At 57.3% G+C, this 57,325-nt stretch carries 50 protein-coding genes and 1 pseudogene (2 of these 51 running past the window's edge); 23 read left to right on the top strand and 28 right to left on the bottom strand.

What is annotated here, in order from left to right:
- Positions 1–152: the beginning of a DUF3301 domain-containing protein gene (locus RHM56_RS22885; RefSeq protein WP_322236325.1), read on the bottom strand. It extends 256 nt beyond the left edge of the window; 152 of the gene's 408 nt are visible here — the first part of the coding sequence; its start codon is at positions 150–152; the stop codon falls past the left edge of the window.
- Between the two features lie 113 nt (positions 153–265).
- On the opposite strand from RHM56_RS22885, the gene pdxY reads away from it, so the two are divergent.
- A complete protein-coding gene (gene pdxY / locus RHM56_RS22880) occupies positions 266–1,138 on the top strand; it encodes a pyridoxal kinase PdxY (protein WP_322236323.1) in 873 nt (290 codons plus the stop codon).
- Between the two features lie 104 nt (positions 1,139–1,242).
- Here the strand turns inward: pdxY and RHM56_RS22875 are convergent, their stop codons facing one another.
- Entirely contained in the window at positions 1,243–1,728 is a 486-nt protein-coding gene (locus RHM56_RS22875) for an acyl-CoA thioesterase (RefSeq protein ID WP_322236321.1), read from the bottom strand.
- Between the two features lie 287 nt (positions 1,729–2,015).
- Here RHM56_RS22875 and RHM56_RS22870 point away from each other — a divergent pair, with 287 nt between their 5' ends.
- Positions 2,016–3,776, top strand: coding sequence for a cation:proton antiporter (locus tag RHM56_RS22870; RefSeq protein WP_322236319.1), 1,761 nt, complete (start codon positions 2,016–2,018; stop codon positions 3,774–3,776).
- Between the two features lie 72 nt (positions 3,777–3,848).
- On the opposite strand, the gene RHM56_RS22865 is transcribed toward RHM56_RS22870, so the two are convergent.
- From RHM56_RS22865 to uvrD, 4 genes are all read right to left on the bottom strand, one after another.
- Positions 3,849–4,256 carry an SMI1/KNR4 family protein gene (locus RHM56_RS22865; protein WP_017739032.1) on the bottom strand — a complete coding sequence of 136 codons (408 nt, stop codon included), beginning with the start codon at positions 4,254–4,256 and terminating at the stop codon, positions 3,849–3,851.
- Between the two features lie 134 nt (positions 4,257–4,390).
- Positions 4,391–5,260: a Tim44 domain-containing protein gene (locus RHM56_RS22860; RefSeq protein WP_019409089.1), complete on the bottom strand. Its 870-nt coding sequence runs from the start codon at positions 5,258–5,260 to the stop codon at positions 4,391–4,393.
- Between the two features lie 192 nt (positions 5,261–5,452).
- The gene (locus tag RHM56_RS22855; RefSeq protein ID WP_322236315.1) at positions 5,453–5,893 is read right to left on the bottom strand and encodes an EamA family transporter; all 441 of its coding nucleotides are present in this window, start codon (positions 5,891–5,893) and stop codon (positions 5,453–5,455) included.
- Positions 5,894–5,931: 38 nt separating this feature from the next.
- Positions 5,932–8,115, bottom strand: a complete 2,184-nt coding sequence (gene uvrD, locus RHM56_RS22850) for a DNA helicase II (protein ID WP_322236313.1) — start codon at positions 8,113–8,115, stop codon at positions 5,932–5,934.
- Between the two features lie 457 nt (positions 8,116–8,572).
- Here uvrD and RHM56_RS22845 point away from each other — a divergent pair.
- The 3 genes and pseudogenes from RHM56_RS22845 to RHM56_RS22835 form a co-directional block, all read left to right on the top strand.
- Positions 8,573–10,252 (top strand): annotated as a pseudogene (locus RHM56_RS22845) (putative bifunctional diguanylate cyclase/phosphodiesterase); the annotation flags it as partial.
- A 157-nt stretch (positions 10,253–10,409) separates the two neighbouring features.
- Positions 10,410–11,276, top strand: coding sequence for a transcriptional regulator HexR (gene hexR, locus RHM56_RS22840; RefSeq protein ID WP_019409086.1), 867 nt, complete (start codon positions 10,410–10,412; stop codon positions 11,274–11,276).
- 178 nt (positions 11,277–11,454) lie between these two features.
- On the top strand, positions 11,455–11,667 hold the full coding sequence (locus tag RHM56_RS22835) for a PA3496 family putative envelope integrity protein (RefSeq protein ID WP_322236311.1): 213 nt from the start codon (positions 11,455–11,457) through the stop codon (positions 11,665–11,667).
- Here the strand turns inward: RHM56_RS22835 and RHM56_RS22830 are convergent.
- Positions 11,609–12,571 (bottom strand): LysR family transcriptional regulator, encoded by a 963-nt coding sequence (locus RHM56_RS22830; protein ID WP_322236309.1) that lies wholly within the window; start codon positions 12,569–12,571, stop codon positions 11,609–11,611. The two genes, RHM56_RS22835 and RHM56_RS22830, sit on opposite strands and share 59 nt — an antisense overlap.
- A gap of 191 nt (positions 12,572–12,762) precedes the next feature.
- On the opposite strand from RHM56_RS22830, the gene RHM56_RS22825 reads away from it, so the two are divergent.
- The 4 genes from RHM56_RS22825 (at position 12,763) to RHM56_RS22810 (ending at position 17,858) form a co-directional block, all read left to right on the top strand.
- Positions 12,763–14,178, top strand: coding sequence for an acetyl-CoA carboxylase biotin carboxylase subunit (locus RHM56_RS22825; protein ID WP_322236307.1), 1,416 nt, complete (start codon positions 12,763–12,765; stop codon positions 14,176–14,178).
- A gap of 11 nt (positions 14,179–14,189) precedes the next feature.
- The gene (oadA, locus tag RHM56_RS22820) at positions 14,190–15,998 is read left to right on the top strand and encodes a sodium-extruding oxaloacetate decarboxylase subunit alpha (RefSeq protein ID WP_322236305.1); all 1,809 of its coding nucleotides are present in this window, start codon (positions 14,190–14,192) and stop codon (positions 15,996–15,998) included.
- 262 nt (positions 15,999–16,260) lie between these two features.
- Positions 16,261–17,586 carry a HipA domain-containing protein gene (locus RHM56_RS22815; RefSeq protein WP_322236303.1) on the top strand — a complete coding sequence of 442 codons (1,326 nt, stop codon included), beginning with the start codon at positions 16,261–16,263 and terminating at the stop codon, positions 17,584–17,586.
- Positions 17,583–17,858, top strand: a complete 276-nt coding sequence (locus tag RHM56_RS22810) for a transcriptional regulator (RefSeq protein ID WP_322236301.1) — start codon at positions 17,583–17,585, stop codon at positions 17,856–17,858. Before RHM56_RS22815 ends, RHM56_RS22810 begins: the two co-directional genes overlap by 4 nt.
- A gap of 56 nt (positions 17,859–17,914) precedes the next feature.
- Here RHM56_RS22810 and RHM56_RS22805 read toward each other — a convergent pair whose 3' ends face one another.
- The 3 genes from RHM56_RS22805 to RHM56_RS22795 are packed head-to-tail and all read right to left on the bottom strand — an operon-like array spanning position 17,915 to position 19,696.
- On the bottom strand, positions 17,915–18,595 hold the full coding sequence (locus tag RHM56_RS22805; RefSeq protein ID WP_322236299.1) for a GNAT family protein: 681 nt from the start codon (positions 18,593–18,595) through the stop codon (positions 17,915–17,917).
- Between the two features lie 14 nt (positions 18,596–18,609).
- Entirely contained in the window at positions 18,610–19,062 is a 453-nt protein-coding gene (locus RHM56_RS22800; RefSeq protein ID WP_322236298.1) for a GNAT family N-acetyltransferase, read from the bottom strand.
- Between the two features lie 4 nt (positions 19,063–19,066).
- A complete protein-coding gene (locus tag RHM56_RS22795) occupies positions 19,067–19,696 on the bottom strand; it encodes an FMN-binding negative transcriptional regulator (RefSeq protein ID WP_322236296.1) in 630 nt (209 codons plus the stop codon).
- An 89-nt stretch (positions 19,697–19,785) separates the two neighbouring features.
- Between RHM56_RS22795 and RHM56_RS22790 the strand changes: the two genes are divergently transcribed.
- Positions 19,786–21,333 carry a PLP-dependent aminotransferase family protein gene (locus tag RHM56_RS22790; RefSeq protein ID WP_322236294.1) on the top strand — a complete coding sequence of 516 codons (1,548 nt, stop codon included), beginning with the start codon at positions 19,786–19,788 and terminating at the stop codon, positions 21,331–21,333.
- Between the two features lie 223 nt (positions 21,334–21,556).
- On the opposite strand, the gene RHM56_RS22785 is transcribed toward RHM56_RS22790, so the two are convergent.
- The 5 genes from RHM56_RS22785 to aspA all read right to left on the bottom strand — a co-directional run bounded on the left by RHM56_RS22785 (position 21,557) and on the right by aspA (position 28,303).
- Positions 21,557–22,594 (bottom strand): histone deacetylase family protein, encoded by a 1,038-nt coding sequence (locus RHM56_RS22785; RefSeq protein WP_322236292.1) that lies wholly within the window; start codon positions 22,592–22,594, stop codon positions 21,557–21,559.
- A 135-nt stretch (positions 22,595–22,729) separates the two neighbouring features.
- Positions 22,730–23,722: an AraC family transcriptional regulator gene (locus RHM56_RS22780; protein WP_322236290.1), complete on the bottom strand. Its 993-nt coding sequence runs from the start codon at positions 23,720–23,722 to the stop codon at positions 22,730–22,732.
- Positions 23,723–23,800: 78 nt separating this feature from the next.
- A complete protein-coding gene (locus RHM56_RS22775) occupies positions 23,801–24,802 on the bottom strand; it encodes an asparaginase (RefSeq protein WP_322236289.1) in 1,002 nt (333 codons plus the stop codon).
- 55 nt (positions 24,803–24,857) lie between these two features.
- Complete coding sequence (locus RHM56_RS22770) at positions 24,858–26,279, bottom strand: alanine/glycine:cation symporter family protein (protein ID WP_322236287.1); 1,422 nt, start codon at positions 26,277–26,279, stop codon at positions 24,858–24,860.
- 599 nt (positions 26,280–26,878) lie between these two features.
- Positions 26,879–28,303, bottom strand: coding sequence for an aspartate ammonia-lyase (aspA, locus tag RHM56_RS22765; RefSeq protein WP_322236284.1), 1,425 nt, complete (start codon positions 28,301–28,303; stop codon positions 26,879–26,881).
- Between the two features lie 180 nt (positions 28,304–28,483).
- On the opposite strand from aspA, the gene RHM56_RS22760 reads away from it, so the two are divergent.
- From RHM56_RS22760 to RHM56_RS22740, 5 genes are all read left to right on the top strand, one after another.
- Positions 28,484–29,389: a LysR substrate-binding domain-containing protein gene (locus RHM56_RS22760; RefSeq protein ID WP_322236282.1), complete on the top strand. Its 906-nt coding sequence runs from the start codon at positions 28,484–28,486 to the stop codon at positions 29,387–29,389.
- Between the two features lie 283 nt (positions 29,390–29,672).
- Positions 29,673–30,164, top strand: a complete 492-nt coding sequence (gene purE / locus RHM56_RS22755) for a 5-(carboxyamino)imidazole ribonucleotide mutase (protein ID WP_003438120.1) — start codon at positions 29,673–29,675, stop codon at positions 30,162–30,164.
- Positions 30,165–30,175: 11 nt separating this feature from the next.
- Positions 30,176–31,261 (top strand): 5-(carboxyamino)imidazole ribonucleotide synthase, encoded by a 1,086-nt coding sequence (locus RHM56_RS22750; RefSeq protein ID WP_322236280.1) that lies wholly within the window; start codon positions 30,176–30,178, stop codon positions 31,259–31,261.
- A 104-nt stretch (positions 31,262–31,365) separates the two neighbouring features.
- Positions 31,366–31,614, top strand: a complete 249-nt coding sequence (locus tag RHM56_RS22745; RefSeq protein WP_322236278.1) for a GlsB/YeaQ/YmgE family stress response membrane protein — start codon at positions 31,366–31,368, stop codon at positions 31,612–31,614.
- A gap of 83 nt (positions 31,615–31,697) precedes the next feature.
- The gene (locus tag RHM56_RS22740) at positions 31,698–32,234 is read left to right on the top strand and encodes a DUF3299 domain-containing protein (protein WP_322236276.1); all 537 of its coding nucleotides are present in this window, start codon (positions 31,698–31,700) and stop codon (positions 32,232–32,234) included.
- A 127-nt stretch (positions 32,235–32,361) separates the two neighbouring features.
- On the opposite strand, the gene RHM56_RS22735 is transcribed toward RHM56_RS22740, so the two are convergent.
- Both RHM56_RS22735 and RHM56_RS22730 read right to left on the bottom strand, forming a co-directional pair.
- Positions 32,362–33,261, bottom strand: a complete 900-nt coding sequence (locus RHM56_RS22735; RefSeq protein WP_322236274.1) for a D-hexose-6-phosphate mutarotase — start codon at positions 33,259–33,261, stop codon at positions 32,362–32,364.
- Positions 33,262–33,286: 25 nt separating this feature from the next.
- Complete coding sequence (locus RHM56_RS22730) at positions 33,287–33,688, bottom strand: acyl-CoA thioesterase (RefSeq protein WP_003438129.1); 402 nt, start codon at positions 33,686–33,688, stop codon at positions 33,287–33,289.
- 374 nt (positions 33,689–34,062) lie between these two features.
- Here RHM56_RS22730 and RHM56_RS22725 point away from each other — a divergent pair, with 374 nt between their 5' ends.
- Positions 34,063–35,352 carry an MFS transporter gene (locus RHM56_RS22725; RefSeq protein WP_322236272.1) on the top strand — a complete coding sequence of 430 codons (1,290 nt, stop codon included), beginning with the start codon at positions 34,063–34,065 and terminating at the stop codon, positions 35,350–35,352.
- Positions 35,353–35,405: 53 nt separating this feature from the next.
- On the opposite strand, the gene RHM56_RS22720 is transcribed toward RHM56_RS22725, so the two are convergent.
- Positions 35,406–38,141 carry an RHS repeat-associated core domain-containing protein gene (locus tag RHM56_RS22720; RefSeq protein ID WP_322236270.1) on the bottom strand — a complete coding sequence of 912 codons (2,736 nt, stop codon included), beginning with the start codon at positions 38,139–38,141 and terminating at the stop codon, positions 35,406–35,408.
- Positions 38,142–38,382: 241 nt separating this feature from the next.
- Here RHM56_RS22720 and RHM56_RS22715 point away from each other — a divergent pair, with 241 nt between their 5' ends.
- The 6 genes from RHM56_RS22715 to RHM56_RS22690 all read left to right on the top strand — a co-directional run bounded on the left by RHM56_RS22715 (position 38,383) and on the right by RHM56_RS22690 (position 46,390).
- A complete protein-coding gene (locus RHM56_RS22715; RefSeq protein WP_322236268.1) occupies positions 38,383–39,369 on the top strand; it encodes a phosphate ABC transporter substrate-binding protein PstS in 987 nt (328 codons plus the stop codon).
- A 166-nt stretch (positions 39,370–39,535) separates the two neighbouring features.
- Positions 39,536–41,821, top strand: coding sequence for an ABC transporter permease subunit (locus RHM56_RS22710; protein ID WP_322236266.1), 2,286 nt, complete (start codon positions 39,536–39,538; stop codon positions 41,819–41,821).
- Positions 41,822–41,836: 15 nt separating this feature from the next.
- Positions 41,837–43,507, top strand: a complete 1,671-nt coding sequence (gene pstA / locus RHM56_RS22705; RefSeq protein WP_322236264.1) for a phosphate ABC transporter permease PstA — start codon at positions 41,837–41,839, stop codon at positions 43,505–43,507.
- A gap of 134 nt (positions 43,508–43,641) precedes the next feature.
- Positions 43,642–44,475 carry a phosphate ABC transporter ATP-binding protein PstB gene (gene pstB, locus RHM56_RS22700; protein WP_322236262.1) on the top strand — a complete coding sequence of 278 codons (834 nt, stop codon included), beginning with the start codon at positions 43,642–43,644 and terminating at the stop codon, positions 44,473–44,475.
- Between the two features lie 112 nt (positions 44,476–44,587).
- Complete coding sequence (gene phoU / locus RHM56_RS22695) at positions 44,588–45,340, top strand: phosphate signaling complex protein PhoU (protein WP_322236260.1); 753 nt, start codon at positions 44,588–44,590, stop codon at positions 45,338–45,340.
- A 162-nt stretch (positions 45,341–45,502) separates the two neighbouring features.
- Entirely contained in the window at positions 45,503–46,390 is an 888-nt protein-coding gene (locus RHM56_RS22690) for a response regulator (RefSeq protein WP_322236258.1), read from the top strand.
- Between the two features lie 101 nt (positions 46,391–46,491).
- On the opposite strand, the gene RHM56_RS22685 is transcribed toward RHM56_RS22690, so the two are convergent.
- From RHM56_RS22685 to RHM56_RS22640, 10 genes are all read right to left on the bottom strand, one after another.
- Positions 46,492–48,453 (bottom strand): DUF4105 domain-containing protein, encoded by a 1,962-nt coding sequence (locus RHM56_RS22685; RefSeq protein WP_322236256.1) that lies wholly within the window; start codon positions 48,451–48,453, stop codon positions 46,492–46,494.
- Positions 48,450–48,770 (bottom strand): DUF2388 domain-containing protein, encoded by a 321-nt coding sequence (locus RHM56_RS22680; protein WP_322236254.1) that lies wholly within the window; start codon positions 48,768–48,770, stop codon positions 48,450–48,452. Before RHM56_RS22680 ends, RHM56_RS22685 begins: the two co-directional genes overlap by 4 nt.
- 26 nt (positions 48,771–48,796) lie before the next feature.
- Complete coding sequence (locus RHM56_RS22675) at positions 48,797–49,090, bottom strand: DUF2388 domain-containing protein (protein WP_322236252.1); 294 nt, start codon at positions 49,088–49,090, stop codon at positions 48,797–48,799.
- A gap of 199 nt (positions 49,091–49,289) precedes the next feature.
- A complete protein-coding gene (locus RHM56_RS22670) occupies positions 49,290–49,607 on the bottom strand; it encodes a DUF2388 domain-containing protein (RefSeq protein WP_019411855.1) in 318 nt (105 codons plus the stop codon).
- 299 nt (positions 49,608–49,906) lie between these two features.
- A complete protein-coding gene (locus RHM56_RS22665) occupies positions 49,907–50,122 on the bottom strand; it encodes a DUF1127 domain-containing protein (protein WP_060696280.1) in 216 nt (71 codons plus the stop codon).
- Positions 50,123–50,438: 316 nt separating this feature from the next.
- Positions 50,439–51,929 (bottom strand): acetyl-CoA hydrolase/transferase family protein, encoded by a 1,491-nt coding sequence (locus tag RHM56_RS22660; RefSeq protein WP_322236249.1) that lies wholly within the window; start codon positions 51,927–51,929, stop codon positions 50,439–50,441.
- A 180-nt stretch (positions 51,930–52,109) separates the two neighbouring features.
- Positions 52,110–53,546, bottom strand: a complete 1,437-nt coding sequence (locus RHM56_RS22655; RefSeq protein WP_322236247.1) for an NAD(P)(+) transhydrogenase (Re/Si-specific) subunit beta — start codon at positions 53,544–53,546, stop codon at positions 52,110–52,112.
- A complete protein-coding gene (locus tag RHM56_RS22650) occupies positions 53,543–53,866 on the bottom strand; it encodes an NAD(P) transhydrogenase subunit alpha (protein ID WP_003438157.1) in 324 nt (107 codons plus the stop codon). Before RHM56_RS22650 ends, RHM56_RS22655 begins: the two co-directional genes overlap by 4 nt.
- A gap of 11 nt (positions 53,867–53,877) precedes the next feature.
- On the bottom strand, positions 53,878–54,999 hold the full coding sequence (locus tag RHM56_RS22645) for a Re/Si-specific NAD(P)(+) transhydrogenase subunit alpha (RefSeq protein ID WP_322236245.1): 1,122 nt from the start codon (positions 54,997–54,999) through the stop codon (positions 53,878–53,880).
- A gap of 436 nt (positions 55,000–55,435) precedes the next feature.
- On the bottom strand, positions 55,436–56,332 hold the full coding sequence (locus tag RHM56_RS22640; protein ID WP_322236243.1) for a LysR family transcriptional regulator: 897 nt from the start codon (positions 56,330–56,332) through the stop codon (positions 55,436–55,438).
- Positions 56,333–56,490: 158 nt separating this feature from the next.
- Between RHM56_RS22640 and RHM56_RS22635 the strand changes: the two genes are divergently transcribed.
- Positions 56,491–57,325: the 5' portion of an acyl-CoA dehydrogenase gene (locus tag RHM56_RS22635; RefSeq protein WP_322236242.1), read on the top strand. The gene runs 347 nt beyond the window's last position; only the first 835 of its 1,182 coding nucleotides appear in the window; it begins with the start codon at positions 56,491–56,493; its stop codon lies beyond the right edge, outside the window.

Genomic DNA, 57,325 nt, shown 5'->3' with positions numbered 1-57,325 from the left:
GCGACGTTTTCATCCAGCAGCTCGATGTCGAGTTTTTTGCAGTGCTGTTTGACCCGTTCCAGCGCCCGTTCTCGCAGGCCGTGGTTGTGCCACAGCCAAGCAGCGCCCGTTGCCAGCAGCATCAGCACAAACATATTTCCAAGGGTCAGCATTAAGTGCGCTCCAACAGATTCGGTTCAGCTTAACTGCGTCTTCAGTCTGTCGTACAGGTTGTGTTTAGTCGCATACTGCGTGGCTCGAATCCATCCGCAGTCTGGAATCCGGCATGAAACGTACACCTCATCTCCTCGCCATCCAATCCCACGTGGTTTTCGGCCATGCCGGCAACAGCGCAGCAGTGTTTCCCATGCAGCGTGTGGGTGTGAATGTCTGGCCTTTGAATACCGTGCAGTTCTCTAACCACACTCAGTATGGTCAGTGGGCAGGCGAAGTGTTGGCCCCAGAGCAAATTCCTGCGCTGGTTGAAGGCATTGCCGCCATTGGCGAGCTGGGTAACTGTGATGCTGTGCTGTCCGGCTATTTGGGCAGTGCCGCGCAAGGCCGGGCGATTCTCAGCGGCGTGGCGCGTATCAAGGCGGCAAACCCTAAGGCCTTGTACCTGTGCGACCCGGTGATGGGACACCCGGAGAAAGGCTGCATCGTGCCCCAGGAAGTCAGTGATTTTCTGCTCGACGAAGCGGCCGCCGTTGCAGATTTCTTGTGCCCCAACCAGTTAGAGCTGGACAGCTTCTGTGGTCGCCAGCCGCAATCGCTCTTTGATTGCCTGGCAATGGCGCGCAGTCTGCTGGCTCGCGGCCCGAAAGCGGTGCTGGTCAAGCACTTGTCTTATCCCGGCAAGCCCGCAGAAAGCTTTGAGATGTTGCTGGTGACTGCCGAGGGCAATTGGCACCTGCGCCGCCCCCTGTTGGCCTTCCCGCGCCAGCCGGTGGGCGTAGGCGATTTGACCTCGGGGTTGTTCCTGGCGCGCGTGTTGCTGGGTGACAGCCTGGTGGCGGCCTTTGAGTTCACAGCGGCGGCCGTGCATGAAGTGCTGCTCGAAACCCAGGCCTGTACCAGCTACGAGTTGCAACTGGTGCGTGCCCAAGACCGCATTGCTCATCCGCGTGTGCGGTTTGAAGCGACGCCAATCAGTTTGTAACCCGCCAATATCGCCAACGCCCTGTAGGAGCGAGCTTGCCTCGCGATCTTTTAGACGATCAAAAGATCGCGAGACAAGCTCGCTCCTACAGGCGGGCGGTGTTTTTACAGCGTTTCGTCTTTCAATTCACGGTAGCGTTTTTCCAGTTCCTGGCGGATCTGGCGACGTTGTTTGCCCTGGATAAAGCGGCGCTTGTCTTCACTGTTCAGCGGCTGCAAAGGCGGCACTGAAGCCGGTTTACGGTCGTCGTCCACCGCCACCATGGTGAAGAAGCAGCTGTTGGTGTGGCGCACTGAGCGTTCACGGATATTTTCGGTAACGACTTTGATCCCGACTTCCATCGAGGTATTGCCGGTGTAGTTGACCGACGCGAGGAAGGTGACCAGTTCGCCGACATGAATCGGCTCACGGAAAATAACCTGATCCACCGACAAGGTGACCACATAACGTCCTGCGTAACGGCTGGCGCAGGCGTAGGCCACTTCGTCGAGGTACTTGAGCAGGGTTCCGCCGTGAACATTGCCAGAAAAATTGGCCATGTCCGGGGTCATCAAGACCGTCATCGACAGTTGGGAGTTTCCGGGTTCCATAGCAGCAGGCTCGCGGTTGTGTTGCAGCAGTGAAATGGGTATCTCTGCGGATACTTTGCGATTTTTTGAAACAGTTAATAACGGGACGTTGCCGTTTTGGCTGCCGTCACGCACTTACGTATCTGTTTCCATATATTGCACCGCCTTTCTGTAGGAAGTCGCGGTGTTAACCTGCAAAAGTCCTTCGATCGGACAATTCCTACATTTAAAACAAGCGATATGCACGGCTGGCTAGGCTGTGTCTGTCGTTTTGTTGCTGGATAAAAATCAAAAAGGAGCGTCACGCCATGCATGCCATCAGCTTTATTCAGGATTTGGCAGTCATCATGCTGGTCGCAGGCGTGGTGACTATTCTGTTCCACCGGTTCAAGCAGCCGGTGGTGCTGGGTTACATCGTGGCGGGTTTTATTATCGGCCCGCACACCCCGCCTTTTGGCCTGATCCACGATGAAGAAACGATTAAAACCCTGGCCGAGCTGGGGGTGATTTTTTTGATGTTCTGCCTGGGGCTGGAGTTCAGCCTGCGTAAGTTATTCAAGGTCGGGGCCACGGCGTTTATTGCAGCGTTTATGGAAATTACGCTGATGATCTGGATTGGCTATGAAATTGGCCGCTGGTTTGACTGGAACACCATGGACTCGCTGTTCCTGGGCGCCATTCTGGCGATTTCCTCGACCACGATCATCGTTAAAGCACTTAACGACCTGAAGATGAAAAATGAGCGTTTTGCGCAGCTTATTTTTGGCGTGCTGATCGTTGAAGACATCCTGGGCATCGGGATTATTGCCTTGCTGTCGAGCATTGCCGTCAGTGGCAGTGTGAGCCCCGAAGAAGTCTTTTCGACGGTCGGCAAACTGTCTCTGTTCATGATTGTGGCGCTGGTCATCGGCATCTTGCTGGTGCCGCGGGTGCTGGCGTATGTGGCCAGGTTTGAAAGTAATGAAATGTTGCTGATCACCGTGCTGGGGCTGTGCTTCGGTTTCTGCCTGCTGGTGGTCAAGCTGGAATACAGCATGGTGTTGGGCGCATTTTTGATCGGTGCAATCATGGCCGAATCGCGTCAGTTACTGAAAATCGAACGCCTGATCGAGCCGGTACGTGATCTGTTCAGTGCGATCTTTTTTGTCGCCATCGGTCTGATGCTCGACCCCGCCATTTTGATGGAATATGCGTTGCCAATTGTGGTGATTACCGTCGCTGTGGTCCTGGGAAAGATGCTTTCCTGCGGGCTTGGAGCCTTTATCGCGGGCAATGACGGACGCACCTCATTGCGGGTAGGGATGGGTCTCTCTCAGATCGGAGAGTTTTCATTCATCATTGCCGCGCTGGGAATGACCTTGCAGGTCACCAGCAGCTTCCTGTACCCCGTCGCGGTCGCGGTATCGGTTCTGACCACCTTGATGACGCCCTACCTGATTCGGGCCGCAGACCCGCTCTCGCTGAAGCTGGCGCAGGTTGTCCCTAACCGGGTTTCGCGGGTTTTTGGGCTGTATGGCGAGTGGTTGCGCAGCATTCAGCCGCAGGGAGAGGGCGCCTTACTCGCGGCCATGATCCGAAAAATATTGCTGCAGGTGGGCGTTAACCTGGCGCTGGTCATCGCTATTTTCTTTGCGGGCGGTTATTTCGCTCCCCGAATCGGCCGGTATTTGCAGGGTTGGATTCTGGAACCGAGCTGGCAGAAAGCAATGATCTGGGGCTTGGCCTTGCTGCTGTCGCTGCCGTTTTTAATCGCGGCGTATCGCAAGCTTAAGGCGCTATCGATGCTGCTGGCGGAGATGGGTGTCAAACCTGAAGTGGCCGGGCGGCACACGCAGCGTGTGCGTCGGGTGATCTCTGAAGTGATCCCGATTTTGTCGTTGCTGGTGATTTTTCTGCTGCTGTCGGCGTTGTCGGCGAGCATTCTGCCCACCAACGAGCTGCTCATCGTGATTGCGGTGGTGGCGGCGGGGGTTGCGGCGCTGTTGTGGCGCTGGTTTATCCGCATCCATACGCGCATGCAGGTTGCGCTGCTGGAGACGCTGGACAACCACAAGGAAGGCGGCCACTGAGTAACAGGTAGGAGCGAGCTTGCCTCGCGATCTTTTGATGGTTTAAAAGATCGCGAGGCAAGCTGTTGTGCCTCAGCTTTCCAGCCAGACGTCCCGTGCCCAGTGCCAGACTGATTCCCAGGTCTCTTCGGTCACGAGTTCTTCTTCGCCTGACCACAGCACCACGGTGCCGTCTTCTTCGACGCAGTAGTAGTCGTCGCCGTCCTGACAGATCGGGATCATGCTGCGGTCAACGCCAGCGTCCCAAGCGTTTGCGGCCACATCGGGCAGGTAAGTGTGCGACTGCGGGTCGGTCACGGTCACCGGCTCCAGGCTGCCGTATACGACGTCGCTGACGGTCAGCAAAAACTCTCTGAAGACAAAAGGAATGTCGATGAACAATTGTTCTTCGATTTCTACCAGTTGATCTTCGTCAGGCAGTTCCAGGGGAACGGGCACAGGCTCATTGGCTTCACGCAATTGTTCGATGATTTCTTCCACGACCTCAATCCTCATGCTCTATGGCGCGGTTTATATGACGGGCTTTATACAGTAGCTCGTTATAAGTGCAATCGTGAAATGCAAAGCCCCGGACAAGTCCGGGGCTTTGGTTACAACGTGTAGCGCCTGAGGAATCAGCCGTTTTGGCGGATACCGGCAACCAGCCAAGGCTGATTTTCGCCTTGTGGACGTTCCATGTTCCAGCTTTCGCTGAACACTTCGCCCTGGTCGAAACGCGAGGTTTTAGACACGCCGCTGAAGGTCAGGGTCGCGATAGTCTTGTCGGCGCGATCATCCACACCTTCAAGCTGTACACGCAGGTCGTCGATGTAAGTCGACTGGAAGGCGTCGCCCAATTCGGCACGCTCGCGCTTCAGGAACTCCAGCAGTTGCGGGGTCACGAACTCGGCGATCTTGTCCATTTCGTTGGCGTCCCAGTGTTGCTGCAGGGACTGGAAGTGGTTGCGCGCCGCTTCAACGAAACGCTCTTCGTTGAACCAGGCCGGAGCGTTGATCACCGGACGGGCAGCAGCAGGTGCAGCCGAACCGCCGAAGATCGCGCCCATGGCAGGCTTTTGCTCGAACACTTCACGCTGCATAGGAGCGCCAGCCGGAGCCATGCCTTCTTGCTGCTTGCGACGGCGAGCGGCAATGAAGCGGAAGATCACAAAGGCGATGACCGCCATGATCAGGATGTCGAAGAACTGCATGCCCTGGAAGCCGCCGCCCATGAACATGGACGCCAGCAGACCGCCAGCAGCGATACCGGCCAGAGGGCCTAACCAGCGCGAAGCACCGCCGGCTTTGGCAGCCGCGCCTGCGGCACCGGCAGCACCTGCGGTGGCAGCAGCACCGCCAGCACCCGCTGAAGGGGCCATTTGGCTAGTCTGATGGCTCGGCGCGGCGCCGGAGCTTTTGCCGCCGCCGAAGCGTTTGGCGTTCGCGTCGAGGCTCATCGTCAAACCGATGCACAACGCCATAGCGATGCTAAGAAAACGTTTCATAAAGGGAATTCCCATTTGTGGATGACACGCGCGCCATGTTGCACAGGTGAGGTGTGACTGGCTAGCAGTGATATGTTTCGGGCTTTTGCCTAATTGGCAGTAGGACGGTTCCTAGAGTCGCGTGGTCTCTGTAGGAGCGAGCTTGCCTCGCGATCTTTTGATCGTTTAAAAGATCGCGAGGCAAGCTCGCTCCTACCGTTTTAACACCAACATCACCACGCCAGCGGTAATCAAACCAATCCCGCCCCATTGGCGCAGGTCGAGTTTTTCACCCAGCAGCAGTACACCAATGATCGCCACCAGCACCACGCTGAGTTTGTCCACCGGGGCGACCAGCGACGCAGGCCCCAGTTTCAAGGCGCGGAAGTAGCAGATCCACGAAGCACCGGTGGCTAACCCCGACAGCAGCAAAAACAAGTAACTGCGGGGCGAGATCGAACTCAGGGACTGGTATTGCCCGGTGGCATAGAGAATCAGCGCCAGACTCACCAGCACCACGATGGTGCGCAGCAAGGTCGCAAAGTCAGAGTTGACGTTCTCGATGCCCACTTTGGCAAAAATGGCGGTCAGCGCCGCAAAGGTGGCTGACAACAGGGCCCAGAATGTCCAGGAAGAAAAAAAACCTGAGCCCATGTTGCCTACCTTATCGTTGGATCGCTGTCGGGTTGCTGTCAGACGGCTTCAAGCTTGGCGTAGCCCATCATCAGCCACTTACTGCCCTCGGAGAAGTTCACCTGCACGCGGGCCTGTGCGCCAGCGCCCTCGAAATTGAGGATGACACCTTCACCAAAGACCGCGTGCTTGACCAGTTGGCCCAGTTTGAATTCGGTTTCCGGGATCTCCGAACCGCCAAACAGCGTGCTCGCGCTTTGCTGTTGACCGCCGCCGAAAGGACGACTGACGCTGTTGGACAGCCGAACTTCTTGAATCAGACCTTTTGGCACTTCACGTACGAAGCGTGAAACCTTGTTGTAGGTTTCTGCGCCGTACAGACGTCGGGTCTCAGCATAGGTCATGACCAGGTTGTGCATCGCCCGGGTGATGCCCACGTAGGCCAGACGGCGTTCTTCTTCAAGACGGCCCGGTTCTTCGAGGCTCATTTTGTGCGGGAACAAGCCTTCTTCCATTCCGACCAGGAACACATACGGGAACTCCAGACCTTTGGCGCTGTGCAGCGTCATCAGTTGGATACCGTCTTCGTGCTCCTCGGCCTGCGTGTCACCCGCTTCCAGTGAAGCGTGGCCAAGGAAGGCCGCCAGTGGCGACAGTTCTTCGTCTTCTTCATTACTTTCGAAGTTGCGCGCAGCGCTCACCAGTTCCTCAAGGTTTTCTACCCTGGCCTGGCCTTTCTCGCCTTTTTCCGCTTCATGGTAGGCAATCAACCCGCTTTGCTCGATGACGGTTTGGGTCATCAGGTGCAGCGGCATGTCCATGACTTTGGCGGCGAGGTTCTCGATCAGTTCGACAAAGCCTGCGATGGCGCCAGAGGCACGTCCCGGCAAGGCTTTATTGGCGATCAGCTGGCGCATGGCCTCCCACATCGACACATCGCTGTGGCGTGCGTGCTCGCGAATGGCTTCGACGGTCTTTTCGCCGATGCCGCGCGCTGGAACGTTGATCACCCGCTCCAGTGCCGCATCGTTGCCGCGGCCTTCCAGCAAGCGCATGTAGGCCATGGCGTTTTTGATTTCAGCGCGTTCGAAGAAGCGCTGGCCACCATAGATGCGGTACGGGATACGCTCGCGCAGCAACGCCTCTTCAAGCACCCGCGATTGGGCGTTGGAGCGGTACAAGATGGCGATGTCGCTGTGGGCAAGACCGGTTTTCAAGGCGCTTTCGATGGTTTCGACCACGTAGCGCGCTTCGTCGTGCTCGTTGAAGGCCGCGTACAGATTAATCGCTTCGCCGTCACCGCCGTCAGTCCACAACTCTTTACCCATGCGCCCGCTGTTGTTGGCAATCAGGGCGTTGGCCGCTTTGAGGATGCCCGCCGTGGAGCGATAGTTTTGCTCCAGACGAATGGTTTCGGCGTCCGGGAAGTCGGTCGAGTACTGGTAGATGTTTTCAATCTTGGCGCCGCGCCAGCCGTAAATCGACTGATCGTCATCGCCCACCACCATCAAGCTGTCGCCGCCTTTGGCCAGCAAGCGCAGCCAGGCGTATTGAACGGCGTTGGTGTCTTGAAATTCGTCGACCAGAATATGCCGGAAGCGTTTCTGGTAATGCGCAAGCAAGCCGGGGTTGTCGCGCCACAGGTCGAGGGCGCGCAATAGCAGCTCAGAGAAGTCGATTACGCCGGCGCGCTGGCATGCGGCCTCGTAGGCCTCGTAAATGTTGCGCATGGTGGCCAGGAACAGATCGCCGCTGGCTTGAATGTGTTGTGGGCGCAGGCCTTCGTCTTTCTGGCCGTTGATAAACCATTGCGCCTGGCGCACCGGCCAGCGCTGTTCATCCAGCCCCAGCTCACGCATCACACGTTTGACCAAGCGTTGCTGGTCATCGCTGTCGAGGATCTGGAAGGTCTGGCTCAAGCCAGCCTCTTGCCAGTGTGCCCGCAGCAGGCGGTGAGCCAGCCCGTGGAACGTGCCCACCCACATGCCGGCCGGGTTGATACCCATTAGCTGCTCGATGCGGTGGCGCATCTCGGCAGCGGCCTTGTTGGTGAACGTCACCGACAGCACGGAGTGCGGGGACGCGTTCTCGACCTGGATCAACCAAGCGATACGGTGCACCAGCACACGGGTTTTGCCGGAACCTGCGCCGGCCAGAACCAACTGACGCCCGACACTGGCCGTGACGGCCTGACGTTGGGCATCGTTGAGGGAATTTAATAAGAGAGAGAGGTCTTCGCGCATCGGCGCATTCTAGGGTGCTGGGTCCAACCGGGCAAACCCCAATCCTGTTCTATGTGCAGGTCTGCCTGGCCGTCCGTCGCAGCTCTGGGCCGAGTGTCAAAAATGAGTGCATATAGAGTGTTAAATCGGCGAGTTAATTCGCTGACTCTATTTCGTCTATTTTTTGACGTTTCACCGTTTGGTCGCGGGCACGGCTTGTGTATGCTCGGGCGACGTTTTGGCTCATCCACTTTATTTAAGAACACTGCCGATGAATCAGAGTTTTACCTCGCTGGGAATTTATTCCGGTTTAGGGTTCGGGCTTTTTCTGGCGCTGCTGGGTACTGTTGCCTGGCAAATCAATCTGATTAATCAGCGTCGCCAAGTACGTCGCCAGCACCACCAGGGGTTGTTCGCAGACCTGCAGCAAGCCAATGTCCGCAGTGAACAACTGAATTCGGAGCTTGCCCATGAGGTGGAGCAGCGGCGGTTGGCGTCGACCGTGTTTGAGGCGGCCAGCGAAGGCATTGTGATTCTCGACCCCACGTACAAAATGCTGGCGGTCAATCAGGCGTTTAGCCGGATCAGTGGCTATGCGGTGGACGATCTGGTGGGGCGTCGCGTCGATGAGCTGGCCTGTAGCCGCGATGCGCGTCGGCATTTTCCGATTATTCGCGCCTCACTCGATCAGCAGGACTGTTGGCAGGGCGAACTGGTTGAGGCCCGCAAGAACGGCGAGCTTTACCCGCAATGGCTGCAACTCAAAGTGGTGCGCGATGCAGCCGCGCAGGTCAGCCACATCGTGGCGTTTATCAGCGACCTTTCGGCGCGCCGACGTTCTGAGGCGCGGGTGCGCCATCTCACGCATTTTGATGAACTGACCGGCCTGGCTAATCGGCTGTTGTTCAAAGAGCGTCTGGAAGAGGCCAATCAGCGTATTCGCCAGGGCACCTCGCGCAACCTCGCCCTGCTGCACATCGACCTCGACCGCTTCAAGCTGCTCAATGACAGCCTGGGGCATGAGCTGGCCGATCAAGTGCTGCAACAAATTGCCGAGCGCTTGACCAAGGCCTTGCCGGAGGCCGATACGATTGCGCGACTGTCTGGCGATGAGTTTGCTGTGTTGTTCGATGCCTATGGCAGCCTGACCAGTCTGGCGCGGGTGGCGACGCGGCTGCTTGGCAAGCTGGGTCGGCCGCTGGTGGTGGATGGCCACGAACTGGTGATCAGCGCGTCAATCGGTATCAGTTTGTTGCCGGACAGCGCACGCGACATTGCGCTGTTGGTCAGCCAGGCCAGCAAAGCCATGCATCAGGCCAAACACGTGGGCGGCGGCACATTCCAGTTTTTCAGTCACAGCTTGCAACACAGCACCCTTGAGCGTTTGCAGTTGGAAAATCAACTGCGCAAAGCCATCACCGATCGCCAGCTCAGTGTTTTCTACCAGCCCAAGTTGTGCCTGAAAACAGGGCGGTTGCAGGCTGTCGAAGCGCTGGTGCGCTGGGATCACCCGCAGTTGGGCAGCGTCTCGCCGAGCGACTTTATTGCGCTGGCCGAGGAAACAGGGCTGATCGATGCAATTGGCGAGTTTGTATTGCGCGAAGCCTGCCGTCAGGCCAGTGAATGGAGGCGTGCGGGGCTGGTACCGATACGGGTGTCGGTGAACCTGTCGGGCCATCAATTGCGCCAGGGCAACCTGGTCAGCCTGGTGCGTCAGGTCCTCGAAGACACCGGGCTGGCGCCGCACTGCCTGGAACTTGAGCTGACGGAAAGTCAGCTGCTTGAGAATGTCGAATACGTGATTGCGACCTTCCAGCAACTCAACGAACTGGGTGTGAAACTGGCGATCGATGACTTTGGCACCGGCTACTCATCGCTCAGCTACCTCAAGCGGTTTGCAGTGGATTACGTGAAGATTGATCAAACCTTTATTCGGGGTGTCGGGACCTGTGCCGAGGACGATGCCATCACCAAGGCAATCATCGCCATGGCTCACAGTCTGGAGTTGAAAGTGGTGGCCGAAGGTGTTGAAAACGAGGTGCAACTGGCGTTTCTCAAGGCGCACCAGTGTGACGAAGTGCAGGGGTATTTGATCAGCAGCCCGATCAACGCAGCGGCGCTAGGTGACTTGTTACGCGTCGGCGTCGCACTTTTGTAGTGTCCTCACAGGCTACAAAGTGCCGAAATTGCTGTGTTTAGCGGGTTAGGTTGGGGGTATGGCGACGTATTGGTTGGGCAAAAAACGAATTCTTGTAGTATAACTACAAGATTGCTACATCCCCGGCGCCCGCCGCTTACAGACCGAGTCCTGCCCTTTGAACCTGCTGCAACATATCGCCCAGTCACGCCACTTGTTACGTAAATCGGAACTCAAGGTCGCCGATCACGTGCTGCTTGATCCTGCGGCTGTAATGCACAGTTCCATGGCCGACCTTGCTCACAGCGTCGGCATCAGCGAACCCACCATCGTGCGATTTTGTCGGGCGATCGGGTGCTCCGGGTTTCAAGACTTAAAACTCAAGCTGGCGCAAAGCCTGGCGGCGGGAGCCAGTTTTGGCCAGTTCGCGATCCATGAAGACGACTCGGTTGCGGACTACAGCCTGAAAATCTTCGACACCACGCTACACACCTTGATGGACGTGCGCGAAAAGCTCGACCCGGTTGCGTTGCAACGGGCCGTGACCGCCATGTCGCAAGCGCAGCGGGTTGAGTTCTATGGGTTTGGCGCGTCGGGCGCTGTGGCGGCGGATGCCCAGCACAAGTTTTTCCGACTGTTGCTGACTGCGGCGGCGTACTCCGATCCGCACATGCAAGCCATGTCGGCCGTGACCTTAAAGCCCACTGACGTCGCGATTTGCATCTCGCAGTCCGGGCGCTCCAAGGACTTGCTGATCACGGCCAACCTGGTCCGCGAAACGGGCGCGACCTTGATTACCTTGTGCCCAAGTCAAACGCCGCTGGCAGAACTGGCGACAGTCAACCTGGCGATCGACGTGCACGAAGACACCGAAATCTACACGCCGCTGACCTCACGCATCGCCCACCTGGTGGTGATTGACGTGCTGGCGATGGGCGTTGCCATGGCCCGTGGCCCGAGCCTGGTTAACCACCTTAAAAGCGTTAAACGCAGCCTTCGCAGCTTGCGCCTGTCGCCAAAGTCACTGAAAAACCACGACGATTAAAACCCCTTTGCGCTGTAGGAGCGAGCTTGCCTCGCGATCTTTTAAACGCTCAAAAGATCGCGAGGCAAGCTCGCTCCTACACCTCGTCACCGTTCATCCCCTTGTCACTGTACGTTCGCCAAGTCGTCATAAACAAAGTCCATCGTAAAACTCCCGTACACGCCTTGGGAGACTCGAAATGGCTCAGCCTTACGAAGAACGCAACAGCGCCGTCAAGACCCGCCGTCAACAAGAAGACCAGCGTCGCATGGCCTTTCGTCGTGCGATTGAAGACCTTACGGACCAGCGCCAACTGCGCCTGGAAACAGCCGATTACCCAGACCTCGGCGCCATCAATTATTGGCAGGCTGCGTCGGCAAGTGGCCGTCGAAACGCTCAACCAGCGCGCTGATCTGTTGGCGTTCACTGCGGATAAATCCCAGAAACGCATGCGCTACCGGTGACAGGCGCTTAGCCTTGGCCTGCACCACGCACCAACTGCGATACAGCGGCAACTCTTCGACCGGCAGCTCACGCAGTAGGCCGGTCGCCAGCTCCAGGCTGACGGCGTGGCGCGTTAACAGCGCCACGCCTAACCCGGCTACTGCACATTCACGCTGAGATTCGTTGGATGACACTTCCAGTGTTTGATTGAAGTGCACGCGCTTCTCTTTGAAGTACTCCTCGCACGCCAGACGCGTCCCCGAACCTTGCTCGCGCATCAGCAACGTATATGGCTCCAGGTCCTGTAAACGCAGCGGGCCACGGTCGCACAGCGGGTGGTCGGTGGGAGCGACGGCGACGATGGGGTTATTCAAAAACGGCAGAAATTCCAGACCCATGTCTTGCGGCACCATCGACATGATCACCAGGTCATCGCGGTTGTCAGAAAGCCTGCGCACAGCCTGCGCACGATTGACCACTGTGAGCTGCAAATTGACTTCGGGGTGCTGGCGCTTGAACGCGGCAAACAGGTGCGGGACAAAATATTTCGCGCTCGATTCGATGGCTAATTTCAACTGGCCCTGCAGCGAGCCCAGCATGTCTGACAGCTGCATATCGAGGTTTTCGAGGCGCCCAAAAATGTCGCGGCTGGCCAGCTTAAGCGCTTCAGCCGCCTCGGTCATGTACAGCTTTTTGCCTACATATTCGAACAAGGGCTGGCCAATCAGCTCTTCCAGCTGCCGAATTTGTAGACTTACGGCGGGTTGCGTCAGCGACATTTCTTCTGCCGCACGGCTGTAAGAACGTAAATCGCAGACTTCATTGAACACTTGAAGTTGTCGAAAAGTTATACGCATCAATGACTTACGCATTTTATAAAAAATCTTCAGAAAAACAGGTCGCTCGACTATAAGTCTTTGCTTATGCACGGCCCAAGAAATATTGATTTTTGTTTATTCATACGGAGGGCTAGTGTGACAACGCAATGGTCCAGACACATTTGGACACGTGCTGACCTGGTCTAGCAGGTCGTTTGTTCCATGGGCTTTAGGGAAAAATCCAAGTGATAAAAAAGATCCTGATCGCCAACCGCGGAGAAATTGCCGTCCGCATCGTGCGAGCCTGCGCCGAGATGGGCATTCGCTCCGTAGCGGTCTATTCCGACGCTGACCGTCATGCATTGCATGTAAAGCGTGCGGACGAAGCGCACAGCATTGGTGAAGATCCGCTGGCCGGATACTTGAACCCGCGCAAGCTGGTGAACTTGGCAGTTGAAACCGGCTGCGATGCCTTGCATCCGGGCTACGGTTTCTTGTCAGAAAACGCTGAGCTGGCGGATATTTGTGCCGAGCGCGGCATCAAGTTCATCGGCCCGGCCGCTGAAGTCATTCGCCGCATGGGCGACAAGACAGAAGCTCGCCGCAGCATGATCAAAGCTGGTGTGCCGGTGACGCCGGGCACTGAAGGCAACGTGGCCGACATCCATGAAGCGCTGATCGAAGGCGATCGCATTGGCTACCCCGTCATGCTCAAAGCCACTTCGGGCGGCGGCGGTCGTGGTATTCGTCGCTGCAACAGCCGTGAAGAACTGGAACAAGCCTTTCCACGCGTGATCTCCGAAGCCACCAAAGCCTTTGGTTCGGCTGAAGTGTTCCTCGAAAAATGCATCGTGAACCCCAAGCACATCGAGGCGCAGATCCTGGGTGACAGCTTCGGCAACGTGGTGCATCTGTTTGAGCGCGACTGCTCGATCCAGCGTCGCAACCAAAAGCTCATCGAAATTGCCCCAAGCCCTCAACTGACCCCGGAACAGCGCGCCTACATCGGCGACCTGTCGGTGCGCGCAGCCAAGGCCGTGGGCTACGAAAACGCCGGTACTGTGGAGTTCCTGCTCGCCGAGGGCGAGGTGTACTTCATGGAGATGAACACCCGGGTGCAGGTGGAACACACCATCACTGAAGAAATCACCGGCATCGACATTGTTCGCGAACAGATCCGCATCGCCTCTGGCCTGCCGCTGTCGATCAAACAAGAAGACATTCAGCACCGTGGCTTTGCCCTGCAATTTCGGATCAACGCCGAAGACCCGAAAAACAACTTCCTGCCGAGCTTCGGCAAGATCACCCGTTACTACGCGCCCGGCGGGCCTGGCGTGCGTACCGACACGGCGATCTATACCGGCTACACCATCCCGCCGTATTACGACTCCATGTGTCTGAAACTGGTGGTGTGGGCGCTGACGTGGGAAGAAGCGATGGACCGTGGTTTGCGCGCCCTCGACGACATGCGTCTGCAAGGGGTTAAAACCACCGCCGCGTATTACCAGGAAATCCTGCGTAACCCGGAATTCCGTAGTGGCCAGTTCAACACCAGCTTCGTAGAAAGCCACCCAGAACTGACCAACTACTCGATCAAGCGCAAACCCGAAGAGCTGGCCCTGGCCATCGCCGCCGCCATCGCCGCCCACGCGGGCCTGTGAGGAATAAAACAATGTCCAAGAAAATCTTCGTTACTGACACCATCCTGCGTGACGCCCACCAGTCGCTGCTGGCCACTCGCATGCGCACTGAAGACATGCTGCCTATCTGCGACAAGCTCGACAAAGTCGGCTACTGGTCGCTGGAAGTCTGGGGTGGCGCGACCTTTGACGCCTGCGTACGCTTTCTGAAAGAAGACCCGTGGGAGCGTCTGCGCCAACTGCGTGCGGCATTGCCTAACACCCGTCTGCAAATGCTCCTGCGCGGTCAGAACCTGCTGGGCTATCGCCACTACAGCGACGACGTGGTCAAAGCGTTTGTCGCCAAAGCCGCCGTCAACGGCATCGACGTGTTTCGCATCTTCGACGCCATGAACGACGTGCGTAACCTGCGCGTGGCCATCGAGGCTATCAAAGCCGCTGGCAAGCACGCTCAGGGCACCATCGCCTACACCACCAGCCCGGTGCACACCGTTGATGCGTTTGTGGCTCAGGCCAAGCAAATGGAAGCCATGGGTTGCGACTCGATCGCGATCAAAGACATGGCTGGCCTGCTGACACCATTCGCCACGGGCGACCTGGTTAAAGCACTGAAAGCTGAAATCAGCCTGCCGATTTTTATTCACTCCCACGACACGGCCGGTCTGGCGAGCATGTGCCAGCTCAAGGCCATTGAGAACGGCGCCGACCACATCGACACCGCGATCTCCAGCTTCGCGTGGGGCACCAGCCACCCGGGCACCGAGTCCATGGTTGCGGCCCTTAAAGGCAGCGAATACGACACCGGCATCGACCTGGCGCTGTTGCAGGAAATTGGCCTGTACTTCTACGCCGTGCGTAAGAAGTATCACCAGTTCGAAAGCGAATTCACCGCCGTCGACACCCGTGTACAAGTTAACCAGGTGCCGGGTGGGATGATCTCCAACCTCGCCAACCAGCTTAAAGAGCAGGGCGCCCTGAACCGCATGAGTGAAGTGCTGGCCGAGATCCCGCGTGTACGTGAAGACCTGGGCTTCCCGCCGCTGGTGACACCGACCTCGCAAATCGTGGGCACGCAGGCGTTCTTCAACGTGCTGGCGGGTGAGCGCTACAAAACCATCACCAACGAAGTGAAGCTTTACCTGCAAGGCGGCTACGGCAAAGCGCCAGGTGTTGTGAACGAACAGCTGCGTCGTCAGGCCATTGGCAACGAAGAACTGATCGACGTGCGTCCTGCAGACCTGCTCAAACCAGAAATGGTCAAACTGCGCGCTGAAATTGGTGCGCTGGCCAAGTCTGAAGAAGACGTCCTGACCTTCGCCATGTTCCCGGACATCGGTCGCAAGTTCCTGGAAGAGCGTGCAGCGGGCACCCTGACCCCAGAAGTGCTGCTGCCGATTCCTGAGGCGGGTGGCGTGAGCAAGGCGGGCGGCGAAGGCGTACCGACCGAATTCGTCATTGACGTGCACGGCGAAAGCTACCGCGTCGACATCACCGGTGTTGGCGTCAAGGCTGAAGGCAAGCGTCACTTCTACCTGTCCATCGACGGCATGCCGGAAGAAGTGGTGTTCGAGCCGCTCAACGAATTCGTCGGTGGCGCCTCCAGCAAGCGCAAACAAGCCAGCGAACCGGGCCACGTCAGCACCGCCATGCCGGGCAACATCGTCGACGTACTGGTCAGCGTGGGCGACACCGTCAAGGCGGGCCAATCGGTACTGATCACCGAAGCCATGAAAATGGAAACCGAAGTGCAGGCCTCCATCGCCGGCAAAATCGTAACCATCCACGTCATCAAAGGCGACCGCGTCAACCCAGGCGAAATTCTGATCGAAATCGAAGCCTGATACTGCCTTTGATCCAAACGCTTTAAACCTCGGGGGAGCATGTGCTCCCCTTTTTTTTACCCGAGATTTGACGCCGACCCCGTAGGAGCGAGGCAAGTTCGCTCCTACAAGGTCTGCGTTTTAATGCAGATTAATTTTCAGGTACATTGCATTATCTGCAATTTATTGCATTTTTAAGCAGGAAAGATCTGTTGAGCTGCACTATATTGCAGTTAAAAAGCTATTCTCTGTATTTGAGGTGCATTAAATTGCAGGTGGAAGAATGTTCCAGTTAACCCTTCAGCTCTACGGCGCTGGCCAGTGGCAGGATGCTATGACGCTGGCTTTTCCTGAGCCGGAAAAAGGTCTGAGAGGGCCTTGCCGCTTTGGGTACAAGCAGGATTATTTAGTGGAAAACCTGCACGCCATAGATCGCCCTTTTTCAGCCTCAGTGAGTGCATGTGTACCACTTGATTGGGATGCTCGGCACAGCAAAGAGGCGCCAGCTTTTCTGCATGACATTGCACCCGCAGGTGCTGCTAAAAAAATTCTGACTCGGCAAATAGGTCGCGAAAAGCCCGAAGGACTTGATATAGACCTATTTCTGCTGGGGCGCAGCACGCCTGCTCCGATTGGTCATCTTCGAGTAAAGGAGTCGTTTGAAAGACTGGATAAAAGTGCGCCCATTGGTTTTGCCCGCCAGGAAGTGATTGCTCGCGACAACGGCTTCCTTGAGTACGCACACGAGCAAGGTGCTGCGATTGGTGGTGCCACGGGGGCGGGAGGTGAGGCGCCCAAGCTGTTGATGGCAGAGGGCGCTGATGGTTTGTTGTACCCGGATGCCACGCTTGTCGATGCTCGTGTTAAGCAGCACTGGTTTATAAAGTTTTCCCGCAATCAAGCGCTTGAGCGCGATCAGGCCATTTTGCGCAGCGAGTATCTTTACTACAAAGCGCTGCATACGCTGGGTATCGATACTGTCCCGGCGCAAGGTCTGGCATGGGAAGAGGGGCGTAAGCCGAGTCTGTGGATGCAGCGCTTTGATCGCAGGGTTACGGCTCAGGGGGTAGAGCGGCTGGCGGTGGAGTCGGTTTACTCATTAGCCCAAGTGACCGAGGCTGGCAGTGACATGAGCCACCTTGAAGTGATCGAGTTATTGGCAGCGTTGTGGAAGCGGGCGGGGCAGCAGGCGCAAATCCCAGATTTGGTGGCTGAATATTTGCGTCGCGATCTATTGAATAAAATCTTGGGCAACAGCGATAACCATGGACGCAATACCGCGATCATTCGTGAGGCGGACTCATTTCGTTTGGCTCCGATCTACGACTTGGCGCCCATGGTGATGGATGATGAAGACATTACCCGTACCACCAAGTGGGGCGCAGATGTTGAGAGAGCAGGGCAGATTAATTGGCGGGCCGCCTGTGAGTTGCTGAGCGCGATTATTGCGCCAGATTTGGCCTTTGAGCGCTTGCGCCACGATGCGCTGCAATTATTGGCGTTGCCTGACGTGCTTAGCGCCAGTGGCTTGCCTGACCTAACGATGAATCACCCGCAAATTGCGCTTAAAAATCTGCAACAACGCTTACAAGAATGGGGCCTCAAATGACCCTTAGCATTGATGTGCGCCAGTTGAAGATCGAGAACATTGAGGCTGATTTGGCTCGGGGCAAGATCACGTTAGGCGAGGCGGTGAGGCGATTGAGGGTTGATGTCACCACGTTGCAGCAAACCCGATTTGCCGGGATGTGCAAAATCTCGGTTCGCACCTTGATCCAAATCGAGGGCGACGAAGGTAATCCAACACTCAAATCCCTGAATGCAGTCTTCAAGCCTTTTGGCTTGCAGATGGGCGTGGTTCGTCGACCAAAAAGTTTTTAAATCCCTTCCGTACACAAAAACGCCCAACAGTCCTTGTTGGGCGTGTTGATCAAAATTTAATCAGCGATAGCTCTGCATTCTTCAAGCGTCTTGATTTGGCCACTTTTGGGTTGGTTATCCAGTGCCAGCCATTTTTCAAAGCCGGTCGCGATAGCGGGCCATTCCGTACTGATAATGCTGTACCACGTAGTATCACGATTCTTGCCTTTAGCGACCATATGCTGGCGGAAGACGCCTTCGTATGTGTACCCCAATCGTACTGCTGTACGCTTGGATCTGGCGTTCTCGTTGTTGCACTTCCACTCCAGACGACGATTACCCAGTGCGAAGGATTCTTTGGCCAGCAAGTAGGCGGCTTCGGTACTTTTTGGTGAGCGCTGCATCGGCGCGCCGAATGTGACGTGGCCGATTTCGATGCGCCCGTGCTCGGGCACGATGGACATCAGGCTAAGCAGGCCTTGCGCCTGACCATTGGCTTTGTCGATGACGGTGTAGAAGTACGGGTCGAGGCTGGCGGCATTGCTGTTGAGCCACTCATCAAATGCCGCGCGTTCTGTGAAAGGGCCGCAGGCCAGGTAGTCCCAGAGTTTGGGATCGCCTTCAGGCCCTTCCAAGGCTAGCCATAAATCATCGCCATGACGCTGTGGGTCTAGCTTTTCCAGACGAATGTAACGCCCCTCAAGTACCTGATTGTGCGGGCGCTTGGCGGGCTGCCAGTGTTCTAGAGATTGAGGCATCACGGGTTCCTTATTTATGACAAGGCTTTGCGAAACTGGATAAAGCCAGGGCGTTCGGCAATGCGCTCGTAGAGTTGGATCGCGGTGGCGTTGGTTTCCTGGGTCAACCAATGAACCTTGGCGCAGTGCTTGTCGCGAGCCTGGGCGTAAACGTGCTCGATCAACAGGCGGCCGGCACCCGTGCCGCGCACGTCGGGGCTGACAAACAAGTCTTGAAGGTAGCAGGAGTTACCCATGCTCCAGTTGGAGCGGTGATAAATGAACTGCACGATGCCCACAGCCCTGTCGCCCAGCCAGGCAATGGCCAGGTGGGTCGGTTCGGCCGGGTCGAGAAAACGCTGCCAAGTGGATTGGCTGACTTCGGCGGGCAGTTCGGTTTTGTAGAACGTCAGGTACGCCTGCCAGAGCGGCAGCCACTGGTCGTGATCGGCGGCGGTGGCGGGTTTGATCTGTAGGTGCTGAGCCATGTTGCTATTCCTTAGCCATTAAGTGGGCGAGTGCGTGGTCGTGTGAATTGCTGTTGGCCAACAGGCCGTCACGCACACCGATCTGGTCGGCCGCGCTGCGGTTTTGGCTGAGTTTGCGTTTACCGATAAGTCGCGAGATGGGAAGGCTGAAACCCACAATGGCCTTGAGCATGCTGTCGATGTAATCGCGGGGAGCGTCGCTGACCGCCCAGGGGGCTGGCCGATTGGCTTCATGCTTGCTGCTCAGTCGGCTGACCAATGCCAGCAGGCGCTCGGCGTCATCGAACACCTCGGCCTGGCCGTATGCGTGAACGGCGAGGTAGTTCCAGGTGGGCACCGATTTACCGTCCACCGCTTTGCTCGGATAGAAAGACGGGCTGATGTAGGCCTGTTCGCCCGCAAAAATCACCAGCGCCTCGGCCCCTTCGGCCAATGCCTGCCAATGTGGATTCGCCCGCGCCAGATGCCCGTATAACGTGCCGTGGGTGCCTTCGTCCGGGTTGAGCAGCAGCGGAACATGGCTGGCGATCAGGCCTTGGCTGCCGTGGGTAATCAGCACGGGCAAGGGGGTGGCTTGCATCTGTTCATGCAAGGTGGCGGTGTCGTTTTCAGCAAAGGCGCGGGGAACGTACATAGAAAATTTCCTTGGCGTATGGCTGCATCCTAGGCAGGCTATTGGTTCGTTGTAAGAGCCATTACGGGTCATTTTTATAGGTCCAATCCATGCCTGATTCAGCGTTGTCCATTGCTTTCAATCCGGCCGGAATCGAGCTGGACCCTAAAAAAGGCTTGAGCGCTCAGCTGTATCAGGCGCTGCGCCAACGGGTGCTCGACGGTCGGCTCAACAGTGGTTCGCGGCTGCCAGCCAGTCGCGACCTGGCGGCAGCACTTGGGGTTTCGCGCAACAGCGTGGTGCGCGCTTACGATCAGCTCTATGCCGAGGGTTTTATCGAGGGTCGGGTCGGGGATGGGACCTATGTGGCTCGATTGCCTGAAAAAGCATTACCGCTGAAAAAGTTGTCCACCAACTTATCCACAGGGTTTTCAACAAGCTTACCCACAGGGTTATCCACAAAAATGGGTGATTTACCTGTGATTACATCCAGTAAAGTTATCCACAGCTCGGCATTGGGGAGGGTTGTTCAGCACCCATTACCGTTGCCCGCCAAGGGGGCGCCACGGGCGTTTCGGGTGGGGGTTCCGGCCTATGATTTGTTCCCGTTTGAGGTCTGGAGCAAGCTCCAGGCGGCTTTTTGGCGCAAGCCAGATTTGCACTATCTGTGCTACGGCGACCCGGCAGGCGAACAGCGGCTGCGAGAATTAATTGCTGTCTATTTGCGTACGTCGCGTGGTTTATCGTGCTCGCCTGAGCAAATTTTGATCACCAGCGGCGCACAGCAAGGAATTAGCCTTTGTGCACAGTTGCTGGTAGAGCCGGGACGGGGTGTTGCTGTGGAAAACCCAGGCTATCGCGCAGCGGCTCAAGCCTTTGCGATTGCAGGGGCTCATGTACAGGGTGTGGCGGTCGATCAGGAAGGCATGGATTGTGCGGCGCTGGCGGGGTTAAACGATTGCACGCTGGCCTACGTGACCCCCTCGCATCAGTACCCGACAGGCGTGACGATGAGCCTGGCTCGGCGCCTTGAATTGCTGGCGTGGGCCGAGCGCGAACAGGGCTGGATTGTCGAAGACGACTACGATGGCGAGTACCGTTATTCGGGGGCGCCATTGGCTCCGCTGGCGGCATTGGACCGTCAGGGTCGGGTGATTTACGTGGGCACTTTCGGCAAGGTGGCATTTCCAGCGTTGCGCCTGGGTTATGTGGTACTGCCGCCAGCCTTGGTGGAGCCATTTGCTCAGCGGCGTGCGTTGGACATGCGCCATTCGGAGGTCAGCACTCAAGTGGTGATGGCTGAGTTCATGGCGGCGGGGCATTTTCAGCGGCATATCCGTCGCATGCGCCGTGCTGCGCTGGCGCGGCGCAACGCCTTGCTGGCGGATTGGCCGACCGATGTTTGTGGATTGGGCGTGGCACCGTGCGTTGTGGCGGGCTTGCACTTGACTGTGCCGGTCAGCAGTTATGAGCGCGAGCAGACCTTGCTGGCGCAGGCTGAACAGGTTGGGGTTGAGATCAACGGTTTAAGCCGCTATTGGCTGGACGACTCGATTGAGCCTGTGGATAAACGCGCGGGGCTGGTGCTGGGGTTTGCAGCGGTGCCGGAGGCTGACATCAAGGCAGCGTTGGGGCGGTTGAGAAAAGTGTGGCGATGAATTTACGTGGCATGAAGCCTCGTAGCAGTTGCCGAGCTCTGCGAGGCTACGTCCGATTGCGTAGCGATCGTAAACCCGGAGAGCCCGATTTAACTGAAGAACCGAGATAGCCTATTTACGACTGCTACGCAGCCGGACGTAGCCTCGCAGAGCTCGGCAACTGCTACGGGGTGTAGTTAAGCCTTGAATAAAGAAGGCATCAAGACCGTTGCTTCCACTCTTTTTACGCCTTGGAAATGTTCAAAAACCCTTCCAGCACGTTGACTGCGTTTACGCCGATTTCTTCGACCGCGTAGCCGCCTTCCATCACGAACAGGGTCGGTTTACCCAAGCGCGCAATGCGCTCGCCCATGAGCAGGTAGTCCGGGCTGTCGAGCTTGAACTGCGAAATTGGGTCGTTCTTGAAGGTGTCCACGCCGAGCGAAACCACCACTACGTCGGCGTTGTAGCGTTCGATCTGGGTGCAAGCCTGCTCAAGGGCAGCGCTCCAGCGATCCCAGCCTGAACCGGCGGCCAGCGGGTAGTTGAAGTTGAAGCCTTCGCCCGCGCCTTCCCCGAGCTCATCGTCGTAGCCCAGAAAGAACGGGAACTCAGCTTCGGGGTGGCCGTGGATCGAGGTGAACAGCACGTCATTGCGATCATAAAAAATCGACTGCGTGCCGTTGCCGTGGTGGTAGTCCACGTCGAGGATGGCGACCTTGCGGTGGCCCTGATCAAGGAACGCTTGTGCCGCAATGGCGGCGTTGTTGAGGTAGCAATAGCCGCCCATCAAATCGCTGGCCGCGTGATGGCCCGGCGGACGGCACAGCGCAAATGCACTATGTGCGCCGTTCTGGATGGCAGCCTGCGCGGTCAGTGCGACTTGTGCTGCGCTGTAGGCTGCGCGCCAGGTGCCCGCGGTAATCGGTGCGCCACCGTCAAAGCTGTAATAACCCAACTGGCCATGCAGGCTGGTGGGGACAACGGCGCGCAGAGTACGGGCCGGCCACGTGTACGGGAGCAGGTCGCCGTCTTTGCCATGTTCGAGCCAGCGGTCCCAGGCGCCCTGGAAAAAATCCAGGTAGGCCTCGCTGTGAATACGCTGAATCGGGTCGCGGCCAAAGTCCTGCGGGCCTTGCACGGGGCCGAGTTTGCGGGTTTGTACCCGTTGCAGAATATGGTCTGCGCGTGAGGGCATTTCGAAGCAAGGCAGCAATTGCCCGTCGATCAACTCACAGCGGCCATGATGCAGATGATGATCATCAGAATAGATAGTCAGCATTTTCTTATTCTCCGTAGGCTTGATCGGTGGCCTACAGTTTTGCGGCGCAGGATGTTTCAGAGAACGGCAGGAGCGGCCAAAAGGAGATCGATACGGCCGAAATAGCTGTCCGAAATTCGCCCCTTTTCAGGGCATTTATGCCCGAAACTGGCTCGGTGACACGCCACTCCACCGCACGAACGCATGACGAAAGCTCGCTGTTTCGCTGAAACCCAGCGTGTCGGCAATTCGATAAATCGGCCATTCGGTCTCGTGAAGCAACAGCTTGGCGCGCTCAAAGCGCAGTTCGTCGAGCAGCCCTTGATAGCTGCACCCGGCGTCATGCAGGTGCCGACGCAAGGTGCGCGGCGAGCAGTTCATTTGTTCGGCCAGGCCTTCGAGCCCCGGCGCGGCATGCAGTTGGGCGGCGAGCAGTTGGCGGATGCGCGATAACCAGGTTTGGCGCCCGGTGAACTCCAGGTTTTGCTTGCGGCAGCGCTCAGCCATGGCCTGGTGGGTGATGGCATCGGCCAGCGGCAGAGGGTGATCAAGCCACTGTTTGGCAAAGGCGAACGCGTTGTCGGGGGCCTCAAACTGGCGCGGGCAATTGAAGGTGTGTTCGTAGCGCGCGTGGTAGTCCGGCTTGCTATGAGCGAAGCGTGCGGCCACTAACGGCAACGATTGCCCGATCAGGTCTTCGCAAATGACTTTGAGTGACACCATGCACAATTGCGCATTGAACACGGCCAGCTGCGGGTCTTCGTGGTACTGGTCAGCGCAGAACCAGACCTGATCCCCGTCGACTGCCAGGCTCAGCTCAAACAGTGTTCCCAGCAGTGCCGGGTAGCGTATGGCCAAGCGCAAAGCGTCACCTAAGGTGGCACTGGTGAGTAGGGCGTAACCCAGCATGCCGTAGGACGACACATGCATGCGGCGCCCCAGTTCCAGGCCGATTTCACGCCGCAGGGCCACGGCGTTGGCGCACACGCGCATTTCTTGATTGGTGGTGATGCGAATGTCTGCGCGGCTCAAGTCCGCGGCCCGTATGCCGCTGCCTGCTAGCAGGGCTTCGCTGGGCAAGCCTTCGGCTTTGAAGGTGCTGAGCACCAGCGAAACCGCATTAAGTGTGGTGAGGTGTGAATGCAGCATGCTCGCTTCCTGCGTGGAGGTGCTGGAAGCGAGCAAGTTGTGTGCCGGGCGTTGGACACACTTTTGTAGGAAATGGGCTTAGGCCAACTCGCCGCACAGGTCCAATTCGACCAAGCGGCGCACATCTGTAACTGGCAAGCCTGAGCCCAGCAATGCATTCAGTTTGCCGAACGCTGCTTCGCGGGTCATGCCGCCACCCGAGAGCACACCAACCCCACGCAAGCGGCTGCCTGCTTCGTACACATCCAGTTCCACACCGCCTTCGTGGCATTGGGTAATGGCGACGACCACGATGTCTTTTTCGTACGCCTGTTGCAGGCTAGACAGAAACGCCGGGTTGTCGCTGGGGCCGGTGCCGCTGCCGAAACACTCCAGCACCAGGGCCTGAATACCGCTGCCCAGAATGGCATCCAGTTGTGCGGCACCGATCCCCGGCACCAGCGGCAATACACCGACGCTGGCTTCTTGCTTGGGCTGTTGATACGTCAGTGCGAGCGGCAAGGATTCGGCCTTTGTGCCGCCACCGTTGCGCTTGAGCGCAACAAACGGGTGGTGGCCGAAGCTGCGCACTTTGGCGCAGCGAGTCGGGGCCAGCAGTTCGCCGTGGAAGTACAGTTGCACGCCATGAGGCTGGCCTTGGCCCAAAGCACTTAATGCGCCGCTGACGTTTGGCCAGGCGTCGCTGTCGGGCACGCCCGCAGGCAACATGGAGCCGGTAAAAAGTACGGGGGCTTGCAAGCCCAGTAGCTGGAAGCACATGGCGGCTGCGCTGTAAGCCAACGTATCGGTGCCGTGCAGGACCAATACCGAATCGCAGCCATCCTGTTCGACGGCTTCGAGGATCGCTGCGCGCAGTCGAAGCCAGTAGGCGGGCGTCATGTTGGCGCTGTCGATCAGCGGGCTCATCTCGCGAAAACGCCACTGTGGTACGCGCAGTTGCGGTTGGCTGGCCAGGTAGTCGCTCATGCGGGCTTCAAAGCCAGATGCAGGGGCAAGGCCGTTGGCGCTGGCTTGCATGCCAATGGTGCCGCCGGTGTAGAGCACCATGACGCGCTGGGCAATGTGATGAGTGGCTGTCATTTAAAGTCCCCCTAAGCAAAAACGCGGCGGTTCTGTCAGAACCGCCGCGTTGTTATTAGCGTTTTGTGTCTTCGGTCTTGGCCGGTGGCAGAGGCGGCCAAGCTTTTAAGTCCAGATCCAGATCCGGGAATTTACTGGAATCGAACACGGGTGTCTTGATCCCTGCGCGGCGCTGGTCGTCGTAGTCCTTGAGCACGCGCATGCAAATCTTGAACAGCATCGCCAAGGCGATCAGGTTGACGAAGGCCAGCAGGGTCATGGTGATGTCTGCGAAGGCGAAGACGGTTTGCAGGTTCTCAATCGAGCCCCACACAATCAGCGCCAACACCAAGGCGCGATAGCCCAACAGCGCTTTGCGGCTTTCCCCAACCAGGAAGCGCAGGTTGTTTTCGCCCAGGTAGTAGTTGTAGAGCATCGAGGTGAACACGAACAACGCCAGTGCCACGCTGATGAATACCCGGCCCCATTCGCCGACGACAGCGGCCAGCGAGTTTTGGGTGAGGGCAATGCCGTCGCCTTCAAAGCCCGGGGTATAGAAGCCGGACAGCAGAATCAGCAACGCGGTGCAGGTGCAGATCACGAAGGTGTCGAGGAATACGCTGAACGCCTGAACCACGCCTTGGGCAATCGGGTGTTCTACGTCGGCCACCGCGGCCACGTTCGGGGCGCTACCCAGACCGGCTTCGTTGGCGAAAACGCCACGTTTAACACCCATGACAATCGCGCTGCCGATCAGACCGCCAAACACGGGGTCCATGCCGAAAGCGCTTTTCACGATGTGGCCGAGCATGGCGGGCACTTGATCGAATTGCAGCACGATCACGTAAACCGTCACGGCGATGTAAGCCAGGGTTTTGACCGGCACCAGCAGGTCCGCGACCGAAGCGATACGCTTGATACCGCCGATAAACACCAGGCCCAACAGCACGGCAATGACCACGCCGGTGTAGTTGACGTTAAAGCCGAAGGCGTTTTCCAGCGAGTGGGTCACGGCGTGCGCTTGCAGGCCCATGAAGGCAAAACCAAAGGTGACCAGCAGCAAGACGGCCATCAATTTGCCCATCCAGCTTTTGCCCAGGCCGTGCTTCATATAGAAGGACGGGCCACCGCGCAGTTGGCCTTCAGCGTCGCGACGCTTGTACAACTGGCCCAGCGAGCATTCGATCAGGCTGCTGGACATGCCGACCAGGGCGGTCACCCACATCCAGAACACTGCACCGGGGCCGCCGAGGGTCACGGCGATGCCGACACCGGCAATGTTACCCGCGCCTACACGGCCCGCCAGGCTCAGCATCAATGCCTGAAACGAGCTGAGTTGGCCAGCGCTGCTGCGCAGGCTGTCTTTGAAAACGGCAAACATGTGCAGGAAGTAACGAAACTGAACGAAACGCGAGCGGATCGTGAAGTAGCCACCGAGCCCAACCATGAGCACGATTAGTACTTTCCCTGAGAGGAAGTCATTGATGACTTCTAGCATGGATTATTCCTCGCTGTTTTTATCTGATGGCAAAACGACCGGATCAGGGTTACCCATTACGCCCGTCAAGACAGGGCATAAAGCTAGGTAATCAAAGGGATCCTGGCCATGTTGCTGCTTGGTTTACGATGCTGTTTCCGTACTGTCGGCGGCCGCTACTGTAGGGGCCGCGCACGGGAAGAGGGGCGGCACTATACCTAGGAGTGTAGGAAGCGTCTCCATAAGTGACTGATTTTTCATGTGTGAGTCGTCCGAAAAGCCCGAAACAAAATCTGTAGCCGCTGCCGCAGGCTGCGATTTTTTGAGCGAGCCATCGGTCGGGGGCTACGCAAAACATGTAGCAGTTGCCGAAGGCTACGTCCGATTGCGCAGCGATCGTAAATCCTGAATACGCAGTATTGCTGGTGCATCGAGGTGTCTGATTTTACGGCGGCTTCGCCCCCGGACGTAGCCTTCGGCAACTGCTACGAAAACGCACAGCGCCCTCAAATCGCAGGCAAAAAAAAGGGCCTGCAGATGTGTCTGCAAGCCCTCAAAAGGTGAGAGGTGTCTAGTCCCTCGACCTGGTGAGCTTCAAATCTGTAGCGGGTGTTACGGCGTTAGTCCTTCAAAGGCACCAAACGCGGGGCAATCATGTTTTCCGGGCGCAGGATGTCGTCGAGCATGGCGTCGTCGAGCAAGCCTTCTTCGCGCACCAGTTCCAGTACGCCGCGGCCGCTTTCAAGGGCGATACGGGCGATACGGGTGGCGTTTTTGTAGCCGATGTACGGGTTCAGTGCGGTGACCAGGCCGATCGAGTGTTCGACCAGTTCACGGCAGCGAGCTTCGTTGGCGGTGATGCCGACGATGCAGTGCTCGCGCAGCATGTCCATGGCGCGTTGCAGCAAGCGGATCGAGTCGAGAATCTTGAAGGCGATCAGCGGCTCCATCACGTTCAGTTGCAGTTGGCCGCCTTCGGCTGCCATGGTCAGCGCCAAGTCGTTACCGATGACCTGGAACGCCACCTGGTTAACGGCTTCCGGAATAACCGGATTGACCTTGCCGGGCATGATCGAGCTGCCTGGCTGACGTGCCGGCAGGTTGATTTCGTTGATGCCGGTGCGTGGGCCGCTGGACAGCAGGCGCAGGTCGTTGCAGATCTTCGACAGCTTGACCGCGGTGCGCTTGAGCATGCCGGAGAACAGCACGAAGGCGCCCATGTCGGAGGTGGCTTCGATCAGGTCGGCGGCCGGTACCAGCGGTTGACCGCTGATCAGCGCCAGACGCTGTACGGCCAGCGCTTGATAGCGCGGGTCGGCGTTGATGCCGGTGCCGATCGCGGTGCCGCCCAGGTTCACTTCAGTCAGCAGTTCCGGGGCCAGCGTCTTCAGACGGGCCAGGTCTTCGCCCATGGTGGTGGCGAATGCACGGAATTCTTGACCCAAGGTCATCGGCACGGCGTCTTGCAGTTGGGTGCGACCCATCTTCAGGACGTGGTTGAATTCTGCACCTTTGGCTGCGAAAGCCTGAATCAGGCTGTCGAGGCTGGCCAGCAGTGCGTCATGACCCAGCAGCAGACCCAAGCGGATCGCGGTCGGGTAAGCATCGTTGGTCGACTGCGCCATGTTGACGTCGTCGTTCGGGTGCAGGTACTGGTACTCGCCTTTCTGGTGACCCATTGCTTCGAGGGCAATGTTGGCGATCACTTCGTTGGCGTTCATGTTGGTGGACGTACCGGCGCCACCTTGAATCATGTCGACCACGAACTCTTCGTGGAAATCACCGCGGATCAATCGTGCACAGGCTTCGCTGATAGCGGCGTGCTTGGCTGCGCTCAGATGACCCAGTTCACGGTTGGCATCAGCAGCGGCCTGTTTGACCATTGCCAGACCTACAACCAGTTTTGGGTAATGCGAAATCGGAACGCCTGAAAGGCGGAAGTTATTCACCGCTCGCAGGGTCTGGATGCCGTAATACGCTTGAGCCGGTACTTCGAGGGCGCCAAGCAGGTCGTTTTCTGTGCGGAATGATGCAGCGGAGGACATGATAGAAATCATCTCGATATGGACCCGGTCTGGGCCGGAACGCTGCGAATCCTAGGCTTGCGGACTATTTTGGGCCAATGCCTTTAAACACTAACCTATGCAGAAACGGCATAATGCCGACGTGACGCGACGGCCGCGTCGAACGTGCGACCCAATTTGGTGCGCGTCCGGGAGGACTCGATGAATCTCGAAAGTAAATGGTTAGAGGACTTCAGTGCCTTGGCTGCAACCCGCAGCTTTTCTCAGGCAGCGGAGCGTCGTTTCGTCACTCAGCCTGCCTTCAGTCGGCGTATTCGCAGCCTGGAAGCGGCGCTGGGGCTGACCTTGGTGAATCGTTCCCGCACCCCGGTGGAGTTGACTGCGGCCGGTCAGCTGTTTTTGGTCACGGCACGTACCGTGGTGGAGCAGTTGGGTGAGGTGTTGCGTCATCTTCATCACCTTGAAGGCGGGCAGGGTGAGGTCATGCAAGTGGCTGCAGCGCACTCGCTGGCGCTGGGGTTTTTCCCGCGCTGGATTGCTCAATTGCGCAACGAAGGGCTGAACATCGCTACGCGGCTGGTTGCGACTAACGTCGGAGATGCGGTGCATGCCTTGCGCGAAGGTGGCTGCGATTTGATGCTGGCTTTTTACGATCCAGATGCGGCATTGCAGATGGACCCGGAGATTTTTCCGTCTTTGCACTTGGGCAATACCGAAATGCTGCCGGTGTGTGCTGCTGATGTGGACGGCAAACCGCTGTTCGATCTGGAGGGTGACGCCAGCGTGCCGTTGTTGGCTTACAGCGCCGGGGCCTTTTTAGGGCGTTCGGTGAATTTGCTGCTGCGCCAACGCAGCCTGCGCTTTACCACTATTTATGAAACTGCCATGGCTGACAGTCTTAAAAGCATGGCGCTTGAAGGGCTGGGTATTGCCTGGGTGCCGCATTTAAGTGTGCGGGCTGAGTTGGCGCGCGGTGAGTTGGTGGTGTGTGGTGGTACGCAATGGCACGTGCCGTTGGAGATACGCCTTTATCGCTGTGCTCTGGTCCGTAAAGCCAACGTGCGTTTGTTGTGGCGCAAATTGGAGAGCGCGGCTCAGCCGGAATAAGTTGACGTTAAGCCAACGTGCCCTCTTTAGGGGCGAGCTGGCCGTACCGTTAACGGGGCATCGGGCTTGACCGCAGGGTCAGTAAAACCGGCTCTTTTGGTGATTGATAAAGCCGCAGACAGATGGTCGTCAAAGGTGCTTTCAAGCGACTTCTTCGGTGTATACTGCGCGGCCTTCGGCTGGCTTGACCGGCCTTAATTCCTATAACAAGCCACGTCGGATCCTCCACGTGGCTTGTTGTTTTTTGACGCGCCTGCGGGCGCCCAAGAGAAGAGGCGCGACGATGAGTGCACTGGTAGGCGTGATCATGGGCTCCAAGTCCGATTGGTCCACCCTCAGCCACACCGCCGATATGCTGGAAAAACTCGGCATTCCTTACGAAGTGAAAGTGGTCTCTGCCCACCGCACTCCGGACTTGCTGTTCCAGTATGCCGAAGAGGCCGAAGGCCGCGGGATCGAGGTCATTATTGCCGGAGCCGGTGGCGCAGCCCACTTGCCAGGCATGTGTGCCGCTAAAACCCATTTGCCAGTGCTCGGCGTGCCGGTGCAGTCAGCGATGCTCTCGGGCGTAGATTCGCTGCTGTCCATCGTACAAATGCCGGCCGGTATTCCGGTTGCCACTCTGGCCATCGGTAAAGCAGGCGCGATTAACGCCGCCTTGCTGTCGGCGAGCATCCTGGGCGCCAAGCACCCGCAGTTTCACACCGTATTGAAAGCATTCCGTGCTGAGCAGACTGACAGCGTGCTGGACAATCCAGACCCGCGCGAAGCCTGAGGTTTTAGACGATGAAAATCGGTGTAATCGGTGGCGGCCAACTGGGCCGCATGCTGGCTCTGGCGGGAACTCCGCTGGGCATGAACTTCGCTTTCCTGGATCCAGCGCCTGACGCCTGCGCAGCAGCGCTGGGTGAGCACCTTCGTGCGGATTACAGCGACCCGGATCATTTGCGTCAGTTGGCCGACGAAGTCGATCTGGTGACGTTTGAGTTCGAAAGCGTTCCGGCTGAAACCGTGGCCTTCCTGTCGCAATTCGTCCCGGTTTACCCGAGTGCCGAAGCGCTGCGCATTGCGCGTGATCGCTGGTTCGAGAAGAGCATGTTCAAAGACTTGGGCATTCCGACGCCTGCGTTTGCCGACATTCAGTCCCAGGCGGATCTGGACGCTGCGGTGGCCACTATCGGTTTGCCTGCCGTGCTCAAAACCCGCACCTTGGGTTATGACGGCAAGGGTCAGAAAGTGCTGCGTACGCCGGCGGATGTCGTGGGTACGTTTGCCGAACTGGGCAGCGTCGCGTGCCTGCTGGAAGGTTTTGTTCCGTTTACGGGTGAAGTGTCGCTGATTGCCGTACGCGGCCGTGATGGCGAAACACAGTTCTACCCGCTGGTGCATAACACTCACGACAGCGGCATTCTCAAGTTGTCGGTGGCCAGCACCGATCACCCGCTGCAAGCCTTGGCCGAAGACTATTCCAGTCGTGTGCTCAAGCAACTGGATTATGTCGGCGTGATGGCGTTCGAGTTCTTTGAAGTCGACGGTGGCCTCAAAGCCAACGAAATCGCCCCGCGTGTGCACAACTCCGGCCACTGGACCACCGAAGGCGCCGAGTGCAGCCAGTTCGAAAACCACTTGCGTGCCATCGCTGGCCTGCCGCTGGGTTCGACGGCCAAAGTGGGTGAGAGCGCGATGCTTAACTTTATTGGCCGCGTACCGCCGGTTGAGAAGGTCATTGCGATTGCCGACTGCCATTTGCACCACTACGGCAAGGCCTTCAAGGCTGGCCGCAAGGTCGGCCACGCCAACCTGCGCTGCGCCGACATGGCGACCCTGCAAGCGCAGATCTTGCGTGTTGAGGCGCTGATCGACGAGGCATAAGCCTGCAGTCGATGGAACCATTCGGTTCTTGTTGCTCTCTGATGGCGTGATACCAAAGTGCTGACTAGGCTTTGGTTAACGCCATCTAAAGAGAGGAAGCGTCCATGGGCATCATCGGAACCATTTTTATCGGCTTGATCGTCGGCCTGCTGGCTCGTTTCCTGAAACCCGGCGATGACAGCATGGGATGGATCATGACTATCCTGCTGGGTATCGGTGGTTCGTTGGCGGCGACGTATGGTGGCCAAGCGCTGGGTATCTACCAGGCAGGCCAGGGCGCCGGTTTTATCGGTGCTGTGATTGGCGCGATCGTCTTGTTGGTGATTTACGGCCTGGTCACGAAAAAGAGCTGATTCAAGCCTTCGGCGCTCTCTGTCTGAGTGACAGAGAGCGCTAGAATGCGCGCCGTCATCAGCCCTCTTTTACTGAGCCCGTCATGCGTCGTCTTGTAGCGATTTTTCTTTTGCTGGGCTGCGGCCTGGTACACGCGGCAGAATTGCCCGAAACCGACTGGCTTGACCTGATGCCCAAGTCGGATCAAAAAGCCCTCGAAGAAATGCCCGAAATCGACCATGACTCGCCTGAAGCTCAGGGGACGTTTACCGATAAGGGTGGCTTGAAACAAAGCAAAGGCCTGCCGGCCGTGATGTATTCCAACAAAACCGTCGCCAGCATGAACGGCAAAAATATCCGTTTGGGTGGTTATCCGGTGCCATTGGAAACAGATGCCAAGGGTCGCAGCACACTGTTTTTCCTGGTGCCATACCCGGGCGCGTGCATCCATGTGCCACCGCCGCCACCGAACCAGTTGGTGCTGGTGCGTTATCCAAAAGGCTTGAAGCTGGACGACATCTACACGCCGCTGTGGGTGATGGGCACGCTAAAGGTCGAGAAGGTCAGTAATGACTTGGCGGATGCCGCCTATGCGCTAGATGCGAGCAAGGTACGGGTTGTGGTTGAGGCGGATTTGTAGCCGTTGTGGGCCTGATACCAATTAATTGTGGGAGCGGGCTTGCCCGCGATGGTATCGACGCGGTTTGACAGAAAAACCGCATCGCTTGCATCGCTGGCAAGCCAGGCCCCCACAGGTTTTGTGTCCGTCAGGTTTTAAGCTGTTTGCTGGCGATACTTACACCCAGCGTATGACTCGCGCCCGGTTCCAGCGTAATCACGTCATCCATCACATTGGCGGTTTCGATGCACAGCATGCGCTGCCAGCCATCGGGCGCCATGTCGCTGAAGGTGGCGGTCTTGTCGGTCCACGGGTTCCAGATCACAGCAGTGCGTGAGCCACGGCTGGTCAGTTCGATGCTGCGGTGCCAGTCGGCATCGACAATGCTCAACTGCTGCGGTGTATCGAGGTAGATGCGGTCGGTCTCGCCGCTGAAGGTTAGCGCGCCGTTTTGCTGGACGTGTTTCCAGTCGTCGAGCGTTTCGATGTACGTCAGCCCGTCCAGGCCGTCCACGTGAACTTTGCGCACATCACTGACAGCAAAGTAGCTGTGCAACGCTTGGCTGATGCTGACCGGCGTATCGCTGCGGTTATGGCTGGTTAAGCTGACGTGCAACTGGGTATCGAGACGAATGTTCAGGGTCAGCGCCACGTCGTGCGGCCAGCCGGGCAAGCCGCCTTCGATATGAGGCAGGCCCAATTCAATGTGCAGCGCTTCGCCTGCGTCATCGATTTCCAGCACTTCCCACTCGCGGGTGCGCACCAGGCCGTGAGCGGTTGCAGGTTCATCGCTGACGCGCATGGCCTGTACGCTTTGCGGATTGCGCGCCAAATTACCGAACCATGGCCAGCACACGGGCATGCCCGTGCGGATGCCTTTGCCTTCTTTGAACTGGGCTTTTTCATTGAGCCAGACAATCGGCGGCTCATCGCCAACCTGATAGCTGAGCACTTGCGCGCCTTGTTTGGCGACCAGCAGTTGGGCCTGACCATGCTGAAAGTGCCAGCACTCCAGTTCGTCCAGGGTGAGAGACTCAATGTGGTGCATGACAGGCTCTTTTTTTCGGGGCGGATTAGCGGCGTGGTGGAACGGAACGTGTGCGGCCGCTGCCATCAATGGCTACGAACACAAACACGGCTTCGGTGACTTTGCGCCATTCGCTGGACAGCGGGTCGTCGCTCCAGACTTCAACCATCATCTGGATCGAGCTGCGGCCGATTTCCAGTGCCTGGGTGTAGAACGACAACTGTGCGCCGACGGCCACAGGTACCAGAAATGCCATGCGATCAATCGCGACCGTTGCAACACGGCCACCGGCGACCTTGCTGGCCATTGCGGTGCCTGCCAGGTCCATTTGCGAGACTAGCCAGCCGCCAAAAATATCGCCGAAACCATTGGTTTCGCGTGGCAGGGCGGTGATTTGCAAGGCCAGGTCGCCTTGCGGGATTGGATCTTCTTGTTCGAGCTCTAGCATGCCAAAGGGCCTCTGACCCGTGATTCATCATGTGTACTGCGGGTGAATAGACGTCTTTAGAAAAACGATTCAGCCCGAACATACTACGTTCGTCACGTTCTTCATAAGCCGCGCGAAGAGAAACTCGGCGAAACCGGCTGGAGAGTGTCTAGCAGGCGTTTCGCACAGCAACTTCAGCAGTTGCTGAATGTTTCTTACGGCCTGCGAGTATATCGGGCCATCGTCCGCCCGACGACCTCCTGATTCGGCTTTTTCAGCACGCCATGCGTCTAGCTCTGTGCTTTTGCAAACAATTTGTTATCTTTCAAAACCTGCCAAGCCCTGCCGGCGTAGATGCAGCTTTTCGTCGAGCCTAATAAGAGAAGCAATACCCCATGATCACTGAGTCTTCCAGCGCCGCGCCACCTTCGCGACCGTTAACCCGTAATGACTACAAAACGTTGTCGCTGTCTGCTTTGGGCGGGGCGCTAGAGTTTTACGACTTCATTATTTTTGTGTTCTTCGCCACGGTAGTCGGGAAGCTGTTTTTCCCGGCGGACATGCCGGAGTGGCTACGCCTGATGCAAACCTTCGGCATTTTTGCCGCAGGTTACCTGGCTCGCCCATTGGGCGGCATCGTCATGGCGCACTTCGGCGACCTGCTGGGGCGCAAAAAGATGTTCACCTTGAGCATTTTCATGATGGCCGTACCGACCCTGATCATGGGCCTGCTGCCGACCTATGCGCAGATCGGCCTGTGGGCACCGATTCTCTTGCTGCTGATGCGCGTCATCCAGGGCGCTGCCATTGGCGGTGAAGTGCCCGGCGCATGGGTATTTGTGGCTGAACACGTGCCGCCACGTCACGTTGGCTACGCCTGCGGCACCCTGACCTGCGGTCTGACGGCGGGTATTTTGCTGGGCTCATTGATGGCCACGGCGATCAATACGATCTACACACCGGCTGAGGTCTCTGATTACGCGTGGCGGATTCCTTTCTTGATGGGCGGTGTATTCGGGCTGTTCTCGGTGTACCTGCGCCGCTGGCTGCACGAAACCCCGGTGTTTGCCGAGCTGCAACTGCGCAAGGCATTGGCCGAAGAAGTGCCGCTCAAGACCGTTCTGCGTGACCATCGTGGCGCAATTGTGGTGTCGATGCTGCTGACCTGGTTGCTGTCGGCCGGGATCATCGTCGTTATCTTGATGACGCCCACCGTGCTGCAAACGGTGTACGGCTTTTCGGCGACCACCTCGTTACAAGCCAACAGCTTGGCCATCGTTTTTCTGAGCCTGGGCTGCATCGCTTCGGGTGCTTTGGCTGACCGTTTTGGCGCCGGCAAAGTCTTCGTCGTGGGGTGTGCTGCACTGCTGGCGACCACGTGGGTCTTTTATCACAGCCTGTTGCAGCACCCGGACTGGCTGTTCCCGCTGTATGCCTTGAGCGGTTTGTTTGTAGGCACCATCGGCGCGGTGCCGTATGTGATGGTTAAAGCCTTCCCGCCTGTGGTGCGTTTCAGCGGTTTGTCGTTCTCGTACAACCTGGCCTACGCCATCTTCGGCGGCCTGACACCCATGGCCGTGACCTTGTTGCTCAAGGAAAGCCCGATGGGCCCGGCGTATTACGTGGCGATCATTTCTCTGATGGGCCTGTGTGTGGGCGCTTATCTGTGGAAAAAGGGGCGCTGATCACGCGGACTATCTGTCTACGCTATGTGCGATGGCTTGACTCAACCAAGCCATCAACTATTAATACCCATCTGTGCTCGTTGTATGCGTGCATGAGCAAGACCAAAAATATAAAGTGCGATTGAATCTGCATTATTTAATAGTGCGTTTGACCTAGTCAGCGGGTTTGCCTCCATCGTGGCTAAAATGCCAGTTTTATCATGAGTACCGAATATTCCTGTTGCCGCTTTTTTAGGCACGTTTTCAGAGGTGTATTTGGCGAGCCGTTCATCTTCTTTGCCCTGAGATACCCTGTCTGCCTCAAGGTTGCCAGTAGACATGTCTTCGGGGTTTATATGATGGCCTTTGCCATAGTAGTGGAAATCTTCGGTGTCCAGTACTCGATGTGAGATCTCATGAACAAACGTCTTCGCAATGTCGTGAGATGATTGTTTTAATCCAACCTCTGTAAAAAAAATACGCTCTTTGTTGTCTTTCTTTATCGTGAATGCCAGCTCTGAAGGCTTATTTGATTTGATCGCCACTATCTGCTCAGAGCTTTTACTGATGTAATCATGAACGGCATTGTTTATTATTTTTACCCGTGCCTGTAGATCTGCTTTAACGCTTTCGTCGTGCGCGCGGGCACCGAATATACGAACGGCTAATTTTGATTGGTTGTCTGAAAGGTTATTTTTTTCGAGCATGCCAGAGGCTTCGCTCGTAGCAATTTTTGCATAGTCCAATGCCCTTTGCAGGCCCTCGCCAGCTTCGGGTGCCTTTTCTTTTATTTTGGAAAGACCTCGTGCAAGTATTTTTCCTCTGTCCATAGTTACAGATATTTCAAGTAGGTCGTGTTTGCCTTTGTATTTTTGCAGGCCATTAGCATCATAAAAATTAATCGGATTGTTATTCACCATAACAAACCTGTTCAGGCCATCTATGTCACCTGCGGGGTCTGGGTTGATCCAGCGTTTCAGCCAAGGTGCGTAATAGCGTAATCCATAATAATAAAGCCCTGTTGCATCTCGTTCCTTTCCCGAGTAACGAATGGTTTTATATTTGGCTTGAACTGCACTTCGGCCTGCCCACCACGCTGTCCCCCCAAACGGGTAATAACCTTCTTGACTTATTAAGTCAGCCTGGTCGTCCAGCTCCAGAGTACAGGAGCCCAAATGATCGCCCAGGCTATAACGCACTTGATCATTACTGATGCCGGTCGGCGGAGGCGTGTCCCAATGCAGTGCTCTCACGCTACAACCTGCGGCCTCAACGCGGATCACATGAAAGACTTCGCCTGTCGCAGTGTTGCGGTGTATTTCCAGTCCGGGTAAGTAGTATGTTTCCGCCAGCCGAGTTCGGTCAGCGACTTGAGTGATACGCACCTTGCGTACTCGTTGACCGGCGTCATCATACAGATAGACTTCTGAGTCATTCGGCGCATCTTCACGTACAACGTTATTGATCTGTTGAAGTTGATTTCGCACATTCCATGTCATTGTTTGACCGCGTTGCAATTCTTTGAGGTTGCCGTTGGCATCAAAACTATCGAATATCTCCTGCTCACTCGGACAGTGGTCATTAACCAGTAACAGGCTTCGATTGCTGTGCTGGGAAGTTATCATTTTTTGACTATAAGAGGTTGCGTTAGGACTGATATGTTGCATTACCTGCAAATTGCCCGCTGCGTCGTACTCGAAATTCTGGGTGTAATTGACGAGTTGATGGGGGTCGAGAGGCGTCGGCTGTAATGAAGGTAGTGGTGAGCCGAACTGCGCCGATGTTACTTCACGCCCCGTAGCTTCTATCAATTGATACAGGCTGTCGTAGCGATAGTGATTGATGGGATCAATGCGCTGGTTTCTGAAATGCGTGGTGGGGTGCGCTGTATCTTTGATGGATAGAATATTTCCGATGGGGTCGTAGTCGTAAGAAAGGTTTTGCAGCGAACCGGCAGACTTATTAATCAGGCGGCCATCAGCAGCCCCATAAATTGACTGGGTGATAATGCCATTCCCGGCCGTTTCACGTTCAATTTGACCTCGTGCGGTGTAGCGAATGTCGCTGACTATTAAATGGGTGGATTTATTGGCAAGCATCAAACTAACGGATTTAAGTTCACCGGCAAGCGTGTGCATAAAATGACGTGTATTATTCTTCGCATCCGTGTGCGCAATCACATCACCCACAGAGTTGAAAACAAAGTGATCGGTATAACAGTCAGCCTCCAGCATCTGATCTCGATCATCTAACGCTTCTGGCCAATTCGGTGACTGTAACGCGGTCAAAAACAAACGGGTTTCAACGAGTGGCAAACCCGATAACCCATAATCGGGGATGAGTCGGGTGCCCCCCGGATGATCGTGCCTGATTAAGCGTCCTGCTTGATTAGAAGCGCCTGTTTGACCATAGGTAAATCGCTCAACCACCTCCGATTGTTCGCTGATAGAAATCTGGCGCTGGAGCTCATCAAAGACTGTTTGTTGCTCGGTACCACGACTATCCCAATGAGTCAGCACTTTGCCAGCCTCACTCCAGAGGCTCAAGCGCCAGCCAGCATCGACGTTTTCCGTTAGAAGGGGTTTACCAGAGAGTGAGTTGACCGTTGTGAGGTTATCTGAGGTTAACCGAGGATCGCGGGAGGCGACGAAACGCCCTGCGCCATCGAATCTTTGGCGTGTGATCCGCTCATCAGCGGGTTGCCCAATTGTGCTTCGGCAGTATGCAATGCTACGAATAGGCCGCGAACGCGGGTCTGACACTAAAAGTGTCGGAGTCCAGCGATCCGGCCAAACCAAATTCGGCACCATAGCAAACACTTCTTGAGTAGATTTGGTTCTGAAACACAGTATTTGCCCTTGATGTAGGTGTCTACTGTCAGAAATAACAGGTGTATAGCTGTAGCGCGGCGCAGAAGGGTAGTGAACCTTCGATGATTAATGCCGAAATGATGGCCTTTCATCTAACTGTCACAATCGGTTCATAGAGTGGTCATATGGCCTGCTGATACTGGCCCCCGATTCATCTAACCCCGTTTGCTAGGAGTAAGGCATGAAACTAAAGCGTGTGATGGCGGCCCTGACTTTTGTCGCCGCAGGCGTTGCAACTGCGAATGCGGTTGCCGCGGGTGTTGATCCGACCATTCCGGCCTACACCAAGACCACCGGTGTGTCGGGCAACCTGTCCAGCGTTGGTTCCGATACCCTGGCGAACCTGATGACGTTGTGGGCTGAGACTTACAAGAAAGAATATCCAAACGTAAACATTCAGATTCAGGCCGCTGGCTCCGCCACTGCGCCACCTGCGTTGACTGAGGGCACTTCTAACCTGGGCCCGATGAGCCGCAAAATGAAAGACACCGAACTGGCTGCTTTCGAGCAGAAGTACGGCTACAAGCCAACTGCAATCCCGGTTGCTGTCGATGCGCTGGCGGTGTTCGTGCACAAGGACAACCCGATCCAGCACCTGACCATGGAACAGGTTGACGCGATTTTCTCGTCGACTCGTCTGTGCGGCGCTAAAGCTGATGTGAAAACCTGGGGCGACCTGGGTGTGACCGGCGACCTGGCCAACAAGCCTGTTCAATTGTTCGGCCGTAACTCGGTATCCGGCACTTATGGCTACTTCAAAGAAGAAGCCCTGTGCAAAGGCGACTACAAGCCAAACGTGAACGAGCAGCCAGGTTCGGCTTCGGTTGTGCAGTCGATCAGCTCTTCGCTGAACGGCATCGGTTACTCGGGTATCGGTTACAAAACGGCTAGCGTGAAAACCGTAGCGCTGGCCAAGAAAGGCGGCACTGAGTTCATCGAAGACTCCGAAGAAAACGCATTGAACGGCAAATACCCGCTGTCGCGTTTCCTTTACGTGTACGTGAACAAGGCGCCTAACAAGCCGTTGAACCCGCTGGAAGCCGAATTCATCAAGCTGGTTCTGTCCAAGCAAGGTCAGGAAGTGGTCGTGAAAGACGGCTACATCCCGCTGCCAGCCAAAGTGGCTGCCAAGGCCTTGGCTGATCTGGGCCTGCATGAAGGCAAGTAAAACGCCGTAAACGCCTGAGCAGAGTTTCAGGCGAGATGCAGGGAGCGGGCTAACTTGCCCCTGCATCGACTAATATTTCACTGAGCTGCCAGCACTATTGCGCGGTGGCTTTTTTGCGTCACCGTTTTGTCATCTTTTTGTCATACAGGACCGCTAGGGTGTGCGCATGAATGATCTGGCCAATTCCACAATGACGACGTCCCCCGCTCCCAAGCGCATTGACTTCAATACGCCTGAATTGCAGCGCAAGCGCCGCATTCGCGCGCTTAAAGATCACCTGACCCGCTGGTATGTCTTTATCGGCGGTCTTGCCGTGCTCGGCGCAATCACCCTGATCTTCTTCTTTCTCGGTTATGTGGTGTTCCCGCTGTTTCAGGGGGCTGACCTGAATGCCAAGCAGGCGATTACGCCGGTGTGGATGCAGGACGCTGGCAAGCCGCTGATGATCTCGGTTGAAGAGCAGAATCAGGTGGGGATGCGGGTGTCCGACAAGGGCCAGGTGTTGTTCTTTAGCGTGAAGGATGGCAAAGAACTGTCGCGGCTTGATTTGCCATTGCCCGCTGATACGCACGTGACGTCGCTCGGCGAAGACCAGCCCGGCAGCCCGGTGGTGATTTTGGGCTTGTCCAATGGTCAGGCGCTGGTGTTCCGTCACACCTATAAAGTCAGCTACCCGGATGGCAAAAAGACCATCTCCCCTGCCATTGAATACCCGTACGGCCAAGATCCGATCACGCTTGATCCGCAAGGGCGTTCGCTGGATCACGTGAACCTCAGCGTCAACGATTCAACGCTGGTGATTGCGGGTTCGTCGGGTTCACAACTGAGCGTGCTGTCGTTGAGCAGCGAAGAAAACGCGATGACCGGCGAAGTCACGAAATCCGAGAATCGCATCGATTTGCCGCAGATGACCGAGAAGGTCAAGGCGCTGTATGTCGATCCGCGTCAGCAGTGGCTGTATGTGGTCAACGGTCGTGCCCAGGCGGATGTGTTCAGCTTGCGCGACAAGAGCCTGAATGGTCGTTACAAGTTGCTGGAAGACGCCAACACTGAAATCACTGCCAGCACGCAGTTGGTGGGCGGTATTTCGTTGATCTTCGGGGATTCGAGCGGCGGCCTGAGCCAGTGGTTCATGGCCCGTGACCCGGATGGCGAGCAGCGCTTCAAGCACATCCGCAGTTTCCAGATGGGCACTTCACCGATTGTTGAGATTACCGCTGAGCAACGTCGCAAGGGCTTCTTGGCCTTGGATGCCGCCGGTGAGATTGGCGTGTTCCACAGCACCGCGCATCGTACTTTGCTGGTCGAAAAAGTGGCTGAAGGCCCTGGCATCATGGCCCTGTCGCCACGCGCTAACCGGATCATCGTGGAAGAGGGTGGCAAGCTGCTGCCGCTGACCTTGAAGAACCCGCACCCGGAAGTGTCCTGGAGTGCGCTGTGGAGCAAGGTCTGGTACGAGAACTACGACGGGCCTAAATACGTGTGGCAGTCGACTGCTGCCAACACCGACTTCGAACCGAAGATGAGCCTCGCGCCCTTGACCTTCGGTACGTTGAAGGCAGCGTTCTACGCCATGCTGCTGGCCGCACCGCTGGCCGTTGCCGCTGCAATCTACACCGCTTATTTCATGGCGCCGAGCCTGCGCCGCAAGGTCAAGCCGGTCATCGAGCTGATGGAAGCCATGCCGACGGTGATCCTGGGCTTCTTCGCGGGCCTGTTCCTGGCGCCGTATGTTGAGGGGCACTTGCCGGGTATTTTCAGCCTGCTGGTGCTGATGCCGGTTGGCATTCTGGTGGCGGGCTTTGGTTGGAGCCGCCTGCCTGAGTCGATTCGTCTGCGTGTGCCAGAGGGCTGGGAAAGCCTGATCCTGATCCCGGTGATTTTGTTTGTCTGTGGCCTGTCGCTGTACATGAGCCCGCACATGGAAGCCTGGTTCTTTGGTGGCGACATGCGCCTGTGGATCTCCCATGACCTGGGCATCACCTACGATCAGCGCAACGCGCTGGTGGTGGGTCTGGCGATGGGCTTTGCGGTTATCCCGAACATCTACTCGATTGCCGAAGACGCCGTGTTCAGCGTGCCACGCGGCCTGACCCTGGGTTCGCTGGCGCTGGGTGCCACGCCGTGGCAAACCATGACTCGCGTGGTCATCCTGACTGCCAGCCCGGGGATCTTCTCGGCACTGATGATCGGTATGGGCCGTGCGGTCGGCGAGACCATGATTGTGTTGATGGCCACGGGCAACACCCCGGTCATGGAAATGAACCTGTTCGAAGGCTTGCGCACCTTGGCGGCGAACGTGGCGGTAGAGATGCCGGAGTCGGAGGTGGGCGGCAGTCATTACCGCGTGCTGTTCCTCTCGGCGCTGGTGCTGCTGTTGTTCACGTTCATCATGAACACCCTCGCGGAGCTGATTCGTCAGCGTCTGCGCAAGAAATATTCGTCGCTTTAAGGAAGGTAGAAGTCTGTGAAACAGAACTCCCTCAAAGGCTGGTTCAAGAGCGGCGCCCCCGGCGTCTGGATCAGCGGTGGTGCCGTTTCCATCGCCGTTATCATGACCATCGGCTTGCTGTCGGTGATTGCCGTGCGCGGCCTCGGGCACTTTTGGCCCGCCGACCTGATTCACGCGCACTACGACGTGCCGGGTGATGCCAATCACTTGGTGATCGGCGAAGTGGTGCAAAAAGAAGAGGTCCCGCGTGAGCGCCTGAAAAGTGCGGGCTTGCCAGTCCCGGCGCAAGGCCCTGAGTTCATGACGCGCGAGCTGATCAAGGTGGGTAACCGTGACCTGAACGGTAACGACTTTACCTGGGTGGTGGGTGAGTGGTTGACCGGTGAGAGCACGCCGCCAGAGCTGATGGCCATTGAGCGCCGCGAGTGGGGCAACTTCTACGGCTACCTGGTCAATGTGAAAGAAAACGGTAAGGTGGTGGCAGAAGGCGCTGCGGCATGGCCAGAGCTGCAAGCCCGAGTCAAACGCGTTAATGACCTGGCATCGCAGCTCAGCCAACTGGAAAAGAAAGACATTGGCGCCATCAACGCCGGACTGGAACGTATTCGTCTGCATGGCCGCAAGCTGGAGTTGGCCGGCAATCTGGACGCTGCCGCGCAAGCCGATATGGACGCTGGCCGTGCCGAGCTGAATGCGCGTTATAAAGCCATTGAGGAGCGCTTGAGCGACTTGCACACCGAGTTCAACCGCGACAGCCTCACTGCCCGTGATGCCAACGGCAAAGAGCTGGAAATCAACATTGGCAAAGTGGTCAAGGCTTACCAGCCGAACGCCATGAACAGCTGGCAGAAGCTGGCGATGTATTTCAGTAACATTTGGGAGTTCCTGAGCCAGGACCCACGTGAAGCCAACACGGAGGGCGGAATCTTCCCGGCGATTTTCGGCACTGTGATGATGACCTTGATCATGGCCGTGATCGTGACCCCATTCGGCGTGCTCGCGGCGGTGTACCTGCGTGAATACGCCAAACAGAACACGTTGACCCGGGTGATCCGCATCGCGGTCAACAACCTTGCTGGCGTCCCGGCGATTGTTTACGGGGTGTTTGGTCTGGGCTTTTTTGTTTACGTGCTGGGCGGCTCGGTTGACCGACTGTTCTTCGCCGAAGCCTTGCCAGCGCCGACCTTTGGTACGCCGGGCCTGTTGTGGGCCTCGCTGACCTTGGCGCTGTTGGCCGTGCCGGTGGTGATTGTGGCCACGGAAGAAGGGCTGGCGCGCATCCCGCGCACCCTGCGTGAGGGCTCGCTGGCGCTGGGCGCGACCAAAGCCGAGACGCTGTGGAAGATCGTACTGCCGATGGCCAGCCCGGCCATGATGACCGGCATGATTTTGGCGGTGGCCCGTGCGGCCGGTGAAGTGGCGCCGCTGATGTTGGTGGGCGTGGTCAAGCTGGCGCCTTCGCTGCCGCTGGACGGCAACTACCCGTACTTGCACCTCGATCAGAAGATCATGCACTTGGGTTTCCACATTTATGACGTTGGCTTCCAGAGCCCGAACGTTGAAGCGGCCCGCCCGCTGGTGTACGCCACCGCGCTGCTGCTGGTGCTGGTGATCGCGACCCTTAACTTGTCGGCCGTGTGGATACGTAACCACTTGCGCGAGAAGTACAAGGCGCTGGATAGCTGATTGATTCACAACCTGTAGGAGCGAGCTCGCCTCGCGATCTTTTAAAGATCAAAAGATCACGAGGCGAGCCCGCTCCTACAGATGAAACCTCGGTCACCGTGATCGAAACGAATTTTTAGCGTATGGAGCAACCCATGCAGCATGATTCCTCAGCCCACGGCATCAACATGTCGGCCTTGGGTCGCAGCAAACAAAGCCTGAACCTGGCGAACGAAACCGTCGCCATTGAAGTGCCGGGCCTGAACCTGTACTACGGCGAAAAACAAGCGCTGTACGACGTGAGCCTGAACATCCCGAAGCAACGGGTAACGGCGTTTATCGGCCCGTCTGGCTGTGGCAAGTCCACGCTGCTGCGCACGTTCAATCGCATGAACGATCTGGTTGATGGTTGCCGCGTAGAAGGCGAGATCAACCTGTACGGCAACAACATCTACCGCAAAGGCGAAGACGTGGCCGAGTTGCGCCGTCGCGTGGGTATGGTGTTTCAAAAGCCTAACCCGTTCCCCAAGACCATCTACGAAAACGTGGTGTATGGCCTGCGGATTCAGGGCATCAACAAAAAGCGTGTTCTCGACGAAGCGGTTGAGTGGGCACTGAGAGGCGCGGCGCTGTGGGATGAGGTCAAAGACCGTCTGCACGACTCGGCGCTGGGTTTGTCCGGTGGTCAGCAACAGCGTTTGGTGATTGCCCGTACCATCGCGGTCGAACCCGAAGTGTTGCTGCTCGATGAGCCGTGCTCGGCACTCGACCCCATCTCGACGCTGAAAGTTGAAGAGCTGATCTACGAGCTCAAGTCCAAGTTCACCATCGTGATCGTGACGCACAACATGCAGCAGGCAGCACGGGTTTCGGACTACACCGCGTTCATGTACATGGGCAAAATGGTTGAGTACGGTGACACCGACACCTTGTTCACCAACCCGGCGAAAAAGCAGACCGAAGACTACATCACTGGGCGATATGGCTAGTTGCCAGCTGCAAGCGTTTAGCTTCAAGCGGCAAGAGAAAGCAGATCGGCGTAACGACACAATCAACTTGTAGCTTGAAGCTTGTCGCTTGAGGCTTTTGCGGAGCAAGACCATGATTTCAAAGGATGGCCTCACCCATCACATTTCCGCTCAGTTCAACGCGGAACTCGAAGACGTGCGCAGCCACTTGCTGGCGATGGGCGGTCTGGTCGAGAAACAGGTTAACGACGCGGTCACTGCGTTGATCGAGGCTGACTCCGGGTTGGCTCAGCAAGTGCGTGAGATCGATGAGCAGATCAATCAGATGGAACGCAACATCGACGAGGAGTGCCTGCGCATTCTGGCCCGGCGCCAACCGGCGGCTTCTGACCTGCGTTTGATCATCAGCATCTCCAAGTCGGTGATTGATCTGGAACGCATTGGCGACGAGTCGACCAAGATCGCACGCCGCGCGATTCAGTTGTGTGAAGAGGGTGAAGCCCCGCGCGGCTACGTAGAAGTGCGCCACATTGGCGACCAGGTGCGCAACATGGTGCGCGATGCCCTGGACGCGTTCGCCCGCTTTGACGCTGAGCTGGCGCTGTCCGTCGCGCAGTACGACAAAATCATCGACCGCGAATACAAGACAGCCTTGCGTGAGCTGGCCACCTACATGATGGAAGACCCGCGTTCGATCTCGCGTGTGTTGAGCATCATCTGGGTGCTGCGTTCGCTGGAGCGTATCGGCGACCATGCGCGCAATATCTCGGAGTTGGTGATTTACCTGGTGCGGGGTACAGACGTGCGGCACATGGGCCTCAAGCGCATGCGCGAAGAAGTTGAAGGCACCAAGGCTAATGTTGAGTCGCCAGCGGACGATAACTAAGACTGCCTGCGACATAAAACGCCCGGCTCATTGCCGGGCGTTTTCGTTTATGGCGTTTATAGTTAAGGCGCTTGGTGAACTGTAATGGGGGCGAGGTGCTGATCGGTCTTGGCAATTGGCCATCATTGGGCGCAGGGTGTCAGGATTTTAAAGGAGCAGTCGATGAGCAAGGTCAGTGTGTTAGTGGTGGATGACGCGTCGTTTATTCGCGATCTGGTGAAAAATTGCCTGCGCAACTATTTTCCCGGTATCAGGATTGAAGACGCGGTCAACGGCCGCAAAGCCCAGGCCTTGCTGACCCGGGAGCCATTTGATCTGGTGCTGTGCGACTGGGAAATGCCGGAAATGTCCGGGCTTGAGCTGCTGGCGTGGTGCCGTGAGCAGGACCGCCTGAAAACGCTGCCCTTCATCATGGTCACCAGCCGTGGCGACAAAGAGAACGTGGTGCAGGCGATCCAGGCGGGCGTTTCGGACTTTGTCAGCAAGCCATTCACCAATGAGCAATTGCTGACCAAAGTGAAAAAGGCTTTCACCAAGGCGGGTTTGATTGGCGCGGTGATGGCCAGCGCGCCGACGCGTGTCAGCACGGCCCTGGCCAATGATTCACTGAATGCGCTGACGGGCGGCAAGGCGCAGGTTGTGGCGCCTTCGCCAGTGGCGCGTCCAGCACCGACACCCGCGCCCGTGGCCAAACCGGCTGCCCAGACACTGGCGGGTCGCGGCCAAGGGCAACTGCGTTTGCCCACGGGCATCCAGGCTTGCGTGATCAAAGCGCTGAGCCTCAAGGAGGCGCTGCTGGTGGTGCGTCGTGGCGAAGTGCTGCCGCAGGTGTTGGCCAGCGCGGTATTGGACCTTGAGCAGGGTGAGCGGGCTGAGGTGGCGCGTTTGAATGGCTACTTGCATGCCATCGTGGCGTACGAGCCCAAACCTGATAGCGACTGGTTGCAACTGACCTTCCGCTTTGTCGACCAGGACGCCGAGAAAATGAATTACCTCTCGCGGCTGATCGCCCACGGCACAGCGCAGAAGCACTTTGTGCCGGGCGCTTAACAGGTGATGGCGTCGATCCTGTGGAAGCGGGCTTGCCCGCGAAGGTATTGACGCGGTTTAGCGGATAAACCGCATCAGGCGCCCACAGGGTTGGGTGTGGGTTACGGCAGCTGCAACCCGCCCGCCGCTTTGTGAATCGCTCGCAGGTGTTCAGCGATCTGTTTGACGTTGGTTTCGGTGGCGGCCATTTCGGCGGCTCGGGCAGGCTCCAGCAAACTGCGCACTTCTTTGTCTAAATCACCGGTCAGGCGCAGCAGTTGTTTCTGGCGCTGGCTGCTTTCGGATTCGAGCATTTCCCATTCTTTGGCTTGTGGCAGGCCATAGCCACTGCTACCAAGCAGCTCGGCCGGGCGACTGAGGAAGCCGCTGCTGGCGAGTATTTCTTGCAGGGTTTTGTTGGCTTTATCCATGCCGCCATCTTTGAGCCCGCGCGCGCCCAGGTACTTTTGTTTCACTTCGTCCTGAGCCAACAACAGCTGACGCCGGAAGCTGGCTTGTTCGAGTAACAGCATGGCCGCGCTGGCACGCAGGTCGGCTTGGGCAAACCACGGGCGACGCTCGTCAGCATTCAGGGCCATCCAGTCTTCGACTGTTTTTTGCTGGATCGGCAAGCGGGTTTTCAAGACGTTGAACATGGCTTGATAGCGGTCGCGGTAGGAGTCAAAGCGATAGCCCATGCGCAGGGCTTCGCGGGGATCGTCCAACACGCGGGTGTCTGCCAGGCCGCGGGCCTTGAGCACTTCAAGCAGGCCGTTGGGCACGATGCTGTCCAGGCCTTTGAGCTGCGCGTTGTCGCTGCCGCTGCGCAGCAGTTTCAGGGTTTCGACCGCGCAGTTGTTGGACACAAAGTAATAGTTGCCATCGTAGCTCCAATGCATCTCGGCGGCGTGCTCGACCACTTCTTCGATTTCCGGGCGGCTCAAGTTGAGCGGCACAGAAGCGAGGCTGCGCAGTTCGGTTTTGGTGTATTCGTCGATGACTTGAGCCAGCGGCAGTACAAACAGCCGCGAAGGGTAGGCGCCCGTCAGGCCGTCCCAGCTTGAAAGCTGTACGTCGTTAACGAAAGCCCGGTAGGACAACACCAAGTGTTCTTGCAGGTCGAGTCGGCAGTCAGGGCCGCGAGGACGACCGGGTGCACAAATCACCAGGCGCAGCATGCTGTGACCCCAACGGCTGGCCCATTCCTGATTGGCTTCGGCCAGCAGGTAGTCGACGGCGTACACCCGCTCGGGGTCGACGCTGCCGAGCGGTTGTTTGCCAAAGTCGTTGCCGGCATTCAGAAAGGGAAAGGCTTTGGGGCATTCGTCCTTGGCGGCGGGGGCCCAGCCGAACCGCTCTTTGTAGTAGCGATACAGCGCGGGGCGCCGACAGGCGTAGGCCGGGTCAAGGAGGAAGTACTCCATGTTGACCGCGACGAATTCTTTGGGGTTGCTGACTTCGTACAGATCGGGGCTGCGCACGATCTGGTGGTTGTCTTGTTCACGCTCACCACGGCGACCCACATATTGCTGCCAGCCCGCGAGGTCAAGCAGGCGAGGGTCATCGCTGAGGGTGAAGCGGCGCTCGGTTTGGCCGCGGCATTGGTCAGGCAGGCCAATCAGCCCCGCACTGCTGTTTTGCCGTGTGCAGCGTTGGATGACGGCACGCTCTGCGGCTGGCCAGAGGCGGGCGCGGTCGTAGAGGTGGGTCAGTTCGTGCAGCACGGTGGCGAGCATTTCCTGACGCACGGTGCCGTGAGGGCGGTTGGTCTTTTGGGTCGCGGCTGAGCCATCGGTCAGACCGGCCAACAGGTTGCGATTCAAGTCCAGCTCAGACACCAATGACGCCTGGCCGTAAGCGTTGCTGGGCATGTCATTGCTCCAGCCGACCACAATCTGGCGATCCAGTTGCTCGATAAAGCGTGGTGGAAGCTTTTGCATGGCTTCGTCGAGCAGCGCTTGGCTGGCTTGCTGCTCAGCAGGTGTGAGGCCATCTGTCTTGAGCTGCAAATGAAGGGTTGCGTGCGCGCTATTAGCGATAAACAGCAGGGCGCATGCCGCGAGCCAGCCAGTCAGTTGTTTCACAGAGCGAGGATAGCTTCGGCGAGGTCGTGGTCGCTGGCGTTACGCGCTTCAGGCACGCGGTCACGCAGGGTGTTGAAGGCTGATTCCAGTTGCGCACCGCGAATAGTGCCTTCGCTGGCAACGAATGTGGCTGCGTCGTCGTGGGCTTCACGAACCACTTTGGAGTCACGAATGGACGTGGTGGTGTCGGATGTGAAGTCGATGGTGCGACCAAACGCGCGCACGATGATGTTACTGGTCTGCACGACGGTGTGTGCCTGCGCCATATCGGCGAGCAGCAACAGACCAAGGGTGGCGACAATTAAAGGGCTACGCATGAAACATCTCCAGAAAACGCGGGTGCTTATTGGACGAGAATTGCTTGTGCCAGTTCAAGGTCGGAGGCATTCAATTTTGGCTGGGTCTGGCGCAGGTAGCGCAAGGCCGACTCCAGCTGTGCGCCTCGTTGTTGGCCGTCACTGGCAATAAAGACGGCAGCGTCATCCTGGGCGGCACAAATCAATTTGTTATCGAAAGGCGCGGACGTCACTTTACTGGTGACGTAACCACTGAGCACCACATTTTGGGTGGTCGTGTCGAAGGCGAAAGCTGAGTGGGTCCAGCAGAGTGCAAGAAGCGCTAATAAAGAAAAACGCATGGGTCTCGTTCTGTGTGATCGAGGCCCAAGGCTAGCGTAATGGTCGGAGCAGAACCAGTACGGGGTCGGGATCTTCATGAAGCTTTAAGAGAATAGACGTGTGGCGTGCGCCTACTTGCGTGGGAGCTGCCGCAGGCTGCGATCTTTTGATCTGTAAAAAGTCAAAAGATCGCAGCCTGCGGCAGCTCCCACCCGAACATCAGATTGCCAGAATGGCCTGCGCCAGTTGGGCATCGGTGGCTTGCAGTTGAGGTGCTTGCTGGCGAATGGTGTCGAATGCGCTTTCCAGTTTCACGCCGCGGATAACGCCTTCGCTGGCGACGAAGCTGGCAGCGTCGTCACGGGCTTCGCGCACAATTTTGTTGTTACGCAGTGAGCCGGTGGCGTCCGAAGTCAGGTCGGAGGTGGCTTTGAGGGCGCCCACGATGGCATCGGTAGTGACGAGGAAGCTGGAGGCGCTGGCGCTGGCAGCAAGTGTCAGCAAAGCAGCGGCACTGAACAGACGAAGAGTGGGCATGGTGTTGCTCCAGAAGAGGGTCGTATAAAAATAGACGATTCTGAGGCGAATAGTAGGCGCAGGGCTGCTTGGCGCAAAGGTGGTTTTGACGATTGGCGCAGAAGGAGTGCTCTGGATCAGGCTTTTGGCTAACTGTACTGTTTAGTTTTTGGTTTGTTAAAACTGTATCTGTCCGCTGTTAACCTGTTGAAATCAGGTGCCTGAAACGACAAAACCCGTCGCGGTTACCCGCGACGGGTTTTGTTTTTTCAATTCTGGGTGCTGGCAGTGGACCGATGGTCAGGGCCAGCGAGCGCTCATTAGCGCCAGAACGGCTTGCTCAGCTCTTCGTAACGCTGTGCTTCGCTGATACCGGCATCAGCCAGAAGACGCGAATCCAGACGAGCCAATTGATGGCGGCTGGAGATACGGCGCTGCCACAACATCAGGTTGGCAAGTACGCGCAGAGGCATCGAAGCCTGGGTGTTTACAGTGTTGCTTTCGCTGAACAGATCGGAACTGAGTGTACGTTCCATGACGGCATCCTTCCGCTTGTGGCGGCATTAGGTAGTGGTTTAACTGATGCCAATGATCCTCCTCTCTGTCCAGACTCTGTAGATACAGTTCAACTGTATTGCGATGGGCCAGTTAACTGTTTATGGGTGCTGTACGGCCAAAAATGAGCACAACTGTACCTGTCGGCACTATGTTGGTGCGAAATTAGCTTTTTTAGTAGGAAGGATGACTGTTAAGGGTAGGAAACAACCAGTACAGCAGTACAGTTTTTGTCAGGCGGGCATAAAAAAGCCGCCGAAAAACAGTGTTTTCTCCGGCGGCTGTCTAGTTCGCGTGTTACGGCAGCATTTTCCCGGTTTCTTCCAGGTTGATGTGCCAGCTCAAGGCTTCGCGCAGGATGTGCGGGGTGTGGCCGCCAATGGCGCAGGCTTTGGTGAAGTAGTCGTTCAGGGCTTCACGGAAGTCTGGATGAACACAGTTGTCGATGATCACGCGAGCGCGTTCACGCGGTGCCAGGCCGCGCAAGTCTGCCAGGCCCTGCTCGGTCACCAGAATGTCGACATCGTGCTCGGTGTGGTCGACGTGGCTGACCATTGGCACAACGCTGGATATTGCTCCGGCTTTGGCGATGGACTTGGTCACGAAGATCGCCAGGTGTGCGTTACGGGCGAAGTCGCCCGAGCCGCCGATGCCGTTCATCATCCGCGTGCCGCAGACGTGGGTGGAGTTGACGTTGCCGTAGATGTCGAACTCCAGCGCAGTGTTGATGCCGATGATGCCCAGGCGTCGAACCACTTCTGGGTGGTTGGAGATCTCTTGCGGGCGCAGCACGAGTTTGTCTTTGTAGCGCTCAAGGTTGCCGAAGACATCTGAGTTGCGCCGCTCGGACAAGGTGATCGAGCTGCCCGATGCAAAGCTCATCTTGCCCGCGTCGATCAGGTCGAAGGTCGAGTCCTGCAGCACTTCGGAGTACATGGTCAGGTCTTCGAACGGCGAGTCGATCAAGCCGCACATCACCGCGTTGGCGATGTTGCCGATACCGGCTTGCAGCGGGCCGAGCTTGTTGGTCATGCGGCCTTCTGCAACTTCCTGCTTGAGGAAGTTGATTAGGTGGAAGGCGATGCCATCTGTTTCGTGGTCGGGTTCGGACACGGTCGACGGCGAGTCCGGTTTGTTGGTGATCACGATCGCGACGATTTTTTCTGCCGGGATCGGGATGGCGGTGCTGCCGATGCGGTCGTCGACTTTTACCAGCGGGATCGGTGTGCGCGTCGGGCGGTAGGTCGGAATATAGATGTCGTGCAGACCTTCCAGGTTCGGGTTGTGCGCCAGGTTGATCTCGACGATCACTTGTTTGGCGAAAATCGCGAAGCTGGCGGAGTTGCCCACCGAGGTGGTTGGCACGATGTGGCCTTGCTCGGTAATGGCAACGGCTTCGATGACGGCGATGTCCGGCAGCGTGAGTTGCTTGTTACGCAGTTGCTCAACGGTTTCGGACAGGTGCTGGTCGATGAACATGACTTGGCCGGCGTTGATCGCCTTGCGCAGCGTGCTGTCGACCTGGAACGGCATGCGTCGTGCGAGTACACCGGCTTCGGTCAATTGCTTGTCGAGGTCGTTGCCCAGGCTGGCGCCGGTCATCAGGGTGATTTTCAGGGGTTCAAGCTTGGCCCGCTCGGCCAGGGCGTGCGGGACGGCTTTGGCTTCACCGGCACGGGTAAAACCGCTCATGCCGACGGTCATGCCGTCTTTAATAAGGGCGGCGGCTTCTTCGGCGCTCATAACCTTATCGTGCAGGGAGTTCAGGCGAATACGTTCACGGTACATGGATTGTTATCTCGGGCAACGGAAGCAAGATGCGCAGTCTATTCATTTTCAAAGCGCAGCGTCCCGCTACCATGGTCGAATGCCGCAGGCCGATTTAGAGCCTTTGGTCGGGATGTTTCAGGAAATAAAAAACCCCGGTGAATTCAGCGCCGGGGTTCTGGGTGTTGCAAGGTCTGGATGTTACTCGACGGCTTTGACCATATCTTCAATAACTTTCTTCGCGTCGCCGAAGACCATCATGGTTTTGTCCAGGTAAAACAGTTCGTTATCCAGGCCTGCATAGCCGCTGGCCATGGAGCGTTTGTTAACGATGACGGTTTTGGCTTTGTAGGCTTCGAGGATCGGCATGCCGGCAATCGGCGATTTCGGATCGTTCTTGGCCGCCGGGTTGACCACGTCGTTGGCGCCGAGCACCAACACCACGTCGGCTTGGCCGAACTCGGAGTTGATGTCTTCCATTTCGAACACTTGGTCGTAAGGCACTTCTGCTTCGGCCAGTAGAACGTTCATGTGGCCAGGCATCCGACCCGCGACCGGGTGAATCGCATATTTCACGGTCACGCCGCGGTGGGTCAGTTTTTCGGTCAGCTCTTTGAGTGCGTGTTGCGCCCGCGCCACGGCCAGGCCGTAACCCGGAACGATGATCACGGTATCGGCATTGGTCAGCAGGAAGGTTGCGTCATCAGCCGAGCCGGATTTAACCGGGCGTGCTTCTTGTGCGCCTGCAGGGCCGCCGACATCGGCTGCGCCGCCAAAGCCGCCGAGGATCACGTTGAAGAACGAGCGGTTCATCGCTTTGCACATGATGTACGAAAGGATGGCGCCCGAAGAACCTACCAGCGAGCCGGCGATGATCAGCATCGAGTTGTTCAGCGAGAAACCGATACCGGCTGCGGCCCAGCCCGAGTAGCTATTAAGCATCGACACCACGACCGGCATGTCGGCGCCGCCAATCGGGATGATGATCAGCACGCCCAGTACGAACGCCAGAGCCAGCATCAGCGCGAATGCGTTGAGGTTGCCGGTGAGCATAAAGGTGATGCCCAGACCTAGTGTGGCCAGGCCAAGTACCAGATTCAGTTTGTGTTGGCCGCTGAACTGTACGGGTGCGCCCTGAAACAGGCGGAACTTGTATTTGCCCGACAGTTTGCCGAACGCGATGACCGAGCCCGAGAAGGTGATCGCACCAATGGCTGCGCCCAGGAACAGTTCCAGACGGTTGCCCGCCGGGATGGCGTCGCCCAAGTGTTTGACGATGCCCAGCGATTGGGGCTCTACCACGGCTGCGATGGCGATAAACACGGCAGCGAGGCCGATCATGCTGTGCATGAAGGCGACCAGCTCAGGCATTTTGGTCATTTCAACGCGCTTGGCCATGATCGAGCCAGCGGTGCCGCCGACTAACAGGCCGACAATCACGTAGCCGATGCCTGCGGTCGCAATTTCTGCGCCCAGTTTGTAGACCAGACCGATGGTGGTCAGAACGGCCAGGCCCATGCCGAGCATGCCGAACAGGTTGCCGCGCCGCGAAGTGGTGGGATGCGAGAGGCCTTTAAGGGCCTGGATGAAGCAGATCGACGCAACCAGGTAGAGAACAGTGACCAGGTTCATGCTCATGGCTTGCGCACCTCTTCTTTAGCTTTAGGTGCTTTCTTCTTGAACATTTCCAGCATGCGCCGGGTGACCAAAAATCCACCGAATACGTTTACGGCTGCCAGAGCGACCGCCAGGGTGCCCATGGTTTTACCCAGTGGCGTGACGGTCAGCGCAGCGGCAAGCATGGCGCCGACGATGACAATCGCGGAAATGGCGTTGGTGACGGCCATCAACGGGGTATGCAGTGCAGGGGTTACGTTCCAGACCACGTGGTACCCGACATAGATAGCCAGTACGAAAATGATCAGGTTGTAGATGCCGGGGGAGATGAGCTCTTCCATTATTTTTATCCTCAGCCGTTTTTGCGCACGACTTGACCGTCGCGGCACATCAGGCACGCGGCGACGATGTCGTCTTCAAGGTTGATCTGGAACTGCCCTTCGGGGGTGAAGACCAGCTTGAGGAAGTCCAGCAGGTTGCGGGCGTACAGCGCTGATGCGTCTGCGGCCACTTCTCCGGCCAGGTTGGTCGGGCCGACAATGATCACGCCGTTTTCGACGACCACTTGATCTGCCACGGTCAGCGGGCAGTTGCCCCCTTGCGCGGCTGCTAAGTCGATGACCACCGAGCCTGGCTTCATTTGCGCCACAGTGTCGGCGCTCAGCAGTACAGGTGCCTTGCGGCCGGGGATCAATGCCGTGGTGATGACAATATCGGCCTGCTTGGCGCGTTCGTGCACGGCCAGCGCCTGGCGTTGCATCCAGCTGGCGGGCATCGGGCGCGCGTAGCCACCAACACCGACGGCGCACTCGCGTTCTTCGTCGGTCTCGTAAGGGACATCGACAAACTTGGCGCCCAGCGATTCGATCTGCTCTTTTACCGCAGGCCGCACATCAGAAGCCTCGATGACTGCACCCAGTCGCTTGGCCGTCGCAATGGCCTGCAAGCCTGCAACACCTGCGCCGAGAATCAGCACGCGGGCGGCTTTTACAGTGCCGGCGGCGGTCATCAACATGGGCATGAAGCGCGGATAGTGATGCGCGGCCAGTAACACGGCTTTGTAACCGGCAATGTTGGCTTGGGATGACAGCACATCAAGACTTTGCGCACGGGAGGTGCGGGGGGCAGCTTCCAGGGAGAAGGCGGTGATCCCGCGCTCGGCCAGTTTGGCAATGGTTTCATTGCTGAACGGGTTGAGCATGCCAATCAGCACGGCGGCGCTGTTGATCAGGGCCAATTCGCTGTCGTTGGGAGCAACCACTTTGAGGATCAGCTCGGCGCCAAAGGCGTCTTTAGCGCTGCCAATGGTTGCGCCTGCGGCTTCATAGGCGCTGTCGATGACGCTGGCATTAATGCCCGCGCCGCTTTGAACAGTCACCTTATGGCCTTGGCCGATCAGCTTCTTGATGGTTTCCGGGGTTGCAGCAACCCGCGTTTCACCCGTTTGGGTTTCGAGAGGAACACCAATGTGCACGTCATATCTCCTGCGTGATCTTTTATAAGAAAGCCAGCGCACTACGGGTGGTGCGACTGGGGCGGCCGATCAGCACGATCCCACCAAATCTGAGGTGGGGCGCGGCATTCTGCTGGCGATTTTTGGGGCTTTCAAGAACTTATGAAGGGTGACGGAACATTAACTACAAGTCATGCAGTGACCGAATGTCGCAATGATCGGCTACAGGCCTTATTCTGTGGGCCTTGTAGACAGTTAAGGCTGTTTTTGATTTTTTTTCACATTTCTTTTGGTTATCGCTGCATAACTTTGAGAAATACCCTGTAGGCCGCGTGGTTACTGGGCTTCAGGTTTGTCCAGTTAGACTTAAGTCATGCGTGTCAAAAGGCGACATTTACGTATATCTGTAGGTGCTTTTAGGGTGTCACTACATAACTTGTTTGGACGATGCGTTCGTTCAAATCAGGCTGTAGGCCTCGGCCTGCTTGATCAGCCAGTCGCGAAAGGCCTGTAGCGAAGCGGACTCGATTTTGCGTTCGGGAATTATCAGGTAGTAAGCCTTGGTACTGGGCAATGTGTGCTGATTGGCAATCACCAGGCGTTTTTCGGCCAATTCGCGCTGAATGAGGAAGGGAGGGATCAGTGCGACGCCCATTTCGTGTAGGGCGGCTTGGGCCAGCATTGAAAACAGTTCGTAGCGGGGGCCGGTCATGTCGCGCGGCACGCTCATGTCTTGTGCGTTAAACCATTGGCGCCAGGCGTAGGGGCGGGTGGTTTGTTGCAGCAGGGGCAGCTCGGCAATGGCCTGTGTACTGAGGCTTTGATGTGCGCCCAGTAGTGATGGGCTGCACACGGGCAGCGGGTTTTCTCCCATCAAGCGGTGGGACGACGTGCCGGACCAGTCGGCATCGCCGAAGTAGATGGCAGCATCGAAGTCAGTGTCGGCAAACAGGAAGGGGCGCGTACGGTTTGTGAGGTTGACGGTGACGTCGGGGTGCTGCTGCTGGAAGTCTTTGAGGCGAGGCAGTAGCCATTGCGTGCCGAAGGTGGGGACGACGGCCAGCTCTATGGTGTTGGCACCTTGTTGGCCCATGACGGACAGCGTGTCCCGTTCCACGGCATCGAGTTGGGTCGCAACGCGCCTACTGTAGGAAAGGCCTGCTTCGGTCAGTTTTACGCCACGTTTGGAGCGTCTGAAGAGTTCTACACTCAGGAATTCTTCCAGGCTGGCTATCTGTCGGCAAATGGCGCCTTGAGTCAGGGAAAGCTCGTGCGCGGCTTTGGTAAAGCTTTCGTGGCGTGCGGCCGCTTCAAAGCTGATGAGGGCTGTTGTGCTGGGGATCTTGCGGCGCATGTACGGCTTCCTCACTAAAGGTGGGCAGAAATGGCGTTTTAGCCCATCACGGAGTGAGAAATTATCACAACGCCGTGCTGAATCCTCGTTTGTGCTTCTTATATAGAGGGGCCTAGGATCGGCCAACGACATTTGATCTATTTCGCGAGGGTTCTTTCATGGCGGGTAAAGCAAGCTTCAACTGGATTGATCCACTGTTGCTGGATCAGCAGCTCACAGAAGAAGAGCGCATGGTGCGTGACAGCGCTGAGCAATTTGCTCAAGACAAGCTGGCGCCGCGTGTACTTGAGGCTTTCCGCAATGAGAAGACCGATCCTGCGATCTTTCGCGAGATGGGTGAGACGGGCTTGCTGGGGGCGATGATTCCCGAGCAGTACGGTGGCAGTGGCCTGAACTATGTCAGCTACGGTCTGATTGCTCGTGAGGTTGAGCGCGTTGACTCGGGTTATCGCTCGATGATGAGTGTGCAGTCCTCCCTGGTGATGGTGCCGATCAATGAGTTCGGTACTGAAGCGCAGAAGCAAAAATATTTGCCGAAGCTGGCGTCGGGCGAGTGGATTGGCTGCTTTGGTCTGACGGAGCCTAACCATGGTTCGGATCCTGGCGCGATGATTACGCGTGCGCGTTCGGTGGATGGCGGCTACAGCCTGACGGGCAGCAAAATGTGGATCACTAACAGTCCGATTGCCGATGTGTTTGTGGTGTGGGCGAAAGATGACGACGGCGACATACGTGGCTTTGTTCTGGAAAAAGGCTGGAAGGGTCTGAGTACGCCAGCGATTCACGGCAAGGTCGGTTTGCGTGCGTCGATCACTGGCGAAATCGTCATGGATAACGTGTTTGTGCCGCAAGAGAATATCTTCCCGGATGTGCGCGGGCTGAAAGGTCCTTTTACCTGTCTGAACTCGGCGCGTTACGGAATCTCGTGGGGCGCGCTGGGAGCGGCGGAGTTCTGCTGGCATACGGCCCGGCAATACACGCTGGATCGTCATC

This window comes from Pseudomonas sp. CCC3.1, from assembly GCF_034347405.1.
Taxonomy (GTDB): domain Bacteria; phylum Pseudomonadota; class Gammaproteobacteria; order Pseudomonadales; family Pseudomonadaceae; genus Aquipseudomonas.
Note: the sequence above shows the minus strand (reverse complement) of the source record. Positions and strands in the feature narration are given on the sequence as shown.

Coding starts and splice junctions, on each gene's coding strand:
- pdxY (WP_322236323.1), top strand. CDS start 266: ATGAAACGTACACCTCATCTCCTCGCCATCCAATCCCACGTGGTTTTC.
- RHM56_RS22875 (WP_322236321.1), bottom strand. CDS start 1,728: ATGGAACCCGGAAACTCCCAACTGTCGATGACGGTCTTGATGACCCCG.
- RHM56_RS22870 (WP_322236319.1), top strand. CDS start 2,016: ATGCATGCCATCAGCTTTATTCAGGATTTGGCAGTCATCATGCTGGTC.
- RHM56_RS22860 (WP_019409089.1), bottom strand. CDS start 5,260: ATGAAACGTTTTCTTAGCATCGCTATGGCGTTGTGCATCGGTTTGACG.
- RHM56_RS22855 (WP_322236315.1), bottom strand. CDS start 5,893: ATGGGCTCAGGTTTTTTTTCTTCCTGGACATTCTGGGCCCTGTTGTCA.
- uvrD (WP_322236313.1), bottom strand. CDS start 8,115: ATGCGCGAAGACCTCTCTCTCTTATTAAATTCCCTCAACGATGCCCAA.
- RHM56_RS22835 (WP_322236311.1), top strand. CDS start 11,455: ATGGCTCAGCCTTACGAAGAACGCAACAGCGCCGTCAAGACCCGCCGT.
- RHM56_RS22830 (WP_322236309.1), bottom strand. CDS start 12,571: ATGCGTAAGTCATTGATGCGTATAACTTTTCGACAACTTCAAGTGTTC.
- oadA (WP_322236305.1), top strand. CDS start 14,190: ATGTCCAAGAAAATCTTCGTTACTGACACCATCCTGCGTGACGCCCAC.
- RHM56_RS22815 (WP_322236303.1), top strand. CDS start 16,261: ATGTTCCAGTTAACCCTTCAGCTCTACGGCGCTGGCCAGTGGCAGGAT.
- RHM56_RS22810 (WP_322236301.1), top strand. CDS start 17,583: ATGACCCTTAGCATTGATGTGCGCCAGTTGAAGATCGAGAACATTGAG.
- RHM56_RS22805 (WP_322236299.1), bottom strand. CDS start 18,595: ATGCCTCAATCTCTAGAACACTGGCAGCCCGCCAAGCGCCCGCACAAT.
- RHM56_RS22800 (WP_322236298.1), bottom strand. CDS start 19,062: ATGGCTCAGCACCTACAGATCAAACCCGCCACCGCCGCCGATCACGAC.
- RHM56_RS22795 (WP_322236296.1), bottom strand. CDS start 19,696: ATGTACGTTCCCCGCGCCTTTGCTGAAAACGACACCGCCACCTTGCAT.
- RHM56_RS22790 (WP_322236294.1), top strand. CDS start 19,786: ATGCCTGATTCAGCGTTGTCCATTGCTTTCAATCCGGCCGGAATCGAG.
- RHM56_RS22785 (WP_322236292.1), bottom strand. CDS start 22,594: ATGCTGACTATCTATTCTGATGATCATCATCTGCATCATGGCCGCTGT.
- RHM56_RS22780 (WP_322236290.1), bottom strand. CDS start 23,722: ATGCTGCATTCACACCTCACCACACTTAATGCGGTTTCGCTGGTGCTC.
- RHM56_RS22775 (WP_322236289.1), bottom strand. CDS start 24,802: ATGACAGCCACTCATCACATTGCCCAGCGCGTCATGGTGCTCTACACC.
- RHM56_RS22770 (WP_322236287.1), bottom strand. CDS start 26,279: ATGCTAGAAGTCATCAATGACTTCCTCTCAGGGAAAGTACTAATCGTG.
- aspA (WP_322236284.1), bottom strand. CDS start 28,303: ATGTCCTCCGCTGCATCATTCCGCACAGAAAACGACCTGCTTGGCGCC.
- RHM56_RS22760 (WP_322236282.1), top strand. CDS start 28,484: ATGAATCTCGAAAGTAAATGGTTAGAGGACTTCAGTGCCTTGGCTGCA.
- purE (WP_003438120.1), top strand. CDS start 29,673: ATGAGTGCACTGGTAGGCGTGATCATGGGCTCCAAGTCCGATTGGTCC.
- RHM56_RS22750 (WP_322236280.1), top strand. CDS start 30,176: ATGAAAATCGGTGTAATCGGTGGCGGCCAACTGGGCCGCATGCTGGCT.
- RHM56_RS22745 (WP_322236278.1), top strand. CDS start 31,366: ATGGGCATCATCGGAACCATTTTTATCGGCTTGATCGTCGGCCTGCTG.
- RHM56_RS22740 (WP_322236276.1), top strand. CDS start 31,698: ATGCGTCGTCTTGTAGCGATTTTTCTTTTGCTGGGCTGCGGCCTGGTA.
- RHM56_RS22735 (WP_322236274.1), bottom strand. CDS start 33,261: ATGCACCACATTGAGTCTCTCACCCTGGACGAACTGGAGTGCTGGCAC.
- RHM56_RS22730 (WP_003438129.1), bottom strand. CDS start 33,688: ATGCTAGAGCTCGAACAAGAAGATCCAATCCCGCAAGGCGACCTGGCC.
- RHM56_RS22725 (WP_322236272.1), top strand. CDS start 34,063: ATGATCACTGAGTCTTCCAGCGCCGCGCCACCTTCGCGACCGTTAACC.
- RHM56_RS22720 (WP_322236270.1), bottom strand. CDS start 38,141: ATGGTGCCGAATTTGGTTTGGCCGGATCGCTGGACTCCGACACTTTTA.
- RHM56_RS22715 (WP_322236268.1), top strand. CDS start 38,383: ATGAAACTAAAGCGTGTGATGGCGGCCCTGACTTTTGTCGCCGCAGGC.
- RHM56_RS22710 (WP_322236266.1), top strand. CDS start 39,536: ATGAATGATCTGGCCAATTCCACAATGACGACGTCCCCCGCTCCCAAG.
- pstB (WP_322236262.1), top strand. CDS start 43,642: ATGCAGCATGATTCCTCAGCCCACGGCATCAACATGTCGGCCTTGGGT.
- phoU (WP_322236260.1), top strand. CDS start 44,588: ATGATTTCAAAGGATGGCCTCACCCATCACATTTCCGCTCAGTTCAAC.
- RHM56_RS22690 (WP_322236258.1), top strand. CDS start 45,503: ATGAGCAAGGTCAGTGTGTTAGTGGTGGATGACGCGTCGTTTATTCGC.
- RHM56_RS22680 (WP_322236254.1), bottom strand. CDS start 48,770: ATGCGTAGCCCTTTAATTGTCGCCACCCTTGGTCTGTTGCTGCTCGCC.
- RHM56_RS22675 (WP_322236252.1), bottom strand. CDS start 49,090: ATGCGTTTTTCTTTATTAGCGCTTCTTGCACTCTGCTGGACCCACTCA.
- RHM56_RS22670 (WP_019411855.1), bottom strand. CDS start 49,607: ATGCCCACTCTTCGTCTGTTCAGTGCCGCTGCTTTGCTGACACTTGCT.
- RHM56_RS22665 (WP_060696280.1), bottom strand. CDS start 50,122: ATGGAACGTACACTCAGTTCCGATCTGTTCAGCGAAAGCAACACTGTA.
- RHM56_RS22660 (WP_322236249.1), bottom strand. CDS start 51,929: ATGTACCGTGAACGTATTCGCCTGAACTCCCTGCACGATAAGGTTATG.
- RHM56_RS22655 (WP_322236247.1), bottom strand. CDS start 53,546: ATGAGCATGAACCTGGTCACTGTTCTCTACCTGGTTGCGTCGATCTGC.
- RHM56_RS22650 (WP_003438157.1), bottom strand. CDS start 53,866: ATGGAAGAGCTCATCTCCCCCGGCATCTACAACCTGATCATTTTCGTA.
- RHM56_RS22640 (WP_322236243.1), bottom strand. CDS start 56,332: ATGCGCCGCAAGATCCCCAGCACAACAGCCCTCATCAGCTTTGAAGCG.